This window comes from Aeromonas oralensis, from assembly GCF_049665575.1.
GTDB classification, from domain to species: Bacteria; Pseudomonadota; Gammaproteobacteria; order Enterobacterales; family Aeromonadaceae; genus Aeromonas; species Aeromonas hydrophila.
In genome coordinates, this window is the sequence record NZ_CP187186.1 from 2578996 (window position 1) to 2636666 (window position 57671).

The window sequence follows — 57671 nt, forward strand, 5'->3', positions numbered from 1 at the left end:
GATCGGCGCCGATGGCCTCGGCCAGCGCCTCGAAACGGTAGAGCTGGTGATCGAAGGCCGCCAGATCCTCCTCCCGGCACTGCTGCAGATAGTCGACAAAGCTGGGCTTGCCGCTGAGTTGAGTGCGCAGCACCAGGGTGTTGACGAAAAAGCCCACCAGCGACTCGATTTCGTGACGCTCGCGATAGGCAAGCGGGGTGCCGATCACCACCTCCTTCTCGCCGCTCTGGCGCACCATCAGCAAGGCAAACAGGGCGTGCAGACCGATGAAGTTGGAGGTGCTGTGGCGCTGGCAGAGGCGCTTGAAGCTCTCCCACAGGTCGCTCTCGATGATGGAGAAGACCAGCTCGCCGCCGCTGTCCTGATGGGCCGGGCGCGGCTTATCGAGCGGCAGACCGTGCACCTCGGGGCTGCCACCGAGCCGATCGACCCAGAACGGCTTGAACTGGGCGTGATAATCGAGAAAACGCGGTGAGTTGAACCAGCGGGCATAGTCGATGTAGGTGAGCGGCAGCTCGCTTACCTGCAGAGGCTCGCGGTTCTGGTGGGCAAGAAAGGCACGCTTGAGATCCGCGAACATGTTCTTGACCGACCAGCCGTCGGAAATGATGTGGTGCTGGGTGATCAGCAGTACGTGCTCGCGGCTGCCCAGCCGAATAAGATGCACTCGGCTCAGATCCCCCTGGGTCAGGGAGAAGGGACGTCCAATCTCCTCGCGCACCCGGCGAGCCACATAGGCCTCCCGCTCGGCAGCGGGCTCTGCGCTGACATCCTCTATCTGCAGCGTGAAGGGCGTGTGGGGCAGGATCTCCTGGGCCCCCCTGCCCGCCTCGTCCTTGATGAAGCGGGTGCGCATGCTGGGGTGGCGGGAAAACAGGTGGTCGAAGGCAAATTCCAGCGCCGCCGTGTCCAGCTCTCCCTTGACGCGAAAATAGACCGGCATGTTGTAGAGGTGGGAGGCCTCCTCGTACTGCTCGATAAACCAGAGCCCGCTCTGGGACGACGAGAGCGGCCCCTGCAAGGCCCCCTCGGAGGCGATAGGGGCCTCGAAGGCGGCGCGGGCCGCCAGGCAGCGCACCAGCTCATCCTTGTGGGCCTTGATGGTAGCACCGATGGCCGGCGTCACCGCCTCCTTGCTCGACTGGGAGATAAGCTGGCCTTTCTCGTTCAAAGCCAGCTTCACTCCCTGCCGTTCCAGCTGTTTCAACAGCAAAATCATATTGTTCATCTGTTTCTCAAGCCTCAGGCACTCAGGGTGGCGCCGCCGTCGACGACCAGATCCTGCAGCGTGATGTGGCTGGCCAGATCCGAGGCCAGGAAGAGGACGGTATGGGCGATCTCCGCCGGGGTGGCTACCTTGCGCAAGGGGATGCCGAGCTTGAACTGCTCCGGCAACCCGGCAATGGTGCGGGCCATGGCCTCCTCGCTTGGCAGCATGCCGCGCAGCATGGGGGTATCCGTCGAGCCCGGCGACACCAGGTTGGCGCGCACGCCGAAGGGGGCCAGCTCCAGCCCCACCGTCTGGGTCAGGCTGGTGACCGCCGCCTTGGAGGCGCAGTAGGCCGCCATCTGCATGCGCGGCACATGGGCGGCGTTGGAACCGATGGTGACGATGGCGCCGCGCTGCTGCTCCTTGAAGTGGGGCACCAGGGCCCGCAGCAGATAGAAGACCCCGCTGGCGTTGACCGTCATGCAGTCGTGCCAGTCGTCATCGCTCAGAGTCTCGGTGGAGCCGAGGCGCAGCACACCGGCCCCGTTGACCAGCACATCGAGCCCGCCGTCTGCCAGCAGCGCTGCGCAGCAGGCGTTGACCGCCTTCGAATCGCCAATATCGAGCAGCCGGGTGGCATAGGGGTAATCGGCTTCGGGAAACGCCAGATCCAGCCCCACCACGATTGCTCCGGCCGCCACGAACTGCGTGGCCACCTCGCGGCCGATGCCACGCCCGGCCCCGGTTACCCAGACCCGCTTGCCAGTGAAATCAAAGGCCATTGCTTGTTGCTCCTTATCCATCACCACACCATCTCCACGCTCTCTTCGTCCTCGGCAAGCAGGCCGTCGAGGAAACGGCAGAAGTCATCCAGCCGAGGGTGATCGAACACATCGGAGACCTTGACCTGCACCCCGAACTCGGCGCCGAGCCGGTTGACGATCTGGATGGTCTGCAGGGACTGGCCCCCCAGTTCGAAGAAGTTGTCGGTGGGCGCCATGGTGGCGAGCCCCAGGATCTGCTGCCAGATGGCGCCGACCCGGTTCTCGGTCTCGCTGCCCAGGGTCAGGGCTTCGCCCCCCGCCTGGTAGGCGGCCAGCAGGGCCTTGCGATCCAGCTTGTTGGAGCCGGTGCGGGGCAGCTGGTCATAGTGGCGATAGTCGGTGGGGATCATGGCGGCAGGCAGCACCCTGGCCAGCTGCGCCTTGATGACCCGGCTGTCGCGCTCCGACCCCGCCACGAAGGCCACCAGCCGGCGCACGCTGCCGATGCTCACCCCCTGCACGCAGGCCTCATCCACCCCCGGCAGGGCCAGCAGCTGGGCCTCCACCTCGCCGGGCTGGATGCGATAGCCGCTTATCTTGAATTCGTTGTCGCGCCGACCGAGGTAGACCAGCCGGCCAGCCACCAGGCGCACCCGATCGCCGGTGCGATAGACGGGCAGCTCTTGCTCGCCGACCTTCAGGGTGCCGAAACTCCCTTGCACGCCGCCCACGTAGCCGTTGGCAAGTTGCGGGCCGAGCAGAACCAGCTCCCCTTCCTCCGCGGGTTGCTCCCCCGCCCCCAGAACGAGCGCCAGCATGCCGGCCAGCGGCAGGCCGATGGGCAACTGGGCCTGGCTCGGATCTTCCTGCTGCAGCTCCTGGGTGGTCACCACCACTGTGGTCTCGGTGGGGCCGTAGGTGTTGAACAGGCGCACATCGGAGCGGCCCTGACGCTGCCACTGGGCCAGCTGCTCGGGGTAGACTGCCTCGCCGCCGATGATGACGGTGGCCAGATTGGCAGGGATATGGGCCTGACCCGCCGTCAGCGCCACCACCCACTCGTTCCAGAACGCGGTGGGCAGGTCGAGGTGGGTGATCCCCATCTGCTCCACCCCGGCCGCAAAGGCGGACATGGATTCGAGCAGGGCGTCGGTGCGCAGCACCAGGGTGGCACCGGCGCTCAGGGTGGCGAACACCTCCTCGATGCTGGCGTCGAAGTTGAAGGGGGCGAATTGCAACATCCGCGCCTCTTCATCCAGGTGATAACGGCAGCGGGCGGCGGCGGCGAAGTGATCCAGCGCGCCGTGGCTCACCGCCACCCCCTTGGGCAGGCCGGTCGAGCCCGAGGTGAACATCAGGTAGGCGACGATGCGGCCGGCGGCCGGCTGGTTCAAGCGGTTATCGCTCACCAGATCCCCCGCCAGGAGCGTGCGCCCCTCAAACAGGCTGGCCAGCTTGTGGCGGTACTCAGCCTGGGTGATCAGGGTCTTGACCTCCCCCAGCCGCAGGATATGGCCCTGACGCTCCAGCGGCTGCTCAGGGTCGAGGGGCACGTAGACGGCGCCCGCCAGCAGCACCGCCAGCTGGGCGAAGATGGCCTGGGGGGTGCGGGCCAGCATGACCCCCACCTTGTCGCCGGGGGCGACGCCTGCGGCCTGCAGAGCGGCCGCCATCTGTTCAGATCTGGCCAGCAGCGCCTCGTAGCTGAAGCGGGCCTCTCCCTGCTCCAGCGCGATCTTGTCCGGGGTCTGGGCGGCGAAGTGGCAGAGCGCCTCCAGCACCGACCGTGTCTTGATCACTTCATGGGCGGGGCCGGCGATCAGGGCGCTGGCTCGCTGCTCGGCCAGCCAGTCGGCCTTGAGCGCACCCAGGGTCTGGGCGGGCTTGGCCAGCCAGCGTCCCAGCAGGGCAAACAGGGTATCGGCGATGGCCGCCAGCTCCCCCTGCTGGTAGCAGCCGGGGTTGGCGTCCAGATCCAGTCTGGGCTGGCCATCGACGCCGACCTGCACCTCGATGGTGAGATCCTCCACCGGGCCGGCGCTGATGTTGAGAATATGGGCAGATAGCGGCCCGAAGCGGCGAGCGTGATCAAACGGCATGATGTTGACCAGCGGACCGAACAGGCGCTTGTCGCCCCCCACCAGGCCAAGGTCGCGGCGCAGCAGCTCGTAGCGGTAGTGCTGGTGCTTGCGCACCCCGCGCTTGGCCTTGGCCACGGCGCCAGCAGCCCCCGCCAGATCCAGTTCTTCACCCAGAGTCAGCGCCAGCGGGGTAATGTTCATCTGCATGCAGGGCACGGTCAGCGACGCCGAGCCGATGCGGTTCATCATCATCAGGCCGAGCAGGGTCTTATCCTGGCCGCTCGACAGCGACAGCTGGGCAGAGAGGCCGGCCAGCAGCAGATCGGGCCAGCCCAGCTTATGCTCGTCGGCAAAGCCGGTCAGGGATTGCCACAGCGCCGCCGGCAGCGGACGGCTCTCGCGGATAAATTCGGCGGCAATCGGTGCGCGGGTCTCGCCAAAGGACTTCACCTCGGGCCAGGCTTGCAGCTGCTCCTGCCAGAAGGCGCGGGCGGCGGCGTTCTTGCCGCTCTGCTCGCGGCTCGCCTCTTCTGCCAGCACCTCAGCCAACGAGCCAAAAGGCGATGGGGAGTTCATCTCACCGGCCAGCCCCTCTGCATACAGTTCGGCGATGCGCTGGAACAGCAAGGTGGTGCCAAAGCCGTCGAGGGCGATGTGGTGCACGCAGCTGTAGAGATAATCGCGGCCGGGGCCGCGCAAAAGGGCGAAGCGGCAGGGCGCCTCTTGGGTCAGCTCGAACGGGCGGCGCAGATCGGCCCAGGCCCAGGCGCGGGCCAGCGTCTCGTCATCGCGCTCGAGGGAGACCTCTTCATAGGCCAGGGGCAGCTCATGCGAGACGAAGCAGACCGCCTCTCCGTCCTGCTCGAAGTGGCCCTTGAGTGCCTCGCACTCCCCCACCGCCTTGGCAAGGGCCGCGGTCAGCACGGCCGCCTCGACCTTGCCGTCGAAGGCGATGCACTCGGCGGTGTTGAACATCGCCTTGTCGTCATTGAGCAGATGTCCGGACCAGAGCCCCTGCTGGGGGATGGTCAAGGGGAAGCGGTTCATGGGGCCACCTCCAGCGCCTGGGCTGCCAGCCTGGCCTCGATGAGGCGCCACCAGCCGTTGAGGGTCGGCAGCTTGGCGAGATCCACGAAGCCAAGCTCCACCCCGGCGGCGCGCCACTCGGTGAGCAGGGCCATGATCCGCACCGAATCCAGACCGTAGTCGATGAGGTTCTCGTCGGGGTCAAACTCCCCTTCATCCTCGTCGATATGACTCAGCAGCCGCGCCTTGAGCCCCTCATACGTCAGCAAGGGATTGGTGGGCTGGGCGGCAGAAGCGGAAGCCGGGGCAAGGGCCAGCACCTCCTCGCAGCGGATCACCTTGCCGCAACGGGTCGCCACGTAGTCGAGCGCCATCTGGTGGTCGGCCAGGGAGAAGTCCGCCACCCCGTCCGCCAGGAAGAAGGGCTGGATGTCGCGCATGAAGGCGTCGCAGGCGGTCATCATGCAGCCAATATGGCCGTAGATGCCGCCGATGATCAGCTGATCTCGCCCCAGCGCTTTGAGCATCTGCTCCAGCTCGGAGCGCTGGAAGGCGCTGTAACGCCACTTGACCAGCACAGTGTCGTCACGCTCCGGGCGCAGCGCTGCCACCACCTGCTGCTGCTCGGGCCGCTTGTTGAGACCCGGACCCCACATGTCGTTGAGCAGGGCGCGATCTTCAGGGGATTGATCCTTGGGCTGGGCGGTGTAGAAGACCGGGATGCCGAGGGCCTTGCACTGCTTGCGCACGGCGGCCAGCTGCTCGGTGAGCGCCGCGATCAGCGGGCTGTTTTCGCCATAGAAGGCGGTGAAGTACTCCTGCATGTCGTGGATCAGCAGGGCGGCGCGTTTGGGATCCAGAGACCAGTTGACCTTGTTGGCCTTCCACTGGCTGGGCATGGCGTAATTGTTCAGGGTTGGGATAGCCATAACGTCATGATTCCTTTTTTAGTTTTATGCTGTTGTCAGGGGCTGGTTGGCGGCGATGGCGTGCGCAATGCGTGCCCGCAGCCCCTGCTTGTCAATCTTGCCCACCGCCGTCATGGGCAGGGCGTCCAGAGTTTCGAAACGGTCGGGCAGCTTGAAGTCCGCCACCCCGCGCTCGCGCAGAAACTTGCGCAAGGCCAGCGGCTTCAAGGCGGGATCCGTGCTGACGATAAAGGCGCAGCTCTTCTCCCCCATGGCGCTGTCGGGCATGGAGACCAGGGCCGCATGGGTGATGGCAGGGTGGTGCAGCAGCTGGTTTTCCACCTCTTCCGCCGCGATCTTCTCGCCGCCCCGGTTGATCTGATCCTTCTGCCGCCCCACCACGGTGAGATAACCATCGGCATCCTGTACCACCAGATCGCCGGAGCAGTAGAAACCCTCGCCATCGAACACCCGGGCGTTGTGGGCCGGGCTCTGGTAGTAGCCGCGGAAGGTATAGGGGCCGCGGGTGTGCAGGGCACCAGGCTCGCCGGGGGCAACCGGATTGCCCGCCTCATCGAGGATGCGCACCTCGTCGTCCGGGCTCATGGGGCGGCCCTGGGTATGGATCACCTTCTCGTCGGGATCAGAGAGCCGAGTGTAGTTGACCAGCCCTTCCGCCATGCCGAACACCTGCTGCAGCCGGCAGCCCAGCAGCGGCCCAATCTTGCTGGCGACCGCTTCTCCCAGCTTGGCGCCCCCCACTTGCAGCAAGTCGAGGCTCTCGAGCTGAGTGCGCGCGGTGGGATCCGCTTCCGCTGCCTGCAGCCAGAGCGAGACCGCCGGCGGCACCAGCGAGGTGAGATTGACCCGGTGGCGGGCAATCAGCGGGAAACAGCTGATGGGGCTGGGATCGGGTGCGAGCACCACGGTGCCGCCCGCCTCGAATACCCCCAGAGCGCCCGGGGAGCTCAGGGGGAAGTTGTGGGGCGCCGGCAGGGCGCACAGATAGCGGGTATGGGGGCCGAGGCCGCAAATTTCGTTGCTGCGGCGCACGCTGTACAGGTAATCGTCGTGGGTGCGGGGGATGAGCTTGGGGGTACCGGTGCTGCCACCGGAGAGCTGGAAGAAGGCCACCTCGTCCGCCGGGGTCGGGCCATATTTCACTGGCTCACTCTCATCCCCCTTCGTCAACCAGTGGGTCAGCCCCAGCTCCCCCCATCGCCATCCAGCAGCACCAGCTCGGCGCCGATGGTTGTCAGCAGCTCGCTCTCGCGCTCCTTGCTCGCAAACAGCGGATGGGCCAGCGAGCCGATAAAGAGGCGCGGAGTGATCTGCTCGGCATAAGAGAGGAGCTCCAGCCGGTTGTGGCTAAAGAGCGCGTTGACCGGCGCGATGCCGGCTTTAAGCAGGGCGAAGAACACCAGATAGAACTCGGCCACGTTGGGGAGTTGCACCAGTGCGGTATCCCCCACCCCCAGGCCGTGGCGGGCCAGATTGGCGGCCAGCCGGCTCGAGGCGGCGTCCAGCTCGCGATAGCTGAAGCGCCGCTCGCCGCAGAGGATGGCCTCGACGTCAGGTGCCAGCTCGCACTGACGCGCCAGCATGGCGGTCAGCGGCTCGCCGCGCCAATAACCCTTGGCGCGGTAACGCTGGGCCAATTCGTCGGGCCAGCGGGTATAGGGCAGGAAGCGGTTGAATTGGCTCATTGCGCCACCTCCGGACTCAGGCCCAGGGCTTCCAGATTCGGCTGTCCACTCTGCCAGCCCAGATATTGAAGCTGCGTCATTGCGCTACCTCCAAATCCAGGCCCAGTGCCTTGAGCATGGTGCCCAGCTTGGTGCCGGTCTCGGCCCACTCCATGGCGGGATCCGAGCCCGCGACGATACCGGCGCCAGCAAACAGCTCGACCTGATGGCCATCGAGCACGCCGCAGCGGATCACCACGGCCCACTCGCCGTTGCCCTGGCTGTCGCACCAGCCAACGATGCCGCTGAACAGGGCGCGCCGGAAGGGCTCCTGCTCGCGGATGAACTGGCGGGCCAGATCGGTGGGATAGCCGCACAGGGCCGGGGTGGGATGCAGCTGGCAGGCCAAGGAGAGCACCGATGCCTCGCCGCCATTGAGCCGGCCAGCGATGGGGGTGCCCAGATGCCAGAGGGTATCCGTGCTCATCAGGGAGGGATGAGCGGGGATCGCCAGCTCGCGGCAGTGGGGGGTCAGCACTCGGCGGATCTCGTCGATCACGAGGCGATGTTCATGCTGATCCTTGCGAGAAGCCAGCAGATCCCGGGCCACCATTTCGTCTTGCGCCGGTTCGCTCGCCCGTCTGGCGGAGCCCGCCAACGGATGGGTGAACACCTCTCCCCCGCTAACCCGCAGCAGCAGCTCGGGGCTTGCGCCCAGCAGGCGGCGACCCTGGCCGAGCGGCAGGGAGAAGTGGAATGCGTGGGGATTCTGGGCCATCAAACGGGCCATCACCTGCTTAGGGTCGGCGGGCTGGTGCAGGGTAAGAGTGAGTTTGCGCGACAGCACCACCTTGGCGAGCCGGCCTTGTGCAAACGCATCCAGCGCCGCGCTGACCGAGGCCTGGAATTCGCTGGCCGGCGGGGTGCTCCGCACCGAGATGACCCGGTTGGCCTCGACGGCCTGCTCGGCCGCGGTCACCGATGACGGCTCTGTCGGGGCCAGTTTATCGCCCCGCTTATAGCGGCCGGGCACATAGAGGCAGGAGGCCTCCGCCGGATCGAACGCAAAGGCACCGATCAGCAGGGGGTTGCTCTGGCCGGCGGCGCTGGCCGCTGCCAGCGCGTCGGCAATCTGTTGTTCCAGCAAAGGCCATTCACAGGCGGGGGTGGTGATAGGCTGGCCCAGGTCAGTGGCACTGAGCGTGCCCTGACCCGAGGTAAACAAGAATTCGGGCGAAGACGCAGCCTGGGCAGGCGCGCTATTTTCCATCACAAGAGTATCCACGGTACACCCTCAAACATGATTCAAAATGATAATGATTATCAATTTGTATTTGTGCGGCGGTAAAATACTCGCTTTGAAATCCTCCGGTCAATGGGATTTTTATGCCGATAAAACTGGAACTTATCTGTGGATATTGCCCGTCTTGGCCCGCCGTGCAGGTCCAGCCAGCCTTGCCCGTATGAGCACCGCAGCCAACCCCCCATATGAGGCTGCGACAAAAACCGCGGGCTCGCCGCCCACGCTGGCAGCGAACGCCATTTCCCCCTAAGATGGCGCCATCTTTACGACCATTGCCTCAACCCACGGGATCCTCGATGTTAAAGCACCTGCTTCTGCTCCCCCTCAGCCTGCTGCTGGCCGCCTGTTCACTCACCCAGTACAACGTTAGCGAAGGGGAGATCAATCAATACCTCAAAGAGAGGGTCGCCTTCGAAAAGCAGCTGGGGATCCCCGGCATCATGTCGAGCAAGATCCGCCTCGATGAGATGCAAAGCCGCATCGGTCGCCGCCAGGCCGACCGGGTCGAACTGGATGCCGCCGGCGATCTGCAGGTGGCGAGCCCCCTTGGCAGCCAGCAGATGAAGATCCGCCTCTCCCTGAGCGCCCGTCCCGACTACGTGGCCGAGCAGGGCGCCATCTACCTGCGCGATCTCGAGCTCATCTCGGTCAAGACCGAGCCAGCCGACGTGGGCACCGCCCTCACCCCACTGCTGCCCACCTTCAACCAGTCGCTCTCGCTGTTCCTCTCCCAGACCCCCGTCTACCGGCTTGACGGCAGTCGCAAGAACGAAGCCAGGATCAAGGATAAAGTCGAGGCGCTCAAGGTGGAGCCCGGCCGGCTGGTCATCCCCTTCAAACTGCTCTGACCCCCAACCGCGCCCCTCTTCTCTTCAACTCCAGGGGCGCGGTTTTTTTCTTCTCAAGCTCCCCCCTTTGCCTCATAATGCACACCATTCTCATTTAGATTCATGAGAAGCGTCATAATAAAATCAAACATATGGTGAGAAGGGACATGAGAAAAACCGTACTGGTCCAGGCGATCGCCTGCGCGATCCTGAGTGGCGCCGCACACGCCGCCGTCAAGGTAGAAGACAAGACATTCAACACCGCCGCCAACATGCTGGCCTACACCGAATTCGAACTCTCCGGCGAGCCGCTGGCCGAGGCCCTCGGTCTGGATCTGGATGTGCTGGACGCCAACCGCGCCGATGAGCCGACGCCGTTCGACTTCGCCGCCGGCATCGAATCCTACGAATACTCCGAAGAGGCGATGTACGCCCTCAACTACCAATCCGGCATGGGTCCCCATCTGGTGAACGGGCCGCAAAACCAGGCTCGCGGCGGCACCATGGCCTCCCTCGGCCAGCGGGTGCTGGCCATGGCCGATGCGGTCGGTTTCCCGGCCGATGAAGTGCCACAGGGCATGTACCCCCTCTCCCTGCCCTACTCCTCTGCCAACCCGGAGTTCGCGCAAGCAGTCAACGCCACCCCGGTCAACGGCGACCAGATCACCATCAAGACCGCCAAGGGCAACGAGAAGAGCGTCAAGACCCAGGTGCCTGCCTACTTCCGCGACTACGCCACCCTGCGCTGGAGCGGCAGTGACAACCTGCTGGTGCCGGCGGCCGTGGGCGGCATCCTGCTCAAAGAGGTGATGTGGTCCCAGGACTTCCTCGGCGGCATGCACGTGGCCGAGACCGATGAAGAGGTGGAAGCCGCGTCCGCCACCATGGATCAGGACGGCAAGCACAAGCTGGGGGTCTCTGCCGCCGACGGCTTCAACGGCATGATGCTGACCGAGCAGTCCATCGACAAGCTGGCCATCCTGCAGGGTCAGCTCGGCTTTGACGGCAAGCAGCTGGGCGCCAAGATCACCCCGCAGTACGATCCGGCCAAGGGTATCGTCTACTTCCCCCATCAGGTGAAAGTGACCGAGACTGGCAAGAATGACGTTGGCGCCATCGGCAAGCTCGAGGTGGTGGACGGCTCCGCCCAGCTGCGCGACGCCTGGATGATGCTGTGGCCGCTCTCCGAGTTCTACGCCTTCACCGATCAGCGCAGCGCCAACACCAACCAGAACCCGGCCTTCCACGCCGTGTTCGACGGTGCCCCGTTCGCCGCTGCACCGGCCGCCAACAAGGGCAGCGATGCCGCCAAGCTGGTGGCGGGTGACGATGCCTTCTCCCTGGCGCTGAACCTCTCCGGCATGGTGTTCAAGAACCTCAATGCCCTGCACTTCGAACCCAAGGCCGGCACCCTGGTGGACAGCTGGCAGTCAGGCAAACAGGGCAAGCACGTCACCACTTTTGACGCTGCCTACAGCCTGGTCGCCCTGCAGATCTTCCAGCGTGCCCAGGATGCGCTGCCGGTCGGCTACGCCGCCGGTGACAATGGCGAGCTGAACCTGAAAACCGCTCAGGGCCAGCAGGCGCTGGTGCTCATTCGCCAGCAGGCAGATTTCATCCTGGCCAATCTCAAGGGCAAGAATGGGCTGGTGCACGATGGGATCACCCTGGGTGGCAAGCTCGATGCCGGCCAGTCCATCGACGCGCAGTTTGCCGCCATCCGCGGCCTGACCGCCGCCTTCCTGGCGACCTCGGATGCCAAGTACCGCACGGCGGCGCGCGAGCTGTTCATCGCCGCCGATAAGGCCTACTTCAGTGCCAAGGCTGGTACCTGGCTCGCCGGCAAGCAGGGTGAATACACCCCCTGGACCCAGGCCGCCATCTCCGGCGCCCTGCGCTCCGCCATGCTGAACCTGCGCAACGAAGGCGGCGAGAAGGCCCCGGCGCTGGAGCTGGCCCAGCTGACCCAGCGCTACGTGAGCTGGTTCCGTGGCACCGTCAACGGCGGCATGCAGATGGCCGAGTGGATCGGCGACTCCGGCGAGAACGTCATCGAAGGGGCCGGTGGTGACACCGACGAAGATGGCGTCCCGCAAGTGACCGCCGCCGGTGGCAAGCACGGCACCGCCATGGTGATGGCCGCCAAGGCGCTGATCACCGAAAAATAATCAGCCACTCGCTGAATAGAAAATGGGAGCCATATCGGCTCCCTTTTTAGTTGTGGCGTCTGGCGTTGGGCATGACATCACCCCAGTTTGGCCAGCATCTCCTTGGTCACCAGCACGATACCCTGCTCGGAGCGATAGAAGCGGCGGCTGTCCTCGTCGGCGTTCTCCCCCACCACCAGCCCGTCGGGCAGCTTGCAGCCCTTGTCCACCACCACCCGCCGCAACCGGCAACCCGAGCCAATCTCGACGCCGGGGAAAATGATGGCCTGATCCAGGGTGCAGAAGGAGTGCACCCGCACATGGGTGAACAGCACGGAGTTGAGCACGAAGGAGCCGCTGACGATCGAGCCCCCCGCGAACATGGAGTTGATGGTCATGCCGTGCTGGCCGTTTCTGTCCTGCACGAACTTGGCCGGCGGCGTCATGGTCTGGCTGGTCCAGATGGGCCAGTTCTCGTCATAGATGTCGAGCTCGGGCACCACGGAGGCGAGATCCATGTTGGCCTCCCAGAACGAATCCAGGGTACCCACGTCGCGCCAGTAGGGTTTCTGCCCCTCCTTGGCCCCCACGCAGGACATGGTGAACGGGTGGGCAAACGCCTTGCCCTCTCCCACGATGCGCGGGATCACGTCCATGCCGAAATCGTGTTTGGATTCCTGATTGTGAATGTCCTCTTCCAGCAGCTGATAGAGGTACTCCGCCTCGAAGATGTAGATGCCCATGGAGGCCAGGGAGACGTTCTCGTTGCCCGGCATGGCGGGCGGATTGGCCGGCTTCTCCACGAAGGCGCGGATCTTGCGCTGCTCGTCGATGTCCATCACCCCGAAGGCGGAGGCCTCCGCGCGCGGCACCTCGATGCAGGCCACCGTCACCTTGGCGCCGAGGCGCACGTGATCGAGCAGCATGGCGGCGTAGTCCATCTTGTAGATGTGATCCCCCGCCAGCACCACTATGTATTTGGGGCCGTAGTCACGGATGATGTCGACGTTCTGGTAGATGGCGTCGGCGGTGCCGCGATACCAGTGCACCTCGTCCACCCGCTGCTGGGCGGGCAACAAGTCGATGAACTCGTTCATCTGGTAGCGCAGGAAGGACCAGCCCGATTGCAGGTGGCGCAGCAGGCTGTGGGACTTGTACTGGGTCACCACCCCGACCCGGCGAATGCCGGAGTTGATGCAGTTGGAGAGCACGAAGTCGATGATGCGGAACTTGCCGCCAAAATGGACGGCAGGCTTGGCGCGGTTGTCGGTCAACTGCTTCAGGCGACTGCCCCGTCCCCCCGCGAGCACCAAGGCCATACTCTGGTTCAATAGTTGCCGTGCTTTGGCAGTATTTACGGGTTCTAACAACATAATTACCTCTGCCTTGTTTTGGTCCATTTTCGATTCATCTTCGCCTGTTTCCGGCGCCATGAAAGTGGTTTCACTCACATTTAACTGATTTCAATTGGCCCTTTTCCAGGAGTTGAGCGGGATCTCATGCTTTGCGGCGCGAGCTTGGTTAGAATTTCAGCATCAACGACATCATCAAGGATGACACCATGTTGAACAAGCTCGGGAGCAACCAGCTGCTGGTGATCGCTCTCCTCTGTGCTCCCCTGCTGCTGTTGCAGGGGCTCTGGCTCGCCTTCACCAGTACGCTGCTGACCCTGCTTATCATCCTCGCCACCAGCCTGCTCGGCTTCGGCTTGCTGAGCATGCTGACCCTGCGCCTTCAACAGGTGGAGCGCAGCCACCAGGAGCAGGTGTGGTGCCGGGCGCTGCAGCTGCGCGACCCCACCTGCCTGACCACCCCCGAGGCCCAGGCCGCCCTGCAGCAACTGCTTGCCCACTTCAACGAGGCCGAGCGCGACGCTCACCGCCAGATCAGCGAACTGCACAACCAGGCGACCCAGGACGAGCTGACCCAGCTGCAAAACCGCCACGCCTTTCGCCGTGACATGACCGAGCTGCTGCAGCGGGATCAGGACACCCAGACCGCCACCCTGGTGCTGATCCGCGCCACCGAGCTTGGTAAACTCAACGCCCAGCGCGGCTTTCAGTCGGGGGATGCCTACATCAAAGATATCGCCAATATCATCACCAGGGTGGTGAGCCGCTTCCCCGGCCATCAGGTCTACCGCATCTCGGGGGCCGACTTCGCGGTGCTGGTGCAGCCGGTCGCCAACATCCCGCCCCCCTGCTCGGGCGGGATCTGAAGATCGCCTTCGATCACTATCAGCAGCAGCATGAACTGGAGAGCGCCGCCTACTCCGGGCTGACCCGGCTCAGCAGCGGCCAGAAGATCGAGGCCATTCTGGCCAGGGCGGATCTGGCACTGGCCCGCGCCCAGACCGAGACGGTCAACGGCTGGGCCATCCAGCAGGATGACAGCGTGGTGGAGCTGCAGGGGCAGCATCACTGGAAGCTGGTACTGACCGAGCTGCTGGAGCAGGAGCGCATCAGCTTCACCTACCAGCCGATCCAGCCGATGCACCGCAGCATGCTGGCCTACAACGAGATCTACACCCGCTTCAGCAGTGCCGACGGCACTGTGCTGCCCACCGACACCCTGTTCGCCATGGCCCAGCGGCTGGACATGGTGATGCGGCTGGAACAGATGCTGGTGACCCACATCATGCGCCAGTACCGGGCCTTTGGCGCGAATCAGAGTCGCTGGGGCATCAACCTCTCCAGCAACCTGCTGCAAAACAGCGCCTTTCTGATCTGGCTGGACCGACAGCTGCTCAACGACCCCAACACCAGCGCCAACCTGGTGTTCGAACTGGATGAAGAGCATCTGGAGCGCAACCTGACCGGGGCCAAGCGGGTGTTCGAGCTGCTCAGGCGCAACGGCAGCCGCTCCGCTATCTGCAACTTCGGCAAGGGGATAGGGTCATTCAACCTGTTTCGCGAGCTCAAGCCCGACTACATCAAGCTGGATCCCGCCCTCATCACCGGGCTGGAGCAGGATCTGACCAACCAGCAGTTCGTGCGGATGATCGTCGACGTGTCACACCGAATGGGGTGTCAGGTGATTGCGGAAGGGGTGGAGCAGCTGGGTCAGAAGCAGCTGCTGCAGGGCATGTATGTGGACGGGCTGCAGGGCTATCTCATCGCCAAGCCCCAGCAGTTGCGATCGGATATCAGCCAGCTCGGGCTGTTTACTGAGGATGCTTCAACTTCAACAGAGTCAGAATGATGTCGTTGAGCTGGCGATAGCGCTCCAGCTCCTTCTGATCGTAGCGAGTCGCCAGGGTGGTGGGGTTGTGGCGATTCTTGAGGTAACGGTTGATCTGCAGCCGGTTGAAACCTGCCACCTGATAGACCTGCCCCAGCAGGGCATTGAGCTCTTCGTGTTCAAGACCGGCCTTGGCGAGGTAATCCTCCTGGGCCGGACTCTCCAGCTGGCAGCTCTGCTTGGCGATGCGGCCGGTCTCCTGCAGATAGCTGAGCCACTGCTCCAGGTAAAGCGGCTTGCAGCCCGCCAGCAGATTAAAGAAGCCCACCGCATCGCAGCGGCAGTCGGTCAGCAGCAGCACCGCCAGTTGATCGTCATCGCAGCGGAAGGTGACGGGGCCGCTCTGCCCCCAGTCCAGCGCCTGAACCCGGATCTCGGCTCGCGCCCCTGCAACGCCGGTGACGTCGAATACAAACATGGCTCCTCCCGCTCGGCAAAAGGTTGATGATGGACCATCCCTCTGACGGGTGCAAAGCCAAATCGCCTTTTCATTCAGTATTCTGCAAGCCGGCCATAAAAAAACCGACATCCTTGCGGATATCGGTTCTCGTCAGACGGGCCAAGGCCCGGCTCAATGCAGTGTGGTTCAGGCGTCCAGTTCCACCAGCGCCTTGGCCAGCTCGATGGGTTCGAGCTCCTGCCCTTCCAGATCGGCGTTCCAGTTCGGGCCGACCAGCACGTCGTCTTCGTCCAGATCGTTGATCCAGATGTCGAGGAACTCTTCCAGCTCGATCACTTCCGGCTCGTAGTCGGCCCACTCGTCCACGCAGTGCAGGCGGGCATCCCCTTCGGCAGACCAGAGCGGCATCACGTCGGCATCTTCGAACTCGGCAGAGCGGCAGACGACCCAGTCTTCACCGTAACGCAAGCCCCATACCTGACCCGACTCGCGGACTTCTTCGATGAACAGTTGGAAATTGGCGTCAAGATTGTCAGTTAACTTACTCATGGGGCTCTCTCTCTATCGGGTGCTGCGGCCACGGCAGTGCCGAGTGGCAATGCGGTGGCCAAATGGTGTCGTAAAAGTGACATGGACTCAAGCATCTTGGGGTTTATCACACAAAAAACTGCCCGCTGCCGGGTTTTACCTGACAAAACGCCTCCCGAAGGAGGCGTTTTCAGCGCAAGGGGCGGGATCAACGCTCCCAGTACACCTCTTCCAGGCTGTCTTCCTTCTCCGGCAGACCGCGCGACAGGCGCGGGCTGCTCTGGGCCAGCACCTCGTAGCTCACCCGGTTGGCGTACTTGCACACCTGGGAGAGCGAAGAGTAGGTGAGGAACTCGGCCACGTGCTTGGCGGAGTTGGGCACGGCGCTGCGGTGATAGGCGTTGGCCACCATGTCGTGCAGCACGGCGGAGAGTGCCCCGTCCCCTGCCCCGTTGGTGTTCTTGATCTTCTCCGGCCCGCCCATGTAGGGAGAGATGTGGGAGTAGATGCGCTTGGGCACGCGGCAGCCGCTGCGGGTCATGGGGCGGCTGAACTCGTACATGTTGAACTCGGGGATGACACCGGGCAGCAGCGGCAGCGTGGTCTCGCGCTTGAAGTCCTCTTCGGTGTAGGCAGCCATGTAGAGCCCCACCGGCCCTGCGGTACAAAGCACCATGTCGGCCCAGTCCAGCGCCTTGTCGGCGGCAGCCAGCGGATCGGAGAAGCTGGTCAGAGCCTCGCCCTCTTCCTCGTTCATGGCGAGCACGGTGACGTTCTCGCTGATGAAATCGCGCCACCACTGGGGGTCGGACTCGATGACAAAGCGGGTACCCAGGGTCAGCACTACCGGTACGCCGGCCTCGCGGGCATAACGCACCGCAGTCATGGCCGCGTCCTTCATCGGGGTGCCATCTTCACCGCGCACCAAGTAGGCGGTGATGACTAGGGCGGAGGACTCCTTGATGATGGTCTCGGGGATGTGGGCCACATCCAGATGGTCCATCTTGCCGGCGTTGATGCCGAAGCTGCGCTCGCCCCCTTCGGTGATGAAGGTGAAGCAGCGGCCGACCGGGCCGTCTACCGGCTGCAGGTAGTCGAGGTTGACCCGTGACGAGGTGTTGCACAGGTAACGGTAGGCGTAGCTGCCGATGCGGATGTCCTGGCTCATGACGCCGAGCAGGATGGAGTGGGAGTCCGCCAGCACCGAGTAGTTGTGCATGGTGTTGCCGATGGTGCCGCCGGCAAATTCGCTCACCACCATGTTGTTGCTCTTGAGCTCGTTGTAGATCTGCTCGGCCACGTCATCGGAGATCAGCATGGAGTGGCCGCGGCTCAGGCCATAACGCTCGAGAAATGCCAGATCAACGTGCGCCTCGATGTCGACCAGCGTCTGGTCAATCCCGACCACATAGGCCTTGCCCCGCTCCGCAAGCACCGCGCTCTGGGAGATGAGGGGATCACGACGATCCACAGGAAAGTAGTGTTTGGACTTGCGCTGACCGGGAAATTTCATGGCAATGTTCTTGTGCTCTGGGGGAAAGAGGGGCGGGATTTTAACACAATCCGCCGCGCCGAAAAGTCGCCTGATTAAAATATGAAGTCAGTATAGACAAGGGCTGCAGAGGAAAACGTTTACCAAAACCCATCAAAAAACCACCTCGCAAGGAGGTGGTTTTTACAGCGAACAAGACTCAGCCGGCGGCGAGCTCCTGTGCCAGTGCCAGCACCGAGAAGAGCCCGAGCGAGAGCCAGAAGAAGAGGGTGCCGAAGAGGCGCGGCATGTTCGGCGCCTTGGGGATCTGGATGCCGATGGCGTGCAGGATCCGCCCCACCAGCAACAGCACACCGCCAAGGTGCAGCCAGAAGGGGTCAACCCCCGCCAGCTCACACAGCGCCATCAGCAGTAGGGTGAGCGGCACGTACTCGGCAAAGTTGCCATGGGCCCGGATGGCGGCGCGCATCTCGGGTGCCTCCCCTTCCCCTATCATCACCTTGAACTGGGCCCGGCGCTTGACCACCCAGAAGGAGAGCAAGAGGAACAGCAGCCCCAAGAGGCCGGCGTAAATCAGGGTGATATGCATCATGGTGAAACTCCTTCTCCTTGGATAGCGAACGGCTGGCAGCCGGTGCCGATGGGCGGCACCGGCTGTATGTCTGTCAGGCCAGCTCGCGGCAGATCAGCGACACCATCATGCGGATGTGGGCCTGATCGCTGTTGAGGGCCGGAATGTATTCAAACTGCTCGCCACCGGCAGCCATGAAGATCTCCCGGTTCTGCACCTGGATCTCCTCCAGGGTTTCGAGGCAGTCGGCGGCAAAGGCGGGGCAGATCACATCGAGCCGCTTGATCCCGGTTGCCGGCAGGCCGGCGATGGTCACGTCGGTGTAGGGCTTGAGCCACTCCTCCTTGCCAAAGCGGGACTGGAAGCTGGCGGTCCACTGGCTGGCCTCCAGCCCGAGCGCCTCGGCCAACAGGGCGGCGGTGCGCCGGCACTGGTGACCATAGGGATCCCCTTCCCGCTCGTAGCGCTCGGGAATGCCGTGGAACGACATCAGCAGGTGCTCGCCCTGGCCGTGCTGTTCCCAGTGGCGGCGCACGCTCATGGCCAGCGCCTGGATATATTCGGGGTGAGCATGGTAATCACGAATGAGCCGCACAACCGGCAGGTTGCGCTCTTTTTTCATCGCCTTGGCCCAGCCATCGAACACCGAGGCGGTGGTGCTGACCGAATACTGGGGATAGAGCGGCAACAGGATCACCCGGTTGACTCCCTTGGCCTTGAGCGCCTGCCAGCCCTCATCCAGCGAAGGAGAGCCGTAGGTCATGGCCAGCTCCACCGGCACCTCGACCCCTTCGCGCTTGAGCTCCTGCTCCAGCGCCGCGCGCTGCTGCTTGCTTATCACCATCAGCGGCGAGCCCTGCTCGGTCCACACCTGCTGATAGAGCTTGGCCACCTTGGGAGAGCGGGTCGGCAGGATGATGAAGTGGAGCAGAGGACACCAGAGGTAGCGCGGCAGGTCGACGACCCGCTGATCGTGCAGAAACTGGCTGAGAAACGCCTTGACGGCGGCCGTGGTGGGCGCGGCTGGGGTACCCAGATTGACCAGCAAGATCCCGGTTTTCGTGGTCACGTATGCTTCCTGTCGTTCTGTTGTTATGTCTGAATGCAAGAAAGGGCCCATGCCGGGCCCTTGTCTCACTGGCACATTGCCGCAGGCCCCTTGGGGACGATGGCAATGGCGGGCTTAGCCCAGGATGGTCGCCAGCTGCTTGCTGACCAGATCTACCGGCTGGGTGCCATCAATCTTGACGTAACGGGTGTTGCCCGCTTCCGCTTCCTTGCCGTAGAAGCCGATGAGCGGTGCGGTCTGCTGATGGTATACATCCAGACGCTTGCGCACTGTGGTCTCTTCGTCGTCGGCACGGATCACCAGATCTTCACCGGTCACGTCGTCCTTACCTTCCACTTTCGGCGGGTTGAACACCACGTGGTAGGTACGGCCGGAGCCGGAGTGAACGCGACGACCGCTCATGCGCTTGACGATCTCTTCGTCCGGCACGTCGAACTCCAGCACGAAGTCCACGGCAACACCGGCGTCCTTCATGGCTTGCGCCTGGGGAATGGTGCGCGGGAAACCGTCCAGCAGGAAGCCGTTGGCGCAATCCGGTTGGGCAATACGCTCTTTGACCAGGCCGATGATGATGTCGTCAGAGACGAGCTGACCTGCGTCCATCACGGCTTTGGCCTTGAGGCCCAGCTCGGTGCCCGCCTTGATCGCGGCACGCAGCATGTCGCCGGTGGAGATCTGCGGAATACCGTGTTTTTCCATGATGAACTGAGCCTGAGTACCCTTGCCGGCACCCGGAGCCCCCAACAGAACAATGCGCATACACGCTCCTATTGATTGGTTATTCAATTCTTGAGAAGGCAAAAAACTACACGGTTTCGCCCATTTTCACAAGCTTGCCCCGTGTGAGTGGCTTATTTTTCACCATCTTTCCGACATGGCAATACGACCATTGGCGCAGATCCGTGTACGAAAAATGAGTGAAAATGCAGCAGTGCTGCACGCAACTGGCGCCCGCCCCAGACGGGGCAGGCGCCAGAAAAGAAAGAGCCCACTGCACGCAGTGGGCCCAAACATCATGCCTGGAGTAACAGACGGTTGATACGGGAGACGAAGCTCGCCGGATCATTGAGCCCGCCCTGCTCGGCCAGCTGGGCCTGTTCGTGCAAGAGGGTGACCCATTCGCCGAACAGCGCCTCGTCCTGGATGGTGTCGAGTTTCTTCACCAAGGCGTGGTCGGGGTTCAGTTCCAGAATGTACTTCTGCTCCGGTACCGGTTGGCCGGCGGCACGCATCAGCTTGATCATCTGGGTGCTCATGCCGTGGGCATCGGTAACGATGCAGGATGGTGAGTCGGTCAGGCGGTGGGTGACCCGCACCTCTTTTACCGCATCCCCGAGGCTCTGCTTGACCCGCTCCACCAGACCGGCGTTGGCCTTCTCAGCCTCTTCCTGCGCCTGCTTGGAGGCTTCGTCTTCCAGATCGCCCAGATCCAGCTCGCCACGGGTGACGGAGACCAGCTGCTTGCCATCGAACTCGGTCAGGTGGCTCATCAGCCACTCGTCGACCCGCTCCCACATCAGCAGCACTTCGACGCCCTTCTTGCGGAAGATCTCGAGGTGCGGGCTGTTCTTGGCGGCAGCGTAAGAGTCGGCGGTGATGTAGTAAATCTTCTGCTGGCCTTCCTTCATGCGGCCAACGTAATCCTCCAGCGACACGGTCTGGGCTTCGCCCTCGCCGGCGGTGCTGGCAAAGCGCAAGAGCTTGGCAATTTCTTCGCGGTTAGCGTAATCCTCGGCCGGGCCTTCTTTCAGCACATTGCCGAACTCGCTCCAGAACTTGGCGTACTTCTCGGCATCCTCCTTGGCCAGCTTGGCCAGCATGGTCAGCACGCGCTTGGAGCAGGCCTTGCGCAGGGAGACGGTCACCTTGTTGTCTTGCAGGATCTCACGGCTGACGTTGAGCGGCAGATCGTTGGAGTCCAGCACCCCTTTGACGAAGCGCAGGTAGGTCGGCATAAACTGCTCGGCGTCGTCCATGATGAAGACGCGCTGCACGTAGAGCTTCAGGCCGTGTTTCTGATCCCGGTTGTAGAGATCGAACGGTGCGCGGGCCGGCACGTAGAGCAGGCTGGTGTACTCCTGCGCCCCTTCCACCCGGTTGTGACCCCACAAGAGCGGATCTTCGAAGTCGTGGGCGACGTGCTTGTAGAACTCCTGATACTCCTCGTCCTTGATCTCTTTCGGGTTGCGGGTCCACAGCGCGGTGGCGCGGTTGACCTGCTCCCACTCGCCCGGGGTACCGACGATGGTTTCACCGTCTTCTTCGCGATCCGGGGTGCCCTCTTTGTACATCTCCACCGGCACGCTGATGTGATCGGAATATTTGCTCACCACGGAGCGCAGACGCCAGTCGTCGAGGAACTCGTCCTCTTCGGCGCGCAGGTGCAGGATGACGTCGGTACCGCGACCGGCTTTGGTCACGTCAGCCACGGTGAAGGAGCCTTCCCCTTCCGACTCCCACTGCACGCCCTGCTCCGGAGCAGTACCGGCGGCGCGGGACACCACGGTCACCTTGTCGGCGACGATGAAGGCGGAGTAGAAGCCCACCCCGAACTGACCGATCAGCTGGGAGTCGCGGCCCTGATCACCGGAGAGGTTCTTGAAGAACTCGGCGGTGCCGGACTTGGCGATGGTGCCCAGGTGCTCGATCACCTGATCACGGGTCATACCGATCCCGTTGTCGGAGATGGTCAGGGTCCGATTTTCTTTATCAACCACCAGGCGAACGCGCAACTGGCCGTCGTTTTCGAACAAAGAGGCATCGGAAAGCGCCTTGAAGCGCAGCTTGTCCGCCGCATCGGAGGCGTTGGAAATAAGCTCGCGCAGGAACACTTCTTTGTTGGAGTAGAGGCTGTGGGCCATCAGGCTCAGCAGTTGTTTGACTTCAGTCTGAAACCCGTGGGTTTCGGCATGAACGCTTTGGGTCATCGACACTATCCTCAGGCGATTCGGGTTGAACATATTCCCGATCCAAGATGGGGCCGGCGATCGCCATTTCAAGGGGGGCAAAACGTCAAGGCGTGCGAATGGCGATTTTTGCGCCAATCGACCCTCCTACCCAACAAAAAACCCGCCGAGGCGGGTTCTGGTATCGTGGGCTGAGTCGCGACGCAGGGCCTGTTGAAGAACAGACTCTGACTCAGTTCAGGGGCTGACGCTGAGTCAATTAAGGGGCTGACGCCCCATCAGGGAGTGGGAGAGCGTGGTGCCGTCCACCAGCTCCAGCTCGCCGCCCACCGGCACCCCGTGGGCAATCCGGCTCACCTTGACGCCGGCGGTGCGGGCCATGTCGGCGATGTACCAGGCAGTGGCGTCCCCCTCGATGGTGGGGTTGGTGGCCAGAATAAGCTCGCTGATCGCCTCGTCTTTCAAGCGTCGCTCCAGGATCTCCAGCCCCAGCTCCTCCGGGCCAATGCCGTCCAGCGGCGAGAGGTGGCCCATCAGCACGAAGTAGCGGCCGGAGAACTGGCCGGTCTGCTCGATGGCGGCCACGTCCGCCGGGCTCTCCACCACGCACAGCAGGCCGTTCTCTTCGCGCTTGGGATTGGCGCAGATCTCGCAGCGCTCGTTCTCGGTGAAGGTGCGGCAGTGACTGCAGTGGCCAATTTCGGTCAGGGCACGAGAGAGCAGCTGGGCCAGCCGCAGGCCGCCGCTGCGCTCACGTTCGAGCAGGGTAAATGCCATGCGCTGGGCCGACTTGGGGCCGACACCCGGCAGCACCTGCAGGGCTTTCATCATCTCATCCAGCAGCGGGCTGAATTTCATGGGCTTGGTATCCTTTGACGCTGTGTCGGCCACGGCGCCCTGACGGGCAAGAAGCGCGACCGAACCTATCTTGTTGGCGCAGGACTATACCCGAGCCAACCCCGAGCGCCAATGGCCTTGTGCCCTCAGCCCTCTGCCGAAACGGGTGATGATGCCGCGCTCGCCAGCAGGATGCGCTGGCGACCGCTGTAGATCTCCGCCCGCCCCGGGCGGCAAAAGCCCACCAGGGTGAGCCCGGTCTGCTCGGCCCGCTCGACCGCGAGCTCGGTGGCGGCCGAGATGGCGAGCAAGATCTCCACCCCGGCGCTGGCGCACTTTTGCACCATCTCGAAGCTGGCGCGGCTGGTCACCAGGATGGCGCCGTCGCGCCGTTGACTTCGCTGCAGGTGCCCCACCAGCTTGTCCAGTGCAATATGGCGCCCCACGTCCTCGCGAATGGCGAGGATGTTGCCCTCGCCGTCCACGTGCACGGCGGCATGGGTCGCCCCCGTGCTCTGCCCCAGCAGCTGGAGCGGGCGCAGCGCCGCCAGCACCTTGTCGATATGGCCCACAGCAAAACGCTGGCTGTCGGGCAGCCTTGGCTGGGCGCGCACCACCTGCTCCAGACTCTCGCTGCCACAGATGCCGCAGCCGGTGCGCCCGGCCAGGGTACGCCGCTTCTCTTTCAGGCGATGGACGCAGCGATTGGCCAGGGTGATGTGCAGCTCGATGCCGCGACAGGCGCTCTGCTGCTCGATGTCGTGGATATCGAGCAGGCTGTCGATGATCCCCTCGGAGAGCGAGAAGCCGATGGCGAAATCCTCCAGATCGGCGGCAGAGCACATCATCACGCTGTGGGCGATGCCGTTGTAGACCAGCGCCACCGGGGTTTCGCAGGGCAGCTGCATGGCGCTGTCGGTGGTGACGCCGCGCTGATGATAATGGACCACCTCGCGATGGGCGCTGAGCGCCTGCGGGGTGTCGGGGTCGAGTTCAAGCAACATCTGGGGGCCCCTTAGTTGAGGGTGCGGGGATCTTTGGCCGAGATCCCGAGCCGTTTCATTTTCGACAGCAAGGTGGTGCGCTTCATGCCGAGACGCTGGGCCGCGCCCCGCTCACCGGCGACGATGCCATTGCACGCCTTCAGCGCCCGGATGATGCTGACCCGCTCATCCTCCCCCTGTGCCTCGTCACCCTGCGGCAAGGCGGGCAGCGGCTCACGGAACAGCTCCCGGGCCGGCTCGTCATAGACCAGGGTCTCTATCTTGTGAAAGCCCTTGAGGGGCAGCAGCTCGTCCGGCGAGAGGTTGAGCACGTGGCCGCGGGTCATCACCACCGCCCGCTCGATGATGTTCTCGAGTTCACGGATGTTGCCGTACCAGGGGAGCGACACCAGCATCTTCATGGCGTCGGCCGGGATGGAGGTGATGGTGCGGCGCATCCGCTTGGCGATCTTCTTGATGAAGAAGTTGACCAGCAGTGGAATATCCTCGCGCCGCTCGCGCAGAGGCGGCAGCTCGATGGGAAAGACGTTGAGCCGGTAATAGAGGTCGCTGCGAAAGCGCTTGTTCTTGACCATGGAGAGCAGATCGCAGTTGGTGGCTGCCACCAGCCGCACGTCGATGGCAATGGGGTTGCTGTTGCCCACCCGCTCCAGCTCGTGCTCCTGCAAGACCCGCAACAGCTTGGGCTGCAGATCGAGCGGCATGTCCCCCACCTCGTCGAGGAACAGGGTGCCCTTGTGGGCCCGCTCGAAGCGGCCGATGCGCTGGGTCAGCGCCCCGGTGAAGGCCCCCTTCTCATGGCCAAACAGATCGCTTTCGATAAGGCCGGTGGGAATGGCGGCGCAGTTCACCTTGACCATCTCGTGATCGTGGCGGGCACTCAGGGCGTGAATGGCCTGGGCGATCAGCTCCTTCCCGGTGCCGGTCTCCCCCAGAATGAGCACGGTGCAGTCGCTCTGGGCCACCAGCTTCACCTTCTCCAGCACCTTCTCCATCACGGCGCTCTGGTAGATGATGTTGGCAAAGTCCCCCTGCGGCGCGGGTCCGTCGACTCTGAGGGTCTTCTCCCTGGCGCCGGTGGTGTTGGAGATCTCCTGCTGCGCCTGCACGTTGTTCATGGCAATCGCCGTGCGCGCTGCCACTTGTTCGAGCAGCGAGATATCGAGGTCGGCGAAGAAATCCGCTTGTGGGTGAGAGAGGATCAACACCCCCAGCAGGTTGCCCCGATAGCGCAGCGGCAGGATGCAGGAGCTGTCGGCGTCGGGGGGCAGGATCTGGGAGGTGAAACGGCAGCTAGACTGGCAGCCGTGGCCCTGCTCGCGATAGAGGAAGAAGGGCTCGCTGTGGCCGAGCGCCCCCTGCAGGCAGTTCTTCTCAAAACACGAATGGTTGATGATGCCGGGCTGTTCGCGCTGCTGCTGATTGACCAGGTAACTCTTGAAACTGTCGGAGGTGGCGTTGTACTCGGCCAGACACAGGCTGCTGATGCCAAAGTGGTGGTGCAGGATGGTGAACAGGCTCTGGGGCAGCTCGGCGATGCGCACCAGTTTGATCACCGCATTGGTCACGTCCACCAGAATTTTGCAGCTGTCGCGCTCAAGGCGCAGGGAGTTGGCCTGCTCCAGGGTGCGCTCCTTGTCCAGCACGTTCTCCAGCGCAATGGCGACGATGGCCGCCAGCTGGGTCAGCTTGGCCAGGGTCTCCATCGGGAAGGCATTGGCCTCGCGGCTGATGAACTCCACCCCGCCCAGGTGGCTGCGAGCGGTGGTGATGGGCAACTGACAATAGGAGTGCAAGCCGTCATAGACAGGGGTGCTCGCCAGCTGTTCGCAGCGGTGGCGAAAGCGGCTCGCTGGCAGCACAATGGCCTGCTCGCGGGAAAAATGGAGATCGGCCTTGCGGCAGATGAGGTGAGCCGGCCCCTGCTCCCCCAGGTAGTAGAAGACCGCCTCTTCCCCCGTCCCCAGGTTGAGGATGAGGTTGACCCGATCCACCTGGCGAAAGCAGGGCTGGATCCGGTTCAGCTTCTTGATGAAGTCGTCCAAGGTGACGGCAGAGAGCAAGTTCTTGGAGAGGGAGAGAAAGCCGTCATCCCAGATGGGTGAGATGTCGGTCAACGGAATGGCACTCACATTCAGCATTCAGGCCTCGCATTACATCTAGATGGGTACCCTTGCCGGCCAATTGCAGCACGGCAACAACGGTAAACAATGCATCAGCCATCGCAGTCAGATGTTATAATTAATTTTTAAAAACTTAACGCTTAATTATAAAAACTAACATGCACCGAAATAGCATCGCGCAGATTATCGCAGGATGGCTGGCATAATAAGTTAGCCCCATCCCCATTACAACCAAGCCGGCCCTGGCACATATTACAGCTCCGTCAGCGGATATTTCCCGCCACGCCCAAATATGGCGTCACTATCGCCGTCATTCGCCGCATATCGCCGCCAACTGGCCCATCCTCTGCCCCTGTTGACGCTGTCGCAGGCTCATGAGGAGAGCAGCCGGTAGTTGTGCAGCTTCAGCCCGCCGAAGATGAAGGCGGCCGAAAAGAGCTGAAGCCCCAGCAATAACCCACTGATATTGTCAGCTATTTCCACCGACACCACCCGATGGGTGAGATAGACCCCGAGCCCCAGCACGCCCGCCAGCAAGCAGTTGACCAGGGTGGTGGAGAGAAAAGCGATGAGCCAGGCCGCCTGCACGCTCAATGCCGCCAGCACGGCGCTCATGGCGATGCGCGCGGCGATAAAACAGCCGAAGAAGGCAAACCCCAGCAGAAATATCAATTCGTCGTGCCATAGAAAACACCCAATCCCTAACAACATCACCAGCAAATAAGCGGAGACATAAAAGATCCCGAACGAAAGATTTAATTCATTTTTCATGATGGACACCTGCCAGCTGAAAAAAGGATGAGCGGATCCGGGCCCTGTATACAGAGCCTGGATCCACTTTATTAACGACGATTACCCTTTGGCGGCGCTGCGCAATTTCGCCTTGAGCGCGCTGTATTCAGTCTGGACGTACACTTCCGCCCCTGGCTGATCCTCGATACGCTCAATTTTCACTGCGCAGTACTTGTACTCCGGCGTGTAGGAGACGGGGTCCACGTGCTCGATGGTGAGCTCGTTGCAGGCCCCGATCCACCACTGGTAGGTCATGTAGACCACCCCGGCGTTGACCCGCTCGTTGTAGTTGGCCCGGGTGATCACCTTGCCACGGCGCGACGAGATCCAGACCAGCGCCTGATCCTTCACCCCGAGCTTTTTGGCATCGCTCGGGTGGATCTGCACATAGCCCGGCTCATCGGCCAGAGTCTGCAGCGCCGAGCAGTTGCCGGTCATGGAGCGGCAGGAGTAGTGACCCACCTCGCGCACGGTGGAGAGCACCAGCGGGTACTCGGCACATGGCTGCTCCAGCGGCGGCCGCCACTCGGAGGCAATCAGCTGACCCTTGCCGCTCGGGGTGGTGAACACATTCCCCTCGAACAGGGTGCTGGTGCCAGGGTGATCCTCGGTCGGGCAAGGCCACTGCACACTCTTGAGATCGGCCATCTTGTCGTAGCTGACCCCGGCGTAGAGCGGGCAGAGTCCGCGCAGCTCGTCCCAAATCTGCTGGGTGTCGCGATACTCCATGGGATACCCCATGGCGGTCGCCATCAGCGAGAAGATGGCCCAGTCCGGCTTCACGTTGTCCGGCGGCGTCACCGCCTTGTAGAAGCGCTGGAAGCCGCGATCCGCCGAGCTGTAGACCCCCTCGTGCTCACCCCAACTGGTGGCGGGCAGAATGACGTCGGCCATCTCGGCGGTCTGGGTCATGAAGATATCCTGCACGATCACCAGCTCCATCCCCGCCAGGGTACGGCGGAACTGACCGAGATCGGCCTCGGTCTGGGCCGGATCTTCCCCAAAGATATAGAAGGCCTTGCACTTGCCCTCCTCCACCTTGTGGCCAAGCTCCGTCAACCGGTAGCCGGGTTTCTGGGAAAGAGACGGCACGCCCCACGCCTTGGCAAACTTGGCGCTGATGGCGGGATCGGCCACCGACTGATAACCCGGGAACTGGTGCGGCAGCATCCCCATGTCGCAGGTGCCCTGCACGTTGTTCTGACCGCGTACCGGCCCGCAGCCGGTGCCACGGCGACCGAAGTTGCCGGTCAGCAGCGCAATCCCCGCCAGCCCCTTGACCACGTCCACCGCCTGACCGTATTGGGTCACCCCCATGCCCCACAGGATCATGGAAGCTGGCGATGCGGCATAGGTGCGAATGGCGGCGCGGATATCGGCGGCTTTGAGGCCGGTGATCCCCTCCACATATTCCGGGGTGTACTTGGCCACCGTGGCCTTGAAGGTGTCGAACCCTTCGGTGTAGTTGGCGACGAACGCCTTGTTGTAGAGCCCTTCATTGATCAAGACGTTGGCGAAGGCGTTGACCAGCGCCATGTTGGAACCGTTTTTGAGCGGCAGCCACTGATCGGCGATGCGGGCGGTCTCCACCATGCGCGGATCACACACAATCACCTTAGCCCCGTTAGCCTTCGCCTTGAGGATATGGCGGGCGACGATGGGGTGAGAGTCAGCAGCGTTGTAACCAAACACCAGCAGGCACTTGGTCTCTTGAATTTCGGGAATGGCGTTGCTCATGGCGCCGTTGCCTACAGTTGTCTCCAGACCGGAGACTGAGGGTGCGTGTCACACCCTCGCGCAGTGGTCGACGTTGTTCGTCCCAATCACTGCACGGGCAAATTTCTGCATCACATAGTTGGCTTCATTGCCGGGGCCACGGGCAGAGCCGGTGGTCATGATGGCGTCCGGGCCATATTTCGCCTTGATGGCCGAGAGACGGCTGCTGGCGAACTCGATAGCTTCGTCCCAGGAGACGGCTTCGAGCTTGCCACCGCGCTCGCGGCGGATCATCGGGCTCTTGAGACGGGGGGTCAGCAGGTTGGTGTCGTTCAAGAAATCCCAACCGTAATAGCCCTTGAGGCAGAGCTGCCCCTCGTTGGTCCGGGCCGTTGGCGCCTTCGGCCCCCACCACCTTGTCGTTTTCAACCAGCAGGTTGATCTTGCAACCGGTGCCGCAATAAGGGCACACGGTAATGACTTTTTTCATGACTCACACTCTTGTTTGTTAACGAAAAACGGCTCGGCAAGCCCGCTCACACCCGCGCCGGCATCGCCAGCAGTGCCTCGGCACTGGCCAGCTGCTTCTGCCGGTTCAGGGTGTCAAGGTGGGCCGGCGTGACCAGCCGCAGCGCCTGGGTCGGGCACACCTCGACACAGGCCGGGCCCGCCTCGCGGTGCTGGCAGAGGTCGCACTTGAGCGCCTGCGCCTTGGTCTGCGGCCGCTTGAAGAGCGAATCGGCCGTGGGGGCCACCTCTTTCACCACCACCGCCATGGCGCCGTAAGGACAGGCCACCACGCAGGACTTGCAGCCGATGCAGCGCGCCTGCAGCACCTTGACGCAGCCATCCTCGCTGACGATGGCGTTGTTGGGGCAGGCCATGGCGCACGGCTTGTCTTCACACTGGCGGCAGAGCACCGGCGTGGTCACCTTGCTGCCCACGATCACCTTCAGGCGCGGCTGAAAATGGCTGTCCTTGGAAACCAGATGTCCATCCTCGATGGCAAGATGCAGGCCGCCCTCCCGCTCAAGGGTCCCGCTGCAAGACCCTGACTGGTGTGAAACGGCGCAGGCCACCTCACAGGTACGACACCCAATACAGAGACTGGGATCGGCAATCACGAAGCTGTTCATAGAGAGGGATCCTAAATGGTTCGTTACACCCGACCGCCCTCACCCACTAGGCAGGCGACAACGCGGTCTGCCCCCACAAAGCATTTATCAGACCAACACGGGTAGATGACCCGTCATAAAATCACAAGCCAATGAAAATAAAGGGGTAATATGGATGACAAAGGCGGTATTTTCCGTAACTGACGAGGGTGACGAAGAGGCTGGCCCCCTGCTCGACATGACAAAAGTGACGAGGTCGACACTGGCTGACAACCCCCTGCCCCAACCGCGTGATGGAGCCGTTCGAAGGAGTTTGGAGCAAGGATTGGGCACCATAAACTACGTAAGCGAAGGGACGAAATCCGGGGAGACAAGCCAAGAGCCAAAAATGGGATGCACAGCACACAGAAGCAGCTAGGGACAGCGGCAAGTTATTTGGTTTTGCTATCGGGCAGGCAAGTCATCATCAAGCCAAACCGAAAAAATAGGCCACTTATTGACTGATTTGTTGAGCCAGAGCCGGTTTTAAGCCCCTGCCCCTTCAGTTTTCTATCCCTGTGGTTAATATGTGCCAGTTGGCCACTATATATTAAATAAGAAGGGAAATGATGAAAAAAATGAGTACGGTTTCCTCTAAAATTGAAGAACGTTTAAAGCGTGATTCTATTGCACATATTCCAATAGGTAGTGTGAGAACTTTTTTATCAGTTATTGAAAAGCTCAGTACAACTGGTGAATTTTACTATCGAGGCCATGGATATTTTGGATTCAATATTCAGCCATCTATATATAGACATAAAGGTCTTATTGAAAACGAACATAGAATGTATAGAGAAATAATAACTAAATGCCCTAATGATTTTTATCATGCTACTAGCACGTTTGAACATTTAGTTAAGATGCAACACTATTTTTTACCTAGCAGACTACTAGATATTACCAAAAATCCTTTAATTGCTCTATTCTTTGCTTGCAGTAGTGAACCAAATGATGATGGTGAAATTATTATATATGACTTTGATATTGAAGATATCAAATACTATGATAGTGATACCGTATCTGTCATTGCTAATATTGCACGTAGACCATCTGATTTCTCTATAGAAAACATAAAAGCAATGAGCAAAGACCTCTTTAATAAAGAAGATGCGGTCCAGCTATTACTACATGAGATAAAACAAGAGAAACCATATTTTAAGCCGGTAATTAAAGCTGTTCACCTAGAATCTGTGATTTGTGTGAAACCAAAACTGGATAATCCAAGAATAATAAAGCAAGAGGGTGCGTTTTTATTGTTTGGAATAAATAATAACAAGCTTCAATGTGCTGAAATGAATAACAAGAAACAGGTTTTTGTTGATTCAAAACGCTTAGTAATTATGCGTGAGCATAAATCAAAAATCCTTACACAACTAGAATCTTTAGGTATAATGAAATCAACTATTTATCCAGAAATAGAGCATGTCGCTACACACATGAGAACTCGATATGAAAACAAACCCATTAAATAAAAGCTCTTGAGATGATATTTCATCCAGTTAAAAAACAACCATTTGATCACAGCACAATAAATTAATATCTTGGTGGAATAATGGCAGCAGGTAATGACTATGAAGTCTTTGTTCAAAATTTACAGCAGGCTCTACTAGACTCTGAAGAATATTTAAAATACAAAAACATCAAAATAGAACGAAATAAGATAATTACCGATAATTTCGGTAACTCTCGAGAGTTTGATTTATATTGGGAGTATGATTTAGGTGGTGTCACATATAAAACAATCATCGAATGTAAGGATTACGCATCAAAAGTAACTGTTGAAAAAATTGATGCCCTGATTGGGAAAATAAGGGACATTCCTGACTTAAAACCCGTATTCGCAACTAAAGTTGGCTACCAAAGCGGAGCAGAAGCTAAAGCGAAAAACAATAAAGTGGATTTGCTAATCGTAAGGGAACAAAACGAGTCAGATTGGCAAAGCCAAGATGGCACTCCATTACTAAAAATAATAGATCTTGATATACAAGCCCAATTGCCGGTTAGAATTGTAGCTTTTCGTCCTATAGTAGATGGTAATTGGGTTAAAGAAAATACGACTATTGATGTATCGAAACCTCTTAACCTTCACCATATGAACAACGAGATATACATTTGTGACCTATCAAAAAATGATAGATTTTCCATTTTTGAGCTTGAAAGTCGTCTACGTGAAGAATATAGAGACCAGTATGGTCAACATACTCAAAACTATCCATGTATTAATACCTTCATTGAAACATCAGAGTACAAACTCAAGCTGCATAGCTTAAGTTATGATTTTCATGTGCCTAAACCATCCTCTATGCCATTCACTATAGATTTTTCAAAAGAGTTAATAGGTGTTATTGAATATCTACAGAAGGATATAAAGACAGCTATCTTTCGAGAGAGAATAGTAAAAAATTGGGGGGGTAATTAATATTGCAGCGCCTTTTTCAGAAGTTCAAGTAGTAACACAGGGTGCAATAAGCGCAGCGTATTGCACCTCTTACATATTTAATTCGCGGTGCAATTCACTTCGTTCATTGCACCCTACTTGCTGTCTCTTGATAAATAAAGACTCTATTGCAGCCTTATTCCCTTCTCTTTTACTGCCAGAGCCCCTCTTTATTGGTCAGCATTTTATCGTTTATTTCTTAGCCAGCTTGATGCAAAACGCTGGCAAAAATGGATAGTCAGCTAAAACAATCACTTGCCAGGGTCTGGACGGGGTATTTCAATCAACGGCCAATTAATAATTTCGTTAGCCACCCCTTTTTGATTATTTATACCTGAGCATAAACCTACGACGGGTGTGTCATTATACCCTTAACGGCAGATGAACAGACTGTGTCCCATGAAACGCATCTTTATATCCGATTAGCTCCCTTCCCATCGCAATCCTTTGATTTCCCCCCGATATTGTATCCATACATACCTGATGTGTTCGGGGCGATCTGCTGTGGCAAACGTGTAAACATCAAACTGACAAGATGAACTCATGAACTGTGATAAACAACAAGCCCTGTCCGGCGTTACGCTGGCGGCGATCGGCGTGGTCTATGGCGACATCGGTACCAGCCCGCTCTATACCCTACGCGAGTGCCTCTCCGGCCAGTTCGGTTTCGGGGTAGAGCCCGCCTCCATCCTGGGCTTTCTTTCACTGATCTTCTGGCTGCTGATCCTGGTGGTCTCGGTCAAGTACCTCTCCTTTGTGATGCGGGCCGACAACGCAGGTGAAGGGGGCATCCTCACCCTGATGTCGCTGGCCACCCGCAACACCCCGGCCAAGTGGACCCCCTTGCTGATCATCCTGGGGCTGATTGGCGGCAGCTTCTTCTATGGCGAGGTGGTGATCACCCCGGCCATGTCGGTGATGTCGGCCATCGAGGGCTTGAACATCGCTGCCCCCTCCCTCGACCCCTATATAGTGCCGCTCTCGGTGCTGGTGCTGACCCTGCTGTTCGCCATCCAGAAACACGGCACCGCCACCGTGGGCAAGCTGTTCGCCCCCATCATGCTCACCTGGTTCATCACCCTGGCGGTGCTGGGTCTGAACAGCATCTTCCAGCACCCCGAGGTGCTGGGGGCGCTCAACCCCGTCTGGGCGCTGCGCTTCTTTGCCAAGTACCAGAGCGCCTCTTTCTTTGCTCTCGGCGCCGTGGTGCTGGCCATCACCGGGGTGGAGGCGCTCTACGCCGACATGGGCCACTTTGGCAAGAGCCCGATCCGGCGCGCCTGGTTTATGGTGGTGTTGCCCTCCCTGGTGCTCAACTACTTCGGCCAGGGGGCGCTGCTGCTGGCCCATCCCGAGGCCATCACCAACCCCTTCTTCCTGCTCGCCCCGAAATGGGCGCTGCTGCCGCTGCTGCTGCTGGCGACCCTGGCGACGGTGATCGCCTCGCAGGCGGTGATCTCCGGGGTCTTCTCGCTGACCCGGCAGGCGGTGCGCTTGGGTTATCTCTCACCCATCCGCATCGTGCACACCTCCGAGCAGGAGTCCGGCCAGATCTATATTCCGGTCATCAACTGGATGCTCTATATCTCGGTGGTGATCGTCATCATGAGCTTCGAGCACTCCAGCAATCTGGCGGCGGCCTACGGCATCGCCGTGACCGGCACCATGGTGCTCACCTCCATCCTCTCCTGCTCGGTGGCTCGCCACAGCTGGCACTGGAACAAGTTCCTAGTGGCCGCGCTGTTTATCGCGCTGCTGGCCATCGACGTGCCGCTGTTTGCCGCCAACCTCGCCAAGATCTTCTCCGGCGGCTGGCTGCCGCTCACCCTGGGCGCGGTGATGTTCACCGTGATGACCAGCTGGAAGAGCGAGCGCTTTCAGCTTATTCGCCGCCTCAACGAGCACGGCAACTCGCTGGAGCCAATGATCGCCTCGCTGGAAAAGTCCCCGCCGACCAGGGTGGCCGGCACGGCGGTCTATATGTCGCGGGTGGTCAACGTGATCCCACACGCGCTCCTGCACAACCTCAAGCACAACAAGGTGCTGCACGAGCGGATCATCCTGCTCACCCTGCGGGTGGAAGAGGTGCCCTACGTTCACAACGTGCGCCGGGTCTGCATCGAGCAGCTCTCCCCCACCTTCTGGCGGGTGGTGGCCAGCTACGGCTGGCGCGAGACCCCCAACGTGGAGGAGATCTTCCACCGCTGCAACGCCGAGGGGCTGAGCTGCCGGATGATGGAGACTTCCTTCTTCATGGCCCACGAGTCGCTGATCATGAAGGAACGCCCCTGGTATCTCTACCTGCGCGGCAAGCTCTTTATGCTGCTGCAGCGCAACGCCCTGCGCGCCCCGGATCAATTCGAGATCCCGCCCAACCGGGTCATCGAGCTGGGATCCCAGGTGGATATCTGATGGCGGATTGATGGCCTCTTAAAGGCATAGAAAACGTCAGCAAAGAGAGAGGGAGGCATTGGCCTTCCTCTCTTTTTGCCGTTAACCATGGGGGCATTTTTCCCCCTCATCCCCAACCCTTCTCCCGCAAGGGGAGAAGGGAGCACACCACCGCGACCATATGGCTGACTTTCCCTCATCCCAGGCCCTTCTGGTGCGAACCATGGCGAACAGAGGGTGGCGTCAGCTCAAATCATGCAATGCCTTGCCAAGCGGCGGGGAGAGACGAATATCGGAGAAGGTGACCGCCAGCCCCTCCCGCTCCGGCGTACAGCACATGATGCCGATGAAGTGGCGGGGGTCGGCCGGAAAGGGACACAGACGCAACAAAGGCCACTGCTCACCATCGCAGGAGTACTGCAGACGCAAGGCACCGTTGACCAGGGTCAGACGCAGCCAGAAGCGGCCCGCGTCCCCCGGAAAGAGCCCGGTCGCCCAGTCCGATTGGATATTGGTCAGCACGCTGCCGATCATGGGCTGGGCATCATTGAACTCGATACCCGCCTTTAGCCAGTGCTGCTCATTCTGGATCAGCATCAGGCCGGCCTGGTCATACAGGGTGGTGTAGTCCCCTTCCACACACACTTGAAAGGTGAAGTCCCCCTCCACCTCGCAGCCGTAGACGTGGCCTGAATGGCGCTGAAAGCCGTACCAGGTGCGTTGCCAAAAATCACTCCGATGGTCGGTCACCACCCGCACGCGGTCGCCATCCAGCTGCCAACTGGCCGGCTCGTTGAGCCAGGACCATGCTTTGAGTTCGTTGTTCATAGGCGTTATCTCCTCAGCAATCTATTCGGGACATCCACCCAGCGGGAGCCGGCGGGCACAGAGAAACAGCGCGCAAGAGAGCGCCGTGATGCAGGCAAATGCCCCCATCAATGAGAGCAGGTGGGCAAGCCCCCTATCATGGCCGGCCCCAGCAGAATGCCGGAATAGCCCATGGTCGATACGGCGGCCACTGCCAATGCATCCGGCATGGCCTGCTGGCGCCCCGTGGCGGTGAACAACATGGGCGCTATGTTGGCAAGACCCAAGCCTGTCAGCAAGAAGGCGCAAGCCAGCCCCCATAGTGATGCGCCGAGCACCAGCATGGCAAAGCCGCAGGTTGCCAAGAGGGCGCTGGCGACAAACACCCGCTGCTGCCCGCACAGGGCAATGAGGCGATCGCCGCTAAAGCGGCCGATGGTCATGGTGATGGCAAACAGGGTATATCCTATCCCCGCCTGGCTGGCATGGATATCCGGCAGCCCCAGCAGCAGGATCCCGCTCCAGTCGAGCATGGCGCCCTCCATGATGTAAGCGATGAAGCACAAGGCCCCCAGCATGATGACGCTGCCATGGGGCAACGCAAAAAAGGGGGTATCCCGCGGCTCCGACTCATTCAACAGCCCCGGCCAGGCCGACAGCATGAGTAGCAACAACAGCGCCTGCACCATGAAGATCACATGGAGGGGCGACACCCCGGATGCCAGCAACGCACTGGCTACGCCGGCCCCCATAATGCCGCCCAGACTGAACAGGGCATGAAAGCCGGACATGATGGGCTTTTCGGCCCGTTTTTCCGTGATGACCGCATGAATATTGACCACGACATCCATGGCACCGACCCCTGCCCCGAACACGAACAATGCCAGCGCCATCGGCAACATCTGCTCCAACAGCACCAGTGCGGGCATGGTGAGCAACACCACCAACAAGGCCGATGTAAAGACGCGCCGGCAGCCGTAGCGCGCCGCCAGCAGACCCGACAACGGCATCATCAGCAAAGAGCCGAGGCCAAAGGCCAGCAAGATGGCGCCCATGGCACCGTGATCGACATGCAACCGCTCTTTGGCAAGCGGAATAAGAGGGGCCCATGTGGCCAGGCTGAAACCGGCTATGAAAAAGGCTTTTCGGGTGGCCTGGATGGGCTGCTGGATAAGCACCGGCATGGCTAGTTCTGACATGATTGACTTCCTAACAAGCTCCCTGCGGCCAGGGAGCAAACGATCAGATGGCGGGACACAAGGCGGCAAAGGCAGGAATGTCGCCCAGCCGCTCGATGGTGGCGGTTGCACCCCTGTAGTGCTGTTGCTCAGACAACCCGTGGGGCCAGCCATACACCGCGGCGATCCCCGCCCGCGTCGCCGCCAGCACACCAAGGTCGGTGTCTTCCACCACGATCACGCGATCCGCCCTTGCCTCCAGGATGTCGAGCATGGCCAGATAGGGGTCGGGACTGGGCTTGGTCCGCAAGACGTCATCACCGGAAATCAGCCTCGGAGGATCCTGCAAACCAAGCAGTGCGATATTGGCCAGACAGATATCCCGAGGGGCTGTCGAGACGAATCCGAACGGGATCCCCGCCACTTGCAAGGCGGCGATCAAGGCTCGGACGCCGGGGCGAAGGTACGCCTCTCCCAGCTGCGCCTTGTAGGTTGCCACCGTCTTCGCCGTGATGTCGGCATGGTGCTCCCGCGGCACCTTTATATGATCAAGCGTCTCCTCCAGGCTCAACCCGATCAGCTGTTGTGGCTGGTAATAACAGGCATGCTCTGGCGCAAGATGGCGCAACACATCGAAGTGAAGTTGCTCGCTGTCGACGATCACCCCGTCGATATCAAAAATAACCGTCATGGACTGCATGGTGTCTCTCATGGTCAGTGGATATCCGCAAGACGCACCAGCACTTTGCAGTTCGGTGTGGAGAACGGCACCATGGCCTGGTTGGCAATGTCACAACCGACCGTCTTGAATGCCTGTTGATAGTCCGAGAAATCAAATACATGGCTGATCAATCCGGCAACCGGCACAGCACCATCCCGGATCATGGAGTAGGCCCGTTCAAAGCTGTTGTTCAATGAGTCGATGGAGCCGATCACCGACAGGCTCTTGTCTGCAATGCGCAGCACGTCCAGCCTGGCCTGCTTGTCTTTGAGGGCCACGTTGAGCAATTTGCCGCCCGGTGCCAGCCGGGAAAAACGAGCTCGGTCAGTTGTCCGGTGGTATCCACGCACAGGTCGATATTGCTCTGCTTGCTGCCATATTCCTGCTCGAGGGCCTGCTCGAAATCCTCATACATGGGTGTCGACGGCGGCAGGTGTGCCCTCGCGAACTCACGGCGACCCGGGTTGTTTTCCACCAGAAATGGCTTGAGCCCCCGATGATGCAAGACCCATAGATAGAGCATGCCCATGGGGCCGGCCCCCACCACGGCGGCACGGATATTGGTGTGGGTGATCGCCAGTTTGTCGACCCCTGTGATGGTGCAGCTCAGGGGTTCGGTCAGTGACGCCGCCTCCATGCTCACGTGATCATCCAGCTTGCGCAGGAAGCCCTCCCTGGCCCGATACTGGTGAGCAAAGGCGCCATCATAGGAGACACCGGCTTCGGTACCCATCTTTTGCTCGCAGTGGTTGGGATTGCCCGTTTGGCACATTCTGCACTCACCGCAGGCATAGGTCGGGTTCACCACGACCCGATCACCGACCTGGAGCCGGCTCACACCACGGCCAATCCGCCGTACCACCCCGCTGGTTTCATGCCCCAGCGTCGTCCCTGGCACCGCGACCGGATAGGCACCGCTGATGATACCGACATCCGTCCCGCAAATACCGCACACTGCAATATCGACCACCACATCATCCGCTTCGAGACACACAAGATCGGCGCACTCAATCACCTCGACCTGCCATGTTTTCACATATTTCAATGCCTGCATCACGCCACCTCCTTGTCCAGGGAATAAACCCGGCGCATCTGGGTAAATGTTTCATCCAGCTTGGTGAGAATTTCCTGCAAATGTTGCTGGGTACAGATCAAGGGAGGGCGAATTTTCAATGCATTGCTCTTGCCATAACGGGCACCACGAATGATCAGACCATGGCTGGCCGCAACCTTGATTGCCTGGGCCGCATATTCCGGCGAGGGAGTATCAAATCCGAACATATAACCCAGCCCACGCACACCAGAAATATCTGGCTGGTTATCCTGCAATGCCAACAGACCATCGCGTAAAAATGCCTCATTCTGCTGCACATTGGCGAGAAGCTGTTCATCCTCAATGATATCAATGACCTCGTTCAGGGCGACCAGTGATAACGGGTTGGCCCCTGAGGTACTGGAATGTTCAAATGATTCCAGCACGTCGAGTTTTTGTTTCATCAATACACCGGCCGTGGGAATGCCGATGCCACCGGCCCCTTTGGCAAATACGATGATATCCGGGTCCAGCTCTTTGGCATAACCGTTGCTGGCGAAGAAAGTACCGGTGCGACCAAATCCCGTCTGGACCTCATCGGCAATAATGACGATGCCATTCTTGTGGCAAAATTCTCGCAGGGCCCGGTAGAACGCCTGTGGAATAACGATATTGCCGCCATTGCCCATCACCGGCTCTATCATAAGGCACGCGATATTATCGTTGGATCCCAATTGCAGGATCTGCTCCAGGTCGGGATACCCTGCCAGCGAGGTTTCATCAACTTCCGTCGCCAGTACGCTCGGTGGTGTGGGGATCTTGAACGAGCCAGCAATATTGACATTGAAGTGCTTGATGCGAAACGCATTGCCCGAGATCTGGGCCGTCGCCAGGGATTGCCCGTGGTGCGACAGGTAGAGCGAGATGACGCCCGAGCGTCTGGTGTACTTCTGAGCCATCCGGATGGCGCACTCGACGGCCCCGGAGCCGGACACATCGCGCAGCCAGATCCTGTCTATTGCTGGCGGTGTATATCTGGTCAGCTTTTCGAGAATATGTTGCGAGATCTCCCATGTAAAAGCAGAACTCAGATGCGCACATCGATCAATCTGTTGTTTCAATTTCTCGGCCAGCCGCTTGTGTGTATACCCAAGCGGCAGGTTGAAGGTGCCGGAAGCGGCATCGATGAGTTTAAAACCATCGACATACAAATAGGGCCCATCCCCACGATACCGTGATATGCTTTTTTCAAAAAGATCTTCCATTTATACACTCCTTGATTTGCATATATAAAATTTCCACGTTGATGACCGCGTTATATTTGTGTGCAGGTATATCAGACGACGAGCAGACGCAGGCCATCACAGCGAAACAGGATCAGCAGCATGTCTTCTTAAATAAAGTCACTGCAGTTCTGATCGCAATAATTGACAAGACACTTGAATAACCAACGTCAGCCATTCACACATGGGTGACCATCTGCTTATATATTGCTGGTGTTCATGCCATTGTGCGCATCGGCAGATGATATTCACTGGCATATATCACCTGACTGGCCTCTTGACCGTCGGAAAGACTCATAGACATAGCATCAACATGCACGTGAAAGTGGCGAGGACACCCTAAATAAACAGCTACATGGATAATGCTCTGGCTACTTATATATCTCTGCGATAGGCACAACCTGCCGTCATAAATAATCACCACCAACAAATAGTAATAATAGAAATATCTCATATGGATTCGCATGTCACCCAATAGTTTCCAACCGAACCCACGAAAGCGATTTCATCCGGCAGAGCCAGGCAATTAAAAACTTTAACTCCAGATTTAAATTCCAAAATAAAAACCAAATTCGCATATTTCTCTCATTACATTGACAAAAAGACAGTGTTTTATTTCTTTTTTAAGGAGAGATGAGGAAGGTTGAGCAAGCCCGGTCCGACATCCCCTGTGTTCACGGCATCACACCACTGGTTGCCGGCTGCTGGTAAACAGGGCCCGCGGCTCAGGCAACAGACCACCAAACCCGGTGGGAAACTGCTGATGACGAACCCTCCCGGCGGCGTCGTCACAAGTGACGAACGTCACGGTTCGACAGTGAGGCAAGGCCTCGACACCCGTCGACTAGACTTTAAAAATAATTTAAAAACAAACAGTTATATTCATTCAGCCAGGCAAAGCCAAGCTGGCCCGTATCTTGCCAACCTGCCCCTACTTTCTCCGTTCGCGACACGACAAGGTAGGCTATGAACCGCTTCGTTATCGCTGACCCCAAGCTTTGTATCGCCTGTGGCACCTGTATGGCGGCCTGCAGCGAGGTACACAAGGCGCAAGGTTTGCAACAAGCCCCCCGTTTAACCGTTATGCGACACGAGCAGGCGACCATGCCGGTTCAGTGCCGTCACTGTGACGATGCCCCCTGCATCAAGGTGTGCCCGGTCGAGGCAATTCGCCAGACCGGCGATTGCGTGCAACTCAACGAGTCGCTCTGCATCGGCTGCAATCTCTGCGCCGTGGCCTGCCCCTTTGGCGCCATTCAGAGCGGCGGCAGCCGCCCGGTGGCCGTGGCCACCAGTTACGACACCTATATCCCCTGCACCATCCGCTCCAGCAACCCCTCCACCTCTGCCGGCCTGCGCTGCTTTGGCGAGGATCTGCTGAGCTGGGAGCCGGGGGTGCGCAGCATCGCGGTCAAGTGTGACCTGTGCGAGTTTCGCACCGACGGCCCGGCCTGTGTCGGAGCCTGCCCCTCCCAGGCACTGAAGCTGGTTAATGATGGCGACACCGAGCGCGCCGCACGTATCCGTCGCCAGCAAGCGGCCGACACCAACCCGCAAGGGGCCTCCGCCTTCTCGGCGCCTGCCACGGCGATCCCTGCATCCGATTTATCTACCACAGAGGGAGTTCGCTGATGTTGTCCCCCCTTGTAATGGCTACGCTCCTGCTCTTTTTGCTGGGCGCTGCCGCCGGTTTGCTCCTGCAAAAGCTGCCCGCACTGGCCAACCGTCTCAATAGCGGTTTTGCCCTGCTGGGCTCGCTCGCGGGTCTGGTCGCCGCCATCCAGATCTTTGCTCAAGGCACCCCCGTCGACGGCCAGCTCTGGCTGCTGGGCTCGGTGCACCTCGACATGCTTGCCGCGCTGATGCTGCTGGTGATTAGCACCGTGGGCGTCGCCGTCGCCCTCTACTCTTTTGCCTATATCCGCGAATATCAGGGCAAGGGGGATGTGGCCATCGGCGCGCTGATGAACCTCTTCCTCTTTGCCATGGTGGGCATGGTGCTGGCCGACAACGCACTCGGTTTCTTGCTCTGCTACGAGCTGGTGACCCTCACCACCTACTGGCTGGTCAAGACCAACCCGGAAGCTGCCAAACAGAGCCGTCTCTACCTGGTGATGAACCATATCGGCATGGCGCTGGTGCTGGTCGCCTTCTGGCTGCTCTGCCGTGAAAGCGGCTCGCTGGAGTTCGCCGCGCTGCGCGAGCACCATCTGGCGGGCGCCCTGGCCTCGCTGGTGTTCCTGCTCAGCTTCTGCGGCTTTGGCCTGCGCGCCGGTTTCGTGCCGCTGCACGGCTGGCTGCCGGTGGCCGAGCCCGTTGCGCCCTCCCATATCTCGGCGCTGATGTCCGGCGTGATGGTGAAGCTGGGTCTCTTTGGCATCTTGCGGGTCAGCATCGATTTTCTCGGCGCCAGCCAGCTCTGGTGGGGCTATGTGGTGCTGATCTTCGGTGCCTGCTCGGCAGTGCTCGGGGTGCTGTTTGCGCTGGCCGAGCATGACCTCAAGCGGCTGCTCGCCTACCACACGGTGGAGAACATCGGCATCATCCTGATGGGGATGGGGATCGGCATGATCGGCATCGCCAACCAGCAACCGGCACTGGTGGTGCTGGGGCTGCTCGGCGCCCTCTATCACCTGCTCAACCACGCCATCTTCAAGAGCCTGCTCTTTATGGGCACCGGCTCGGTGATGTTCCGCCTGCACACCCGCGATATGGACAAGATGGGGGGCTGGCCAAGCTGATGCCCTGGACCGCACTGGCGTTCCTCATCGGCGCCATGGCCATCTCGGCGCTGCCGCCGCTGAACGGCTTTGTCAGCGAGTGGTTTATCTACCAGTCGCTCCTTTCCATGACCAAACTCGGCACCTCTGTCGTTGCGCCGCTCGCGGTAGTGATGCTGGCGGTGACCGGCGCCATGGCGGTGATGTGTTTCGTCAAGGTGTACGGCATCTGCTTCTGCGGCGCACCGCGCAGCGAGAAAGCGAGCCACGCCCGCGAAGTGCCGGGCGCCATGGTGGCAGGGACCCTGCTGCTGGCCGCGGTCTGTCTGGTGCTGGGTCTGGGCGCCCCCTGGATTGCCCCCCATATCGCCAGCTATGGCCAAGCCTTGGTTGCCAGCCAGATGAACGTGGCCACTGGCGCCACCCTGCTGCCACTCGACAGCTCACAAGCGATCCTCTCCCCGCCCGTTATCGCCATCACCTTGCTGGGTCTGTTCCTCATCCCGCTGCTGGTACTGGCCATCTTCAAGGGGCCCAAGCTGAGTCGTCGTCACGCCGGCACCCCGTGGGCCTGTGGTTACGCCTATGAGGAGCGCATGAGCCTCACCTCGGGCGGTGTCACCCACACCTTGCGCCAACTCTGCGCGCCGCTCTATCGCAAGCAGCCGCAGCTCGATCTGGCCAGCGCCCTGCACGGGGTGAGCGATACCAGCGGGACGACCGGCTGGCTGCTGCATGGCGTTGTGCTGGCGCTCTTTATCCTGATGGCTGTAGGAGTCTGATATGCCTGTTCTTGAAATGCCGAGCTGGGGCATGGTTGCCCTCGCCCTGACCCAGGCCATTGCCATGCTGGCGCTGGCGCCGCTCGCCACCGGTTTCAACCGGGTGCTGCGGGCCAAGATGCACTCCCGTCAGGGGCCGGGCCTGCTGCAGGATTACCGGGATATCGCCAAGCTCCTGCGCCGTCAGGAGGTAACCCCCGAGCCTGCCGGCATCATCTTCAACCTGATGCCTGCGCTGCTCATCGCCGCCCTGTTGCTGGTGGGGATGGCGCTGCCGACCCTGACTCATGAGTCCCCCTTCCCCATCGCCGGGGATCTCATCACCGACATCTATCTGTTCGCTATCTTCCGCTTCTTCTTCTCCCTCTCGGGACTCGACAGCGGCAGCATGTTTGCAGGTATTGGTGCCCGCCGCGAACTGACCCTCGGCATTCTGGTGGAGCCCATTCTGGTGCTCGCCTGCTTCATCATGGCGATGATGGTGGGCAGCTCGGATCTGGGCAACATCAGCAGCTATGTGGCGACCCAGCCACTGGCCGCGCCCATCGCCACCCTGCTGGCCGGTGCCGCCTGCGCCTTCGCGGTGTTTGTCGAGATGGGCAAGCTGCCCTTTGACTGCGCCGAAGCCGAGCAGGAGTTGCAGGAGGGGCCGCTCACCGAGTATTCCGGTGCGGGCCTGGCCCTGCTCAAGCTCTCCATCGGCCTCAAGCAACTGGTGGTGGTGCAGCTCTTTCTGGTGATTTTCCTCCCCTTCGGCAAGGCGGCCAACTGGAGTCTGCCTGCGCTCATCGGCGCGGCACTGATCCTCGCCTGCAAGCTGCTGGTGGCCTTTTTGCTGGCCGGCATCATCGAAAACGCCATGGCCCGTACCCAGTTCGTGCGCACCCACAAGCTCACCCGCTACGGCTTGGGGCTGGCCCTGCTGGCGCTGCTCGCCTATCTGGTCGGGATCTGAGCCATGCCCGCCAGCACAGCAACTTTTTCCGATTTCATCATTTGTGAATGCTCATTCCCGAACATTAAAGTGAGAACTGCATGACCATCGCCATTTCGGATCGCATCGGCTGCGACTACATCCAGCAGGTGCGAGCACAACTGCCCCACGCCATCATCGACGAGGAGTGGCAAACCGCCGATCAGGCCACCATCACCGTCAAGCCCACCAGTCTGGTCGAGACCGCCAGCCTGATCTTCCATCAGCTGGGGGGCTGGCTTCCGCTCTCCTTTGCCAATGACGAGCGCAGCCTCAACGGCCACTTCGCCGTCTACCACGTCTTCTCCATGGAGGGCGACACCAAGTGCTGGATCACCGTCAAGGTGCTGGTGGATGCCGATACCCAGGAGTACCCCTCCATCACCCCGACCATTCCGGCGGCGGTGTGGGGCGAGCGGGAGATCCGCGACATGTACGGCCTGCGCGCCATCGGCCTGCCGGACGAACGCCGTCTGGTGCTGCCGGACGACTGGCCGGAGGATATCCACCCGCTACGCAAGGACGCCATGGATTACCGCCAGCGCCCGATGCCCACCACCGACACCGAGACCTACCCCTTCGTCAACGAGCTGGGCAGTGATGCCAACCGTATCGTGCCGGTCGGCCCGCTGCACATCACCTCGGACGAGCCGGGCCACTTTCGTCTGTTCGTCGATGGGGAAGATATCATCGATGCCGACTACCGCCTCTTCTATGTCCATCGCGGCATGGAGAAGCTGGCGGAAACCCGCATGGGCTACAACGAAGTGGCGTTTCTGACCGACCGGGTCTGCGGCATCTGCGGCTTTACCCACAGCGTCGCCTACACCACCTCGGTGGAGAACGCCATGGGCATTCCGGTGCCGGAGCGGGCCAAGATGATCCGCGCCGTGCTGCTGGAGGTGGAGCGCCTGCATAGCCATATCCTCAACATCGGCCTGTCGAGCCACTTCACCGGTTTTGACACCGGCTTCATGCAGTTCTTCCGGGTGCGGGAAAAATCCATGACCCTGGCCGAGCTGCTGACCGGCGCGCGCAAGACCTACGGCCTCAACCTGATTGGCGGGGTGCGCCGCGACATCTTCAAGGAAGATCGCATCAAGGGTGCCCAGCTGGTACGGGAGCTGCGTGATGAGCTCAAACCCCTGGTGGCCATGCTGCTGGATACCGCCAACATCTCCTCCCGCCTCATCGGTATCGGCAAGCTCGAGCCGCAAATTGCCCGCGATTTCAGCTGCGTCGGCCCCATGGTGCGGGCGAGCGGCTTCAAGCGTGACGTGCGCCGGGTTCACGATTTTGCCGGTTACCGCGAGCTGCCGATGGAGATCCAGACCAAGGCGGGTTGCGACGTGCAATCCCGGGTACTGGTGCGGATCCATGAGCTCTACGACTCACTCGACATGATTGAGTTCGGCCTTGAGCACCTGCCGGAGGGGCCGCTTTTGACCGAAGGGTTCACCTACCAGCCGGGCAAGTTTGCGCTGGGCTTTACTGAGGCGCCCCGTGGCGAGAACGTCCACTGGAGCATGACGGGAGATAACCAGAAGCTGTTCCGCTGGCGCTGCCGCGCCGCCACCTACGCCAACTGGCCCGCCCTGCGCTACATGCTGCGCGGCAATACCGTGGCGGATGCACCGCTCATCATCGGCAGTCTGGATCCCTGCTACTCCTGTACCGACCGGGTCACTCTGGTCGACCCCAAGAAGGGCAAATCCACCGTGGTCTCCTACAAGGAGATCGAGCGCTACGGTATCGATCGCAAAAACTCTCCGCTGAAATAAGGGGTCATCATGATCAAGCTGTTCAAGACCATCCTCAAGGCTGGCACCCCGACCGCCAAGTACCCCTTCGCCCCTATTGATGTGAACCGGGATTTTCGCGGCAAACCCAAATATCAGGCGGATCAGTGCATCGCCTGCGCCGCCTGCACCAAGGCCTGCCCGGCCAACGCGCTGGTGATGGAAGTGGACATGGAGACCGGCGAACGGCGCTGGGAGATCTCCATGGCGCGCTGCATCTTCTGCGGCCGCTGCGAGGAGGTCTGCCCGACCCGCGCCATCGCTCTCTCCCCCGAGTTCGAGCTGGCGGTGACCAACAAGGCGGATCTCTATGAGGAGGCCCGCTTCGCGCTGGCCCCCTGCACCCTGTGCGGCACCTACTTTGCCCCGAGCAAACTGGTGGCGCTGGTGGAGGACACCCTCAAGCAGGCGGGCACACCGCTCGCGACCCCGGAGCGGCTGCACCACTGCCCCGACTGCAAACGAAAACAGAGCATGCTGAGCCAGCCTGACTCGGCCCTGATCACACCGATAGCCACACCGATGGCCGCACAAAAGGAGTGGATGTGATGAGCAAGATCAAAGGCATAGAACCGGTTGTCGGCCATGCCCATACCCGCGCCGTGCCGCTGGCACAGGATCCCGAGATCACCAAACTCAAGAAGACCCTGCTCAAGGACATTCGCCGCTCGGCCTATGTCTACCGGGTCGATTGCGGCGGCTGCAACGCCTGCGAAATCGAGATCTTCGCCACCATCACCCCGCTGTTCGATGCCGAGCGTTTCGGCATCAAGGTGGTCGCCTCCCCCGCCACGCCGACATCCTGCTCTTTACCGGCGCGGTGACCCGGGCGATGCGGGTACCGGCCCTGCGTGCCTACGAGGCGGCGCCCGATCCCAAGATCTGCATCGCCTACGGCGCCTGCGGCTGTGACGGTGGCATCTTCCACGACCTCTACTGCGTATGGGGCGGCACCGACAAGATCGTGCCGGTGGATGTCTATATCCCCGGCTGCCCTCCGACACCGGCGGCCACCATCTACGGCTTTGCCGTGGCGCTCGGTCTGCTTGAGCAGAAACTCAAAGCCACCAGCCACGAGGTGCAACCGGGTGAGCGGGTCGAACTGCGCCACACCGGCATCCCCAATGAAATCCGGGTGATGATCGAGCGCGAAGCGCGCCGCATGGCCGGTTATCGTCAGGGGCGGATCATCGCCGACGAGTTTATGGCCCTGCTCGAAGGGGCGACCCAGCAGGATGTGGATCTGCGTATCCAGAGCTACCTCGATCAGCACGACGATCCGCGCCTCTCGGAGATCGTCAACAACCTCGCAAACGCCTGCCTCAACCGGGCGGGCCGGCAAGGGAGAGGCGGTACATGGCTGACGAGGTTTTTTTCTATCGCCTCTCGCGCAAGTTCGTCGACGAGCAGTTCGACGTCCCCGAGGAAGCCAAAGAGGTGATGTACTACAGCCTCGCCATCGGCCACCACCTCGGCATCGTCGATTGCCTGCGAGCAGACCTGGTCTGCTCGCTGACCGGTTATCGCGACTGGGTGGCCAAGCTGCCAGAAGGGAGCGAAGCGCGCCGCAAGATGGAGGGATTTCTCACCTTTGGCGAGATCACCATCTATCGCGAGCACTGCCATATGCTGGCCTGCGCCTTCGACCGACTGCGCAAGGCAGGCAATCTGCTCGATGAGCAGGAGCTGGGCTGGACCAATACCTTTATGGATCAGCTCACCGCCCTCTTTAACGACCCCCATATGTACCTGATGGTAAGGAGCCGCTAATGGGCTGCAATCTCGTGTTGACCGTGGGCAATGCCATGATGGGGGACGACGGTGCCGGCCCCTATCTTGCCGACAAACTGCAAGCCGCCCCCCTGTCCGGCTGGATCCATATCGACGGCGGCATCGCGCCGGAAAATGTGGTCTACAAGGTGCGGGAGCTGCAACCGGAACGAGTGGTGCTGGTGGATGCCGCCGAGATCGGCGAGAAGGCGGGTACCCTGCAGGTGATCCCCCCGAGACCATCGCCGAGATGTTTATCTTCTCGACCCACAATATGCCGCTCAATTTCCTGATCGACGAGCTCAAGACCTTTGTCCCCGAGGTGCTCTTTGTCGGGGTACAACCGGCCATCGTGGCGTTCTCCTTCCCGATGACCGAGATGGTGAGCGAGGCGATGGATTATCTCTACGATCATCTGGAAGAGGCCAAAGATAGCGAGTTGTTAATAAACCGGCTGGCCCAGTGGAATATCACCAACGCGGCCACCGATTATTTGCCAGCTTGTTAAAAACGACAGCTTTCACTCCCTCTAAAGGCATATAAAAATGCCCGATGTTAAATTAAAAACATCGGGCTAATTGCCATGAAATTGATATAAATCAACGCGCGGATATTTTTCAGAAAATCTGCCAACTAGCTATTTTTAAACATAAAAAAGCGTTGCCAGTCACAGAAAATTGCCACAAAATGGTGGCCATTGCGGAAGCTGATGGGGTCTGGTGGCCTCCTCGGTCTTCAAAACCGATGAGAGCCGAGAAGGCTTTGGCAGGTTCGATTCCTGCCTCTTCCGCCAAATTTCATATATTGAAAAAAAACCGTCAATTATGTTTCAGGCTGGTTGACGACTGTTTCGCATGTTGTTCTAACAAGGCGCCTGTCGCATTGCCAATATAATCTGAATGCGCTCCGACACGCTTATTTTCCTGCTCAAACATTAATTTATCCATTCGCCTTTTTTATTAATTCATGAATGGCAAAAAGCAGCAAATAAGCAGCGTCGCAGCGGCTTTCCTCCGGCAAGGCGGCGTGCATGTCACTCCCACGCACAGCCCGGGTCATCCCATGCCAACTACGTCTGACGTATCCTCCCTCGCCCCCAGCGCCTCTTATGCCGCAACTCCCGCAAACCAGCGTCGTTTGCCGCAAGTGGAACAGCTGCTGCAGCAACCCTTTCTCGCCGGGTTTATCGAGGCACTGAGCCGCCCGCTGGTGACTCAGGCGGTGCGCGACACCCTGAGCGAGCTGCGCCAGAGCGAAGATTTTCGCCAGCATGGCGTCGCCCCCGAGCAGATCGAGGCGCTGATTGCCAAACGCTGCCGACAGCAGTTGCACCAGCGTCAAACCCGGGTGATCAACGCCACCGGCACCCTGGTGCATACCAATCTGGGGCGTTCGCCGCTCTGTAGCGAACTGTGGGACGAGGTGCGCGACCTCAACACCGGCTACAACAATCTGGAGCTGGATCTCGCCACCGGCAAACGCGGCGGGCGCAAGGGGCTGATCGCCCCCCTGCTCCGTTGCCTCACCCAGGCCGAGGATTCGCTGGTGGTCAACAACAACGCCGCTTCGCTCTTCCTGTTGCTGCAGGAGGTGGCCAAGGGGCGCGAGGTGATCGTCTCGCGCGGCGAGCAGATCCAGATTGGCGGCGGCTTTCGCATCCCCGACATTCTGGCCCTCTCCGGCGCCAAACTGGTGGAGGTGGGCACCACCAATATCACCACCGCCAAAGATTACCTCGATGCCATCACCGATCAGACCGCGCTGGTGCTGATGGTACACAGATCCAATTTCGCCATTCGCGGCTTTACCGAATCCCCCGATATCGGCGAGGTAGCCCGCGCCCTGCCCGAACATGTAGTGCTGGCGGTGGATCAGGGCTCCGGCTTGACCAGCGAAGAGTTTGCGCCGGATGAAACCTCGGTGCGTCAGTACATCAAGGCGGGGGCGGATCTGGTCTGCTACTCAGGTGACAAGCTCTTGGGGGGCCCGCAATCGGGCATCATCAGTGGCCGCTGCGACCTTATCAAGCGGCTGGAAAAGCACCCCATGATGCGCACCTTCCGCCCGAGCCGCATCGTCTACTCCCTGCTCGAACGCCTGCTCATCCACAAGCTCAACAAATCTCCCGTCGGCGAGGGCATCGCCCAGCGCACCTTGAGCAACCCGGCCGCCATGCAGGCGAGAGCCTCCCAGCTGATGGCCGCCCTGCCCGGCTGCTTTGTGCCCGTCCCCGCCCAGCTGGTGGTAGGTGGCGGCACCTTGCCGGACGAGTTTTACCCGGCGCCCGCGCTCGAGTGCACCGACCCGCGTCCAGCCCAGCAGCTGCTCGATGCTCTGCGCGAACTCCCCGTCCCTGTCATCGCCACCGTGCGCCAGCAGAAGGTGCTGCTCAATATGGCCACCCTGCTGCCGGCGGAGATGAAACTGCTGATCGCCCAACTCAGGGAGTTGCTACTGCCCGCCCCGTTCAATGCAACAAATGCGACCGAGGAGCCCTGATCCCATGACCCCCTATCGCGCCGTTATCGGCCTTGCCGGCCACGTGGATCACGGCAAAACCCTGCTGATCAAGACCCTCACCGGCATCACCACCGCCCGCGCCCACGAGCAGGCTATCGGCATGACCCAGGATCTCGGCTTTGCCCACTTCGACGACGGTCAGGGCAACACCATAGGCGTCATCGACGTGCCCGGCCACGAGCGCTATATCCGCAATATGGTGGCGGGGCTCTGGAGTCTGGATCTGGTGCTGCTGGTGATTGCCGCCGACGAGGGGTGGATGCCGATGACCGGCGATCACCTGCGCCTGCTCAAGGCGATGGGGGTGCCGCGTCTGCTGGTCTGCATCAACAAGTGCGATCTGGTCTCCCCCGACGAGCTTTTGCTGTTGGAGGAGAGCCTGCTGGAGCGGGTAATGGACGAGAGCGGCATGGTGCCCGATATCGTCAGCGTCAGCGCCAAAACCGGCGCCAATATGGCTGCCCTGCACGCCGCCATCGTGCGCCAGCTTGCCGAACTGCCAGCCTCACACGCTGCCCGCGAGCAGAGCGCCCCGCGACTGTATGTAGACAGGGTCTTTACCGCCAACGGCACCGGCACCGTGCTTACCGGCACCTTGCAGCAGGGCAGCCTCAAGGTGGGGGACAAGCTGCGCCTCTACCCCGCCGATCGGGAGGTGCAGGTGCGCTCCCTGCAGGCCTATCACCAGAGCGTCGACGAGATTGTCGCCGTCTGCCGGGTGGCGATGGGCCTTAAAAAGGTGCCCCACAAGGAGGTGGCCCGCGGCCACTGCCTTACCAGCACTGTCGGCCAGTGCGAGGCGGCAACCCACCTTATCGTGCGACTGAACGAGGTCGGCGGCAGTATCCGGGAGCAACGCAACCGCGAGGTGGAAGTGGCCCTCGGCAGCTGGCACGGCCGGGCCCGTTTCGTGCCTATCAAGGACACCCGGCTGGCGCGACTGATCTTTGCCAACCCCATCCCCTGCTTCTTCGGCCAGCCGCTCGCCATCATTCGCCACGGCAGCAGCGAGCTGCTGCACGGCGCCCGCATCGTCTGGTGCGGCGATATTCACCCCGCCAGACGCAAGGCGCTGCACGCCCTGCTGGGCGAGCTGCCCGATGAACTCGCCAACTACAACCCGGCCACCCTGCAACTGGGGCTCAACGGCTATGTGCTGGCCAGCCGCTTTGACCAGCGGCCCGAGCAGGTCACCCCCCTCGGTGAGTGGCTGCTGGATAACTGCTGGCTGGCCCAGAGCCGCGACCAGCTGCTCGCCACCCTGGCCAGCGAACCGCTGAGTGCCGCCGAGCTGGCAACCCGCTTTGGCATCGCCCTGCCGGTCACTCAGGCCCTGCTCCAGCAGCTCAAAATCGAGCAGCTGATCCGCTTGCACCATGACAAGTGGCAACCGGGCAGCGGCGAGTCGGAAGACGATCTGGGAGAAGAGGCGCAGCTGGTGCTCAAGGTGGTGCGAGATCAAGGCAAGGAGGGGTACGAGCCCGGTAAACTGGGCCCCGGCGGCGTGGAGCTGGATCCCTTTATCACCCGCAAGCTGCCCGCCGCCCTGCAGCAGGGCCTGCTGCAAAAAGGCGCGTTGCAAAAGCAGCTGCGCAATCTGGCAAGGCTCAAATACCTGGTGCAGCTCGATGGCCCCATCTACTACGACGCCGTGCTTTACAACCAGATGGTCACCGCCGTGCTGGCGGGCCAGCAGGTGGGAGATCTGATCGACATGGCATCCCTCAAGGAGATCACCGGCTTGTCGCGTAAATACGCCATTCCGTTCTGCCTGCGCATGGAGATGGATGGCTGGGTGCGGCGCGAGGAGAACGAGCGCCGGGTGCTGCGCTTGCCGCAGACTCAAGATGAGATGGAGCCGGCATGAGCGCCACCATCGCCCCCTCTGTCTCTGCCAATCCTGTGGCCAACCGGCTGCGCCACGAATTTCATATCGACGGCATAGTTCAGGGGGTCGGCTTTCGCCCCTTCGTCTATGGGCTGGCGCTGCGCCACGGCCTTGCCGGTTATGTGTTGAACGATGCCAACGGCGTCACCATTGGCGCCGAAGGATCGCCCGAGCAGCTGGCCAGCTTTGCCCGCGAACTGCGGGAACTGGCGCCGCCGCTGAGCCGTATCGATCATTTCAGCGAGCGGGAACTGCCCCTTGCTCATGATCCCGACTTCGATGGCCAATTTCATGGCCAGTTTCGAATTAAAGCCAGCCAGCAGCAGAGCGCGGCCACGGTCGCCATCTCGCCGGATCAGGGGATGTGCGAGGCGTGCGCCACGGACGTGGCCAATCCAAGCGATCGCCACCACCACTACCCCTTTACCAACTGCACCCACTGTGGCCCGCGCTACACCATCATCCGCCGCCTCCCCTACGACAGACCCCATACCGCCATGGCGGGCTTTGCCATGTGCCCGCGCTGTGCGGCGGCCTATGAAAACCCGCTGGACAGACGCTACCACGCCCAGCCGGTGAGCTGCCCCGAGTGCGGGCCTCATCTCAGCTGGCGAAATGGCCGTGGCGATGCCTTGGCCGAGCGCGAGGATGCCCTGCAGGCAGCTGCCGGCGCCCTGCAAGCGGGCAAGCTTATCGCGCTCAAGGGCATGGGGGGTTATCACCTGATGTGTGATGCCCGCAATGAACAGAGTGTTGCCAGATTGCGAATGCTCAAGCGACGCGCGCGCAAGCCGCTGGCGGTGATGATGGGCTCCCTTGCCGAGGCCAAACTGCATGTCACCGGCAGCGAAGAAGAATGGCAGCTGCTCGCCTCTCAGGCCAGACCCATCACCTTGCTGCGCAAACGCAAAAACGATGATCGGCACTCAGAATCCCAACATAGCGCGGCGCCGCTGGCCGAGGGGATCGCCCCCGGCATCCCCTACCTTGGCATCATGCTCCCCTATACCCCGCTCCATCAGTTGCTGCTGGATGCCTGCGCCATGCCGCTGGTGGCCACCAGCGCCAATGGTCGCGGCAGCCCGATCCTTATCGAGTGCGAGGCGGTGGTCAGGGAACTCGGCAGCGAGATTGACGGCATCCTGGATCACAACCGCCCCATCCTGCACCCGTGCGACGACAGTCTGGTGCAGTGGGCAGGCGGGCGGCGCCAGACGTTGCGGCTGGCCCGAGGCTATGCCCCCTGCACCCCCAGCCTGCAAGAGGCGGTCAAGGTGCCGCTGCTGGCGGTCGGGGCGCAGCAGAAGAACCAGCTGGCGCTCGCCTTCGGCCGCCAGCGCATCTACAGCCCCTATATCGGCGATCTGCACAGCCTGCCGATGCAGGAGCACTTCGAGCAGACCCTGGCGACCTTTCGCGAACTTTACGATCTCAAGCCAGAACTGCTGGTCTCGGATCGACACCCCGGCTACCTCAGCCACCAGTGGGCCAAGGGCTATTGCCGCGATCACAATGCAACCCACCTCGAAGTACAGCACCATCACGCCCACCTGCTGGGGGTGATGGCCGAGCATGAGATCACGGGCCCGGTGCTGGGTGTTGCCTTCGATGGCACCGGCCTTGGCGATGACGGCACCCTCTGGGGCGGCGAGCTGCTGATCGCAGACGTTAAGGGATTTAAGCGGGTTGCCCATCTCAGGCCGTTCAAGCTGATCGGCGGCGAGGCGGCCATTCGCGAGCCGGTACGTCAGCTGCTGGGGCTGCTGTTTGAATCGCACAGCCCTGAGGAGATCAGTGCCCTCGATATGCCGGCGATCAAGCAACTGCCCCTTAAGCGGATCAGCAACCTGCACCAGCTCTGGCATCTCGGTCGCAACGCCCCCTACACCAGCTCCATCGGTCGGCTGTTCGATGCGGTGGCGGCGCTCTTGGGGGTGATCGACACCTCCGATTACGAAGGCGAGGCCGGACTCCTGCTGGAGGCAGCCGCCTTGCAGCTGACCCCCGATGAAGCGCCCTTCCCCCTCGCCTTTGATCTCAGCCAATCAGCAGAGGGGCCACTGCAGATCGAGTGGGCCGAGCTGATCCATACCCTTGTCAGCGAGCAGAGAAAAGGCACCTCCACCGCCATCCTGGCCGCCGGTTTTATCCGCGCCATCAGCGCTCTGGTCATCGCCCTTGCCGAGCGCTTCCCCGGCTATCCGGTGGCGCTGGGGGGCGGCGTCTTTCAAAACCGGGTGCTGATGGACCAGCTGGTACCCGCTCTCGAAGCGGCCGCCGGCAGGTATTGACCAGCGAAACCCTGCCACTCAATGACGGTGGCATCGCCGCCGGTCAGCTCTGGTTTGCCATCCACCATATTGCCACGCACCGCCCAACCACAGCCGGCAGTGCCACCTTGTCGGAGTCCTGAAATCAATGTGTCTATCCATCCCCTCTCAGGTGGTGCAGCTGCACCCCGAAGATAACTGCGTCACCGTCGACACCCTGGGGGTGCAGCGGCGCGTCAGCTGCATGCTGCTCGAGGAGCCCCTCCAGGTGGGCGACTATGTGCTGCTCCATATCGGTTTTGTGATGAGCAAGATTGACGAAGAGGAGGCGCAAGCCAGCCTCGAGAGCTTCCGCCAGATGGTGGCCCTGATGCCCAAACAGGATATCTTGCCATGCTGACCTTGAATGACCTGTTTCAGGGTTTTCGTCAGCCCGAGGTGATCCGCGCCCTCGCCGCCCAGATCACCGAACTGGCCAAAGATCTGCCCGAGCCACTGCGGGTGATGGAGGTGTGTGGCGGCCATACCCACACCATCATGAAGTACGGCCTGCACCAGCTGCTGCCAGCCAGCATCGAGTTTGTCCACGGTCCCGGCTGCCCGGTCTGCATCATGCCAAAAGAACGCATCGATCAGGCCATCGAGCTGGCCCGCCAGCCCAACGTCATTCTGGTCACACTGGGGGACATGATCCGGGTGCCGGGCTCCAGGGGCACGCTGGCCCAGCAACGCGCCAAGGGGAGCGATATCCGCCCCGTCTATGACCCCCTCGATGCCCTGCGTATCGCCAAAGAGAATCCGGAGAAAACCGTGGTCTTCTTCGCCATCGGTTTCGAGACCTCCACCCCGATGACGGCCCGCCTTGCTGGCTGCCGCTGAAGAGCAAGGGGCCCTGAACCTCCTGTTTCATATCAACCATGTGTTGGTGCCGCCCGCCATTCATGCGGTGATGGCCGACGGCGTTGCCAAGGTGAACGCCTTTATCGGCCCCTCTCACGTCAGCGTCATCACCGGCGCCGATATCTACCTGCCCATCGTCGATCGCTATCAGGTGCCTGTGGTGGTGAGCGGTTTCGAGCCGGTGGACGTGATGGAGGCGCTCTTGATGATGGTGCGCCAGAAAGTTGAGGGTCGCTACGCGCTGGAGGTGCAGTACAGCCGCGCCGTCACCGCCAGCGGCAATAAAGCCGCCCAGCGGCTGGTCGAGCGCTTTTTCGAGACCCGCGAGCACTTTCGCTGGCGAGGTCTGGGGGATATCAACGCCTCCGCCCTGCGCCTGCGCGATGCCTTCGCCAAGCGCGATGCGGAGCGCCACTTTCAACTCAATCAGACTCCCATCGATGACCACAAGGCGTGCCAGTGCGCCGATATCCTGCGCGGCCTGGCCAAACCGAACCAGTGCAAAGTCTTTGGCCGGGGCTGCACCCCGACCCAGCCCATGGGCAGCTGCATGGTCAGCTCCGAAGGGGCCTGCAATGCCTACTACCGATATATGGGGATCCAATGAGAGAAATTCAGTTAAGCCACGGTGGTCGGGTGATGAGTGGAGATGAATCAGTCTGCTTCGGCAACTTTGTGGAGATCCAATCACGATGAGAGAAATCCAGTTAAGCCACGGCGGCGGCGGTGTAGAAATGAACCAGCTGATCAACCAGCTCTTCTTTCGCCACTTTGGCAACGAGATCCTGCTGCGCGGTGAAGATGCCGCCCTGTTGCCGGTAGAGGGCCCCGTTGCCTTCACCACCGACAGCTTTACCGTCTCGCCGCTCTTCTTCGAGGGGGGCGATATCGGCAAGCTGGCCATCGCCGGCACGGTCAACGATCTCGCCATGATGGGGGCCAAGCCCGAGTATCTGAGCTGCAGCTTTATCATCGAGGAGGGTTTCCCCTACGCCGATCTGGCCCACATCGTCGAGTCGATGGCGACCGAGCTTGCCAACAGCGGTGCCCGTATCGTCTGCGGCGATACCAAGGTGGTGCCCAAGGGGGCCGCCGACAAGATCTTTATCAACACCAGCGGGGTCGGCACCTTCCCGCTGCCCGAACAGAGCCGAGGCATCTCGGTACGGAGCCTCAAAGCCGGTGACGCCATCCTGGTGTCGCGGGATATCGGCAGCCACGGCGCCTGCATCCTGATGGCCCGTGACGCCCTGCAACTGGGATCCGATCTCAAGAGCGACTGCACCACCCTCTGGCCGCAGGTCGAAGCGCTGCTAAAAGCGGGTATTACCCCTCACGCCCTGCGCGACGCCACCCGCGGCGGCCTTGCCGCCGTGCTCAACGAGTGGAGCAGCGCCTCCCAGGTGGCCATCGAACTGGAGGAGTCCGCCATTCCGGTGTGCGATCCGGTACGCGGCCTGTGCGAGCTCTACGGTTTCGAGCCCCATGATCTCGCCAACGAGGGGACCATGGTGCTGGCCCTGCCTGCCGACCAAGCGCAGGACGCACTGGGCATCTTGCGGCAGTTCAACCCCGCCGCCAGCCTGATCGGCGTGGTGCAGGAGAGCGATCGCCACAAGGTGATCCTGAGCAACCCCTGGGGCAGCCGCCGTTATCTGGAGCTGCCGCAAGGGGAGCTGCTGCCGCGGATCTGTTGAGCGGCCATGCCGTTCCGTCAATTACAGGGAGGAGTCACTGCTCCTCCCCATATCGGTTAAGGAGTCACCATGCACGAAATGTCTCTGGCCATGGCCGCCATCGATCTGGCAGCCGAGCAGGCCACCCAGCGGGGCTTTAACAAGGTGACCGCCCTCTGGCTCGAGGTCGGCAGCTTCTCCTGCGTCGACCCGGACACCATTGCCTTCTGTTTCGAGGCTGCCGCCAAGGGCACCGCCGTCGAAGGAGCCCAGCTTCACTTTCAGCACCAGGCGGCAGAGGCCTGGTGTTACGACTGCAACAAGACGGTCACCCTCACCGAGCGCGGGCAGGCCTGTCCCGAATGTGGCGGATACAAATTACGAGTCGCGCAGGGTGATAGCCTGCGCATCACCGACATCGAGGTAAGTTGATATGTGTAGCGTATGCGGATGCGGCCAGGCGCGGATCGCCGGCCATGAGCACGATCATGAGCATCATCACGAACATGAACATCACCATAAACATGGTCATGAGCACGACCATCATCATGCTCATGACGCCCATCACCATCATGCCAACGAACAGAGTGCGCCGCGCACCCTGATCATTCACCACCACTATCACCATCAGGGGGATGTCCATCACCACTACCACGGGGTACGGGCTCCCATGAGCCACGAGGGTCATGATCATCCACACGATCACCACCATGATCACCCCCACGACCATCATCATGATC

42 protein-coding genes, 1 tRNA gene and 8 pseudogenes (3 of these 51 cut by a window edge) are annotated in these 57671 nt (G+C 60.9%); 24 read left to right on the plus strand and 27 right to left on the minus strand.

Translation table 11 applies throughout. The features are described from left to right. The 6 genes and pseudogenes from amoG to amoC all read right to left on the minus strand — a co-directional run. Positions 1–1228 carry the start of an amonabactin biosynthesis non-ribosomal peptide synthetase AmoG gene (amoG, locus tag ACPDZI_RS12025; RefSeq protein WP_438833186.1) on the minus strand. It extends 5066 nt beyond the left edge of the window, so the window shows 1228 of its 6294 coding nt (coding positions 1–1228); it begins with the start codon at positions 1226–1228; the stop codon falls past the left edge of the window. 14 nt (positions 1229–1242) lie between these two features. After that, entirely contained in the window at positions 1243–1992 is a 750-nt protein-coding gene (gene amoA / locus ACPDZI_RS12030; RefSeq protein WP_194760527.1) for an amonabactin biosynthesis protein AmoA, read from the minus strand. A 20-nt stretch (positions 1993–2012) separates the two neighbouring features. Next, entirely contained in the window at positions 2013–5102 is a 3090-nt protein-coding gene (amoF, locus tag ACPDZI_RS12035) for an amonabactin biosynthesis non-ribosomal peptide synthetase AmoF (protein ID WP_438833187.1), read from the minus strand. After that, the gene (gene amoB, locus ACPDZI_RS12040) at positions 5099–6010 is read right to left on the minus strand and encodes an amonabactin biosynthesis bifunctional protein AmoB (RefSeq protein WP_438833188.1); all 912 of its coding nucleotides are present in this window, start codon (positions 6008–6010) and stop codon (positions 5099–5101) included. The genes amoF and amoB overlap by 4 nt, the downstream gene beginning before the upstream one ends. 24 nt (positions 6011–6034) lie before the next feature. Further along, positions 6035–7695 (minus strand): annotated as a pseudogene (amoE, locus tag ACPDZI_RS12045) (amonabactin biosynthesis (2,3-dihydroxybenzoyl)adenylate synthase AmoE). A gap of 76 nt (positions 7696–7771) precedes the next feature. Continuing rightward, positions 7772–8959, minus strand: coding sequence for an amonabactin biosynthesis isochorismate synthase AmoC (amoC, locus tag ACPDZI_RS12050; RefSeq protein WP_438833189.1), 1188 nt, complete (start codon positions 8957–8959; stop codon positions 7772–7774). A gap of 25 nt (positions 8960–8984) precedes the next feature. On the opposite strand from amoC, the gene ACPDZI_RS12055 reads away from it, so the two are divergent. The 3 genes from ACPDZI_RS12055 (at position 8985) to ACPDZI_RS12065 (ending at position 11972) form a co-directional block, all read left to right on the plus strand. Continuing rightward, complete coding sequence (locus ACPDZI_RS12055; protein ID WP_438833190.1) at positions 8985–9227, plus strand: hypothetical protein; 243 nt, start codon at positions 8985–8987, stop codon at positions 9225–9227. Between the two features lie 46 nt (positions 9228–9273). Beyond that, positions 9274–9825, plus strand: coding sequence for a lipoprotein (locus ACPDZI_RS12060; protein ID WP_024944003.1), 552 nt, complete (start codon positions 9274–9276; stop codon positions 9823–9825). 146 nt (positions 9826–9971) lie between these two features. Next, the gene (locus ACPDZI_RS12065; protein WP_438833191.1) at positions 9972–11972 is read left to right on the plus strand and encodes a hypothetical protein; all 2001 of its coding nucleotides are present in this window, start codon (positions 9972–9974) and stop codon (positions 11970–11972) included. A gap of 77 nt (positions 11973–12049) precedes the next feature. On the opposite strand, the gene glgC is transcribed toward ACPDZI_RS12065, so the two are convergent. Then, positions 12050–13324 (minus strand): glucose-1-phosphate adenylyltransferase, encoded by a 1275-nt coding sequence (glgC, locus tag ACPDZI_RS12070; protein WP_011706313.1) that lies wholly within the window; start codon positions 13322–13324, stop codon positions 12050–12052. A 188-nt stretch (positions 13325–13512) separates the two neighbouring features. Between glgC and ACPDZI_RS12075 the strand changes: the two are divergent. Beyond that, positions 13513–15152: pseudogene (locus tag ACPDZI_RS12075) on the plus strand (EAL domain-containing protein). Here the strand turns inward: ACPDZI_RS12075 and ACPDZI_RS12080 are convergent. From ACPDZI_RS12080 to ACPDZI_RS12140, 13 genes and pseudogenes are all read right to left on the minus strand, one after another. Further along, a complete protein-coding gene (locus tag ACPDZI_RS12080; protein WP_017408190.1) occupies positions 15115–15609 on the minus strand; it encodes a hypothetical protein in 495 nt (164 codons plus the stop codon). The pseudogene ACPDZI_RS12075 and the gene ACPDZI_RS12080 sit on opposite strands and share 38 nt — an antisense overlap. Before the next feature lie 168 nt (positions 15610–15777). Further along, complete coding sequence (locus ACPDZI_RS12085; protein WP_010674427.1) at positions 15778–16140, minus strand: DUF2750 domain-containing protein; 363 nt, start codon at positions 16138–16140, stop codon at positions 15778–15780. Between the two features lie 187 nt (positions 16141–16327). Next, positions 16328–17632 (minus strand): inosine/guanosine kinase, encoded by a 1305-nt coding sequence (locus ACPDZI_RS12090; protein ID WP_438833192.1) that lies wholly within the window; start codon positions 17630–17632, stop codon positions 16328–16330. Between the two features lie 178 nt (positions 17633–17810). Further along, positions 17811–18203, minus strand: a complete 393-nt coding sequence (locus tag ACPDZI_RS12095) for an MAPEG family protein (protein WP_438833193.1) — start codon at positions 18201–18203, stop codon at positions 17811–17813. A 73-nt stretch (positions 18204–18276) separates the two neighbouring features. Next, on the minus strand, positions 18277–19251 hold the full coding sequence (hemH, locus tag ACPDZI_RS12100) for a ferrochelatase (protein ID WP_042067040.1): 975 nt from the start codon (positions 19249–19251) through the stop codon (positions 18277–18279). A 114-nt stretch (positions 19252–19365) separates the two neighbouring features. Further along, the gene (gene adk, locus ACPDZI_RS12105; protein WP_011706319.1) at positions 19366–20010 is read right to left on the minus strand and encodes an adenylate kinase; all 645 of its coding nucleotides are present in this window, start codon (positions 20008–20010) and stop codon (positions 19366–19368) included. Between the two features lie 254 nt (positions 20011–20264). After that, entirely contained in the window at positions 20265–22178 is a 1914-nt protein-coding gene (gene htpG / locus ACPDZI_RS12110) for a molecular chaperone HtpG (RefSeq protein WP_438833194.1), read from the minus strand. Between the two features lie 234 nt (positions 22179–22412). After that, positions 22413–23015: a recombination mediator RecR gene (recR, locus tag ACPDZI_RS12115; protein ID WP_201970943.1), complete on the minus strand. Its 603-nt coding sequence runs from the start codon at positions 23013–23015 to the stop codon at positions 22413–22415. A 125-nt stretch (positions 23016–23140) separates the two neighbouring features. Then, on the minus strand, positions 23141–23998 hold the full coding sequence (fdhD, locus tag ACPDZI_RS12120) for a formate dehydrogenase accessory sulfurtransferase FdhD (protein WP_017784686.1): 858 nt from the start codon (positions 23996–23998) through the stop codon (positions 23141–23143). A gap of 11 nt (positions 23999–24009) precedes the next feature. Further along, a complete protein-coding gene (locus tag ACPDZI_RS12125) occupies positions 24010–26139 on the minus strand; it encodes a sigma 54-interacting transcriptional regulator (RefSeq protein WP_011706322.1) in 2130 nt (709 codons plus the stop codon). 354 nt (positions 26140–26493) lie between these two features. Further along, entirely contained in the window at positions 26494–26892 is a 399-nt protein-coding gene (locus ACPDZI_RS12130) for a hypothetical protein (RefSeq protein ID WP_005301849.1), read from the minus strand. Positions 26893–26973: 81 nt separating this feature from the next. Then, positions 26974–29119 (minus strand): annotated as a pseudogene (gene fdhF / locus ACPDZI_RS12135) (formate dehydrogenase subunit alpha). A 46-nt stretch (positions 29120–29165) separates the two neighbouring features. After that, positions 29166–29765, minus strand: coding sequence for a 4Fe-4S dicluster domain-containing protein (locus tag ACPDZI_RS12140; RefSeq protein WP_017781341.1), 600 nt, complete (start codon positions 29763–29765; stop codon positions 29166–29168). Between the two features lie 584 nt (positions 29766–30349). Between ACPDZI_RS12140 and ACPDZI_RS12145 the strand changes: the two genes are divergently transcribed. The 3 genes from ACPDZI_RS12145 (at position 30350) to kup (ending at position 34632) form a co-directional block, all read left to right on the plus strand. Beyond that, positions 30350–31255, plus strand: a complete 906-nt coding sequence (locus ACPDZI_RS12145) for an FRG domain-containing protein (protein ID WP_438833195.1) — start codon at positions 30350–30352, stop codon at positions 31253–31255. Between the two features lie 80 nt (positions 31256–31335). After that, the gene (locus ACPDZI_RS12150) at positions 31336–32202 is read left to right on the plus strand and encodes a restriction endonuclease (RefSeq protein WP_438833196.1); all 867 of its coding nucleotides are present in this window, start codon (positions 31336–31338) and stop codon (positions 32200–32202) included. Between the two features lie 561 nt (positions 32203–32763). Continuing rightward, positions 32764–34632, plus strand: coding sequence for a low affinity potassium transporter Kup (gene kup, locus ACPDZI_RS12155; protein ID WP_438833197.1), 1869 nt, complete (start codon positions 32764–32766; stop codon positions 34630–34632). A gap of 222 nt (positions 34633–34854) precedes the next feature. On the opposite strand, the gene ACPDZI_RS12160 is transcribed toward kup, so the two are convergent. The 6 genes from ACPDZI_RS12160 to ACPDZI_RS12185 all read right to left on the minus strand — a co-directional run bounded on the left by ACPDZI_RS12160 (position 34855) and on the right by ACPDZI_RS12185 (position 39615). Beyond that, positions 34855–35439, minus strand: coding sequence for a DUF1349 domain-containing protein (locus tag ACPDZI_RS12160; RefSeq protein ID WP_438833198.1), 585 nt, complete (start codon positions 35437–35439; stop codon positions 34855–34857). 107 nt (positions 35440–35546) lie between these two features. Next, on the minus strand, positions 35547–36617 hold the full coding sequence (locus tag ACPDZI_RS12165; protein WP_438833199.1) for an MFS transporter: 1071 nt from the start codon (positions 36615–36617) through the stop codon (positions 35547–35549). Positions 36618–36660: 43 nt separating this feature from the next. Further along, complete coding sequence (locus tag ACPDZI_RS12170; RefSeq protein WP_411582778.1) at positions 36661–37296, minus strand: HAD family hydrolase; 636 nt, start codon at positions 37294–37296, stop codon at positions 36661–36663. A 14-nt stretch (positions 37297–37310) separates the two neighbouring features. Further along, the gene (locus tag ACPDZI_RS12175; RefSeq protein WP_438833200.1) at positions 37311–37532 is read right to left on the minus strand and encodes a hypothetical protein; all 222 of its coding nucleotides are present in this window, start codon (positions 37530–37532) and stop codon (positions 37311–37313) included. Next, positions 37529–38371: a zinc-dependent alcohol dehydrogenase gene (locus tag ACPDZI_RS12180; RefSeq protein WP_438833201.1), complete on the minus strand. Its 843-nt coding sequence runs from the start codon at positions 38369–38371 to the stop codon at positions 37529–37531. Before ACPDZI_RS12180 ends, ACPDZI_RS12175 begins: the two co-directional genes overlap by 4 nt. Further along, positions 38371–39615 (minus strand): aspartate aminotransferase family protein, encoded by a 1245-nt coding sequence (locus tag ACPDZI_RS12185; RefSeq protein WP_438833202.1) that lies wholly within the window; start codon positions 39613–39615, stop codon positions 38371–38373. The genes ACPDZI_RS12180 and ACPDZI_RS12185 overlap by 1 nt, the downstream gene beginning before the upstream one ends. A 984-nt stretch (positions 39616–40599) precedes the next feature. On the opposite strand from ACPDZI_RS12185, the gene ACPDZI_RS12190 reads away from it, so the two are divergent. From ACPDZI_RS12190 to hypA, 16 genes and pseudogenes are all read left to right on the plus strand, one after another. After that, the gene (locus ACPDZI_RS12190; RefSeq protein WP_438833203.1) at positions 40600–41265 is read left to right on the plus strand and encodes a 4Fe-4S dicluster domain-containing protein; all 666 of its coding nucleotides are present in this window, start codon (positions 40600–40602) and stop codon (positions 41263–41265) included. Further along, positions 41265–43135: pseudogene (gene hyfB / locus ACPDZI_RS12195) on the plus strand (hydrogenase 4 subunit B). The gene ACPDZI_RS12190 and the pseudogene hyfB overlap by 1 nt, the downstream one beginning before the upstream one ends. Before the next feature lies 1 nt (position 43136). After that, positions 43137–44090, plus strand: a complete 954-nt coding sequence (locus ACPDZI_RS12200) for a respiratory chain complex I subunit 1 family protein (protein WP_005345231.1) — start codon at positions 43137–43139, stop codon at positions 44088–44090. Between the two features lie 80 nt (positions 44091–44170). Further along, on the plus strand, positions 44171–45889 hold the full coding sequence (locus tag ACPDZI_RS12205) for a hydrogenase large subunit (protein WP_202002672.1): 1719 nt from the start codon (positions 44171–44173) through the stop codon (positions 45887–45889). 9 nt (positions 45890–45898) lie between these two features. Then, entirely contained in the window at positions 45899–46456 is a 558-nt protein-coding gene (locus tag ACPDZI_RS12210; RefSeq protein ID WP_005351513.1) for a formate hydrogenlyase complex iron-sulfur subunit, read from the plus strand. Continuing rightward, positions 46456–47271, plus strand: a pseudogene (locus ACPDZI_RS12215) (NADH-quinone oxidoreductase subunit B family protein). Before ACPDZI_RS12210 ends, ACPDZI_RS12215 begins: the two are co-directional and overlap by 1 nt. After that, positions 47264–47677 carry a formate hydrogenlyase maturation HycH family protein gene (locus ACPDZI_RS12220; RefSeq protein ID WP_168967285.1) on the plus strand — a complete coding sequence of 138 codons (414 nt, stop codon included), beginning with the start codon at positions 47264–47266 and terminating at the stop codon, positions 47675–47677. The pseudogene ACPDZI_RS12215 and the gene ACPDZI_RS12220 overlap by 8 nt, the downstream one beginning before the upstream one ends. Then, positions 47677–48185: pseudogene (hycI, locus tag ACPDZI_RS12225) on the plus strand (hydrogenase maturation peptidase HycI). Before ACPDZI_RS12220 ends, hycI begins: the two are co-directional and overlap by 1 nt. 193 nt (positions 48186–48378) lie before the next feature. Next, a tRNA-Sec gene (locus ACPDZI_RS12230) sits at positions 48379–48470 on the plus strand. A gap of 269 nt (positions 48471–48739) precedes the next feature. Beyond that, on the plus strand, positions 48740–50176 hold the full coding sequence (selA, locus tag ACPDZI_RS12235; RefSeq protein ID WP_438833204.1) for an L-seryl-tRNA(Sec) selenium transferase: 1437 nt from the start codon (positions 48740–48742) through the stop codon (positions 50174–50176). 4 nt (positions 50177–50180) lie between these two features. Then, entirely contained in the window at positions 50181–52064 is a 1884-nt protein-coding gene (selB, locus tag ACPDZI_RS12240) for a selenocysteine-specific translation elongation factor (protein ID WP_438833205.1), read from the plus strand. After that, positions 52061–54498, plus strand: a pseudogene (hypF, locus tag ACPDZI_RS12245) (carbamoyltransferase HypF). Before selB ends, hypF begins: the two are co-directional and overlap by 4 nt. A 5-nt stretch (positions 54499–54503) precedes the next feature. After that, on the plus strand, positions 54504–54755 hold the full coding sequence (locus tag ACPDZI_RS12250) for a HypC/HybG/HupF family hydrogenase formation chaperone (RefSeq protein WP_040065728.1): 252 nt from the start codon (positions 54504–54506) through the stop codon (positions 54753–54755). Beyond that, a pseudogene (hypD, locus tag ACPDZI_RS12255) lies at positions 54749–55862 on the plus strand (hydrogenase formation protein HypD). The gene ACPDZI_RS12250 and the pseudogene hypD overlap by 7 nt, the downstream one beginning before the upstream one ends. An 85-nt stretch (positions 55863–55947) precedes the next feature. Further along, entirely contained in the window at positions 55948–56952 is a 1005-nt protein-coding gene (gene hypE / locus ACPDZI_RS12260) for a hydrogenase expression/formation protein HypE (RefSeq protein ID WP_438833206.1), read from the plus strand. A gap of 69 nt (positions 56953–57021) precedes the next feature. After that, on the plus strand, positions 57022–57363 hold the full coding sequence (gene hypA, locus ACPDZI_RS12265; RefSeq protein WP_021140355.1) for a hydrogenase maturation nickel metallochaperone HypA: 342 nt from the start codon (positions 57022–57024) through the stop codon (positions 57361–57363). Here hypA and ACPDZI_RS12270 read toward each other — a convergent pair. Further along, positions 57341–57671, minus strand: partial view of a hypothetical protein gene (locus tag ACPDZI_RS12270; protein WP_438833207.1) — the 3' portion only. Its footprint extends 44 nt past the window's final position; the window shows 331 of its 375 coding nt (coding positions 45–375); the start codon falls outside the window, past its right edge; the stop codon is at positions 57341–57343. The genes hypA and ACPDZI_RS12270 overlap by 23 nt on opposite strands. Beyond that, positions 57602–57671, plus strand: the 5' portion of a protein-coding gene (gene hypB / locus ACPDZI_RS12275) for a hydrogenase nickel incorporation protein HypB (RefSeq protein ID WP_438833208.1). The gene runs 797 nt beyond the window's last position; the window shows 70 of its 867 coding nt (coding positions 1–70); the start codon lies at positions 57602–57604; its stop codon lies off the right edge, out of view. The genes ACPDZI_RS12270 and hypB overlap by 114 nt on opposite strands.

Excerpts from the sequence above, each read along its gene's own strand:
- amoA (WP_194760527.1), bottom strand. The coding sequence starts at position 1,992 with ATGGCCTTTGATTTCACTGGCAAGCGGGTCTGGGTAACCGGGGCCGGG.
- amoF (WP_438833187.1), bottom strand. The coding sequence starts at position 5,102 with ATGAACCGCTTCCCCTTGACCATCCCCCAGCAGGGGCTCTGGTCCGGA.
- amoB (WP_438833188.1), bottom strand. The coding sequence starts at position 6,010 with ATGGCTATCCCAACCCTGAACAATTACGCCATGCCCAGCCAGTGGAAG.
- ACPDZI_RS12055 (WP_438833190.1), top strand. The coding sequence starts at position 8,985 with ATGATAATGATTATCAATTTGTATTTGTGCGGCGGTAAAATACTCGCT.
- ACPDZI_RS12060 (WP_024944003.1), top strand. The coding sequence starts at position 9,274 with ATGTTAAAGCACCTGCTTCTGCTCCCCCTCAGCCTGCTGCTGGCCGCC.
- ACPDZI_RS12065 (WP_438833191.1), top strand. The coding sequence starts at position 9,972 with ATGAGAAAAACCGTACTGGTCCAGGCGATCGCCTGCGCGATCCTGAGT.
- glgC (WP_011706313.1), bottom strand. The coding sequence starts at position 13,324 with ATGTTGTTAGAACCCGTAAATACTGCCAAAGCACGGCAACTATTGAAC.
- ACPDZI_RS12080 (WP_017408190.1), bottom strand. The coding sequence starts at position 15,609 with ATGTTTGTATTCGACGTCACCGGCGTTGCAGGGGCGCGAGCCGAGATC.
- ACPDZI_RS12085 (WP_010674427.1), bottom strand. The coding sequence starts at position 16,140 with ATGAGTAAGTTAACTGACAATCTTGACGCCAATTTCCAACTGTTCATC.
- ACPDZI_RS12090 (WP_438833192.1), bottom strand. The coding sequence starts at position 17,632 with ATGAAATTTCCCGGTCAGCGCAAGTCCAAACACTACTTTCCTGTGGAT.
- ACPDZI_RS12095 (WP_438833193.1), bottom strand. The coding sequence starts at position 18,203 with ATGATGCATATCACCCTGATTTACGCCGGCCTCTTGGGGCTGCTGTTC.
- adk (WP_011706319.1), bottom strand. The coding sequence starts at position 20,010 with ATGCGCATTGTTCTGTTGGGGGCTCCGGGTGCCGGCAAGGGTACTCAG.
- htpG (WP_438833194.1), bottom strand. The coding sequence starts at position 22,178 with ATGACCCAAAGCGTTCATGCCGAAACCCACGGGTTTCAGACTGAAGTC.
- recR (WP_201970943.1), bottom strand. The coding sequence starts at position 23,015 with ATGAAATTCAGCCCGCTGCTGGATGAGATGATGAAAGCCCTGCAGGTG.
- fdhD (WP_017784686.1), bottom strand. The coding sequence starts at position 23,998 with ATGTTGCTTGAACTCGACCCCGACACCCCGCAGGCGCTCAGCGCCCAT.
- ACPDZI_RS12125 (WP_011706322.1), bottom strand. The coding sequence starts at position 26,139 with ATGCTGAATGTGAGTGCCATTCCGTTGACCGACATCTCACCCATCTGG.
- ACPDZI_RS12130 (WP_005301849.1), bottom strand. The coding sequence starts at position 26,892 with ATGAAAAATGAATTAAATCTTTCGTTCGGGATCTTTTATGTCTCCGCT.
- ACPDZI_RS12140 (WP_017781341.1), bottom strand. The coding sequence starts at position 29,765 with ATGAACAGCTTCGTGATTGCCGATCCCAGTCTCTGTATTGGGTGTCGT.
- ACPDZI_RS12145 (WP_438833195.1), top strand. The coding sequence starts at position 30,350 with ATGATGAAAAAAATGAGTACGGTTTCCTCTAAAATTGAAGAACGTTTA.
- ACPDZI_RS12150 (WP_438833196.1), top strand. The coding sequence starts at position 31,336 with ATGGCAGCAGGTAATGACTATGAAGTCTTTGTTCAAAATTTACAGCAG.
- kup (WP_438833197.1), top strand. The coding sequence starts at position 32,764 with ATGAACTGTGATAAACAACAAGCCCTGTCCGGCGTTACGCTGGCGGCG.
- ACPDZI_RS12160 (WP_438833198.1), bottom strand. The coding sequence starts at position 35,439 with ATGAACAACGAACTCAAAGCATGGTCCTGGCTCAACGAGCCGGCCAGT.
- ACPDZI_RS12165 (WP_438833199.1), bottom strand. The coding sequence starts at position 36,617 with ATGTCAGAACTAGCCATGCCGGTGCTTATCCAGCAGCCCATCCAGGCC.
- ACPDZI_RS12170 (WP_411582778.1), bottom strand. The coding sequence starts at position 37,296 with ATGCAGTCCATGACGGTTATTTTTGATATCGACGGGGTGATCGTCGAC.
- ACPDZI_RS12180 (WP_438833201.1), bottom strand. The coding sequence starts at position 38,371 with ATGCAGGCATTGAAATATGTGAAAACATGGCAGGTCGAGGTGATTGAG.
- ACPDZI_RS12185 (WP_438833202.1), bottom strand. The coding sequence starts at position 39,615 with ATGGAAGATCTTTTTGAAAAAAGCATATCACGGTATCGTGGGGATGGG.
- ACPDZI_RS12190 (WP_438833203.1), top strand. The coding sequence starts at position 40,600 with ATGAACCGCTTCGTTATCGCTGACCCCAAGCTTTGTATCGCCTGTGGC.
- ACPDZI_RS12200 (WP_005345231.1), top strand. The coding sequence starts at position 43,137 with ATGCCTGTTCTTGAAATGCCGAGCTGGGGCATGGTTGCCCTCGCCCTG.
- ACPDZI_RS12205 (WP_202002672.1), top strand. The coding sequence starts at position 44,171 with ATGACCATCGCCATTTCGGATCGCATCGGCTGCGACTACATCCAGCAG.
- ACPDZI_RS12210 (WP_005351513.1), top strand. The coding sequence starts at position 45,899 with ATGATCAAGCTGTTCAAGACCATCCTCAAGGCTGGCACCCCGACCGCC.
- ACPDZI_RS12220 (WP_168967285.1), top strand. The coding sequence starts at position 47,264 with ATGGCTGACGAGGTTTTTTTCTATCGCCTCTCGCGCAAGTTCGTCGAC.
- selA (WP_438833204.1), top strand. The coding sequence starts at position 48,740 with ATGCCAACTACGTCTGACGTATCCTCCCTCGCCCCCAGCGCCTCTTAT.
- selB (WP_438833205.1), top strand. The coding sequence starts at position 50,181 with ATGACCCCCTATCGCGCCGTTATCGGCCTTGCCGGCCACGTGGATCAC.
- ACPDZI_RS12250 (WP_040065728.1), top strand. The coding sequence starts at position 54,504 with ATGTGTCTATCCATCCCCTCTCAGGTGGTGCAGCTGCACCCCGAAGAT.
- hypE (WP_438833206.1), top strand. The coding sequence starts at position 55,948 with ATGAGAGAAATCCAGTTAAGCCACGGCGGCGGCGGTGTAGAAATGAAC.
- hypA (WP_021140355.1), top strand. The coding sequence starts at position 57,022 with ATGCACGAAATGTCTCTGGCCATGGCCGCCATCGATCTGGCAGCCGAG.